The 51,602-nt window shown below is 75.1% G+C and carries 54 protein-coding genes and 1 pseudogene; 29 read left to right on the forward strand and 26 right to left on the reverse strand.

The annotated features are described in order from the left end of the window. Positions 1–427: GAF domain-containing protein (locus tag BM414_RS25620; RefSeq protein WP_139245992.1), on the reverse strand; the 427-nt coding region annotated here is incomplete at its 3' end. 382 nt (positions 428–809) lie between these two features. On the opposite strand from BM414_RS25620, the gene BM414_RS25625 reads away from it, so the two are divergent. The 3 genes from BM414_RS25625 (at position 810) to BM414_RS25635 (ending at position 4,059) form a co-directional block, all read left to right on the forward strand. Next, positions 810–1,319 (forward strand): ATP-binding protein, encoded by a 510-nt coding sequence (locus tag BM414_RS25625; RefSeq protein WP_093584281.1) that lies wholly within the window; start codon positions 810–812, stop codon positions 1,317–1,319. Positions 1,320–2,221: 902 nt separating this feature from the next. Then, complete coding sequence (locus BM414_RS25630) at positions 2,222–3,139, forward strand: NAD-dependent epimerase/dehydratase family protein (protein WP_093584283.1); 918 nt, start codon at positions 2,222–2,224, stop codon at positions 3,137–3,139. After that, complete coding sequence (locus BM414_RS25635) at positions 3,136–4,059, forward strand: RNA polymerase sigma-70 factor (RefSeq protein WP_093584285.1); 924 nt, start codon at positions 3,136–3,138, stop codon at positions 4,057–4,059. The genes BM414_RS25630 and BM414_RS25635 overlap by 4 nt, the downstream gene beginning before the upstream one ends. A 74-nt stretch (positions 4,060–4,133) precedes the next feature. On the opposite strand, the pseudogene BM414_RS31130 reads toward BM414_RS25635, so the two are convergent. Then, positions 4,134–4,621: pseudogene (locus BM414_RS31130) on the reverse strand (DDE-type integrase/transposase/recombinase); the annotation flags it as partial. A gap of 411 nt (positions 4,622–5,032) precedes the next feature. Between BM414_RS31130 and BM414_RS25640 the strand changes: the two are divergent. Beyond that, positions 5,033–5,992 (forward strand): hypothetical protein, encoded by a 960-nt coding sequence (locus tag BM414_RS25640; RefSeq protein WP_093584287.1) that lies wholly within the window; start codon positions 5,033–5,035, stop codon positions 5,990–5,992. A gap of 242 nt (positions 5,993–6,234) precedes the next feature. On the opposite strand, the gene BM414_RS25645 is transcribed toward BM414_RS25640, so the two are convergent. The 4 genes from BM414_RS25645 to BM414_RS25660 form a co-directional block, all read right to left on the reverse strand. Continuing rightward, on the reverse strand, positions 6,235–6,966 hold the full coding sequence (locus tag BM414_RS25645) for an alpha/beta hydrolase family protein (protein ID WP_093584289.1): 732 nt from the start codon (positions 6,964–6,966) through the stop codon (positions 6,235–6,237). A 323-nt stretch (positions 6,967–7,289) separates the two neighbouring features. Continuing rightward, positions 7,290–8,105 (reverse strand): methyltransferase domain-containing protein, encoded by an 816-nt coding sequence (locus BM414_RS25650; protein ID WP_093584291.1) that lies wholly within the window; start codon positions 8,103–8,105, stop codon positions 7,290–7,292. Positions 8,106–8,476: 371 nt separating this feature from the next. Continuing rightward, positions 8,477–8,941 carry a dihydrofolate reductase family protein gene (locus BM414_RS25655; protein WP_217644936.1) on the reverse strand — a complete coding sequence of 155 codons (465 nt, stop codon included), beginning with the start codon at positions 8,939–8,941 and terminating at the stop codon, positions 8,477–8,479. Positions 8,942–9,081: 140 nt separating this feature from the next. Further along, positions 9,082–9,735 carry a class I SAM-dependent DNA methyltransferase gene (locus BM414_RS25660; protein ID WP_217644937.1) on the reverse strand — a complete coding sequence of 218 codons (654 nt, stop codon included), beginning with the start codon at positions 9,733–9,735 and terminating at the stop codon, positions 9,082–9,084. Between the two features lie 144 nt (positions 9,736–9,879). On the opposite strand from BM414_RS25660, the gene BM414_RS25665 reads away from it, so the two are divergent. From BM414_RS25665 to BM414_RS25685, 6 genes are all read left to right on the forward strand, one after another. Further along, a complete protein-coding gene (locus BM414_RS25665; protein WP_093584293.1) occupies positions 9,880–10,656 on the forward strand; it encodes a ZIP family metal transporter in 777 nt (258 codons plus the stop codon). Between the two features lie 65 nt (positions 10,657–10,721). After that, positions 10,722–11,018 (forward strand): hypothetical protein, encoded by a 297-nt coding sequence (locus BM414_RS25670; RefSeq protein WP_093584294.1) that lies wholly within the window; start codon positions 10,722–10,724, stop codon positions 11,016–11,018. A gap of 48 nt (positions 11,019–11,066) precedes the next feature. Beyond that, positions 11,067–11,237, forward strand: a complete 171-nt coding sequence (locus BM414_RS29745; RefSeq protein ID WP_175551812.1) for a hypothetical protein — start codon at positions 11,067–11,069, stop codon at positions 11,235–11,237. Between the two features lie 125 nt (positions 11,238–11,362). Next, the gene (locus tag BM414_RS25675) at positions 11,363–11,683 is read left to right on the forward strand and encodes a GNAT family N-acetyltransferase (protein WP_093584295.1); all 321 of its coding nucleotides are present in this window, start codon (positions 11,363–11,365) and stop codon (positions 11,681–11,683) included. A 90-nt stretch (positions 11,684–11,773) separates the two neighbouring features. Further along, positions 11,774–13,147 (forward strand): cryptochrome/photolyase family protein, encoded by a 1,374-nt coding sequence (locus BM414_RS25680; protein WP_093584296.1) that lies wholly within the window; start codon positions 11,774–11,776, stop codon positions 13,145–13,147. Next, entirely contained in the window at positions 13,140–13,949 is an 810-nt protein-coding gene (locus BM414_RS25685) for an Fpg/Nei family DNA glycosylase (protein WP_093584297.1), read from the forward strand. The genes BM414_RS25680 and BM414_RS25685 overlap by 8 nt, the downstream gene beginning before the upstream one ends. 82 nt (positions 13,950–14,031) lie before the next feature. On the opposite strand, the gene BM414_RS25690 is transcribed toward BM414_RS25685, so the two are convergent. Continuing rightward, positions 14,032–14,340, reverse strand: a complete 309-nt coding sequence (locus BM414_RS25690; RefSeq protein ID WP_093584298.1) for a putative quinol monooxygenase — start codon at positions 14,338–14,340, stop codon at positions 14,032–14,034. 84 nt (positions 14,341–14,424) lie between these two features. Here BM414_RS25690 and BM414_RS25695 point away from each other — a divergent pair, with 84 nt between their 5' ends. Beyond that, the gene (locus BM414_RS25695) at positions 14,425–15,837 is read left to right on the forward strand and encodes an FAD-dependent oxidoreductase (protein ID WP_245784992.1); all 1,413 of its coding nucleotides are present in this window, start codon (positions 14,425–14,427) and stop codon (positions 15,835–15,837) included. 47 nt (positions 15,838–15,884) lie between these two features. Here the strand turns inward: BM414_RS25695 and BM414_RS25700 are convergent, their stop codons facing one another. Then, the gene (locus BM414_RS25700) at positions 15,885–16,949 is read right to left on the reverse strand and encodes an inositol monophosphatase family protein (protein ID WP_245784993.1); all 1,065 of its coding nucleotides are present in this window, start codon (positions 16,947–16,949) and stop codon (positions 15,885–15,887) included. Between the two features lie 67 nt (positions 16,950–17,016). Between BM414_RS25700 and BM414_RS31535 the strand changes: the two genes are divergently transcribed. Continuing rightward, entirely contained in the window at positions 17,017–17,952 is a 936-nt protein-coding gene (locus BM414_RS31535; RefSeq protein ID WP_093584302.1) for a glycosyltransferase, read from the forward strand. Positions 17,953–17,994: 42 nt separating this feature from the next. On the opposite strand, the gene ppc is transcribed toward BM414_RS31535, so the two are convergent. Then, positions 17,995–20,802, reverse strand: coding sequence for a phosphoenolpyruvate carboxylase (gene ppc / locus BM414_RS25710; protein WP_093584303.1), 2,808 nt, complete (start codon positions 20,800–20,802; stop codon positions 17,995–17,997). Positions 20,803–20,859: 57 nt separating this feature from the next. Between ppc and BM414_RS25715 the strand changes: the two genes are divergently transcribed. Then, positions 20,860–21,762, forward strand: coding sequence for an SMP-30/gluconolactonase/LRE family protein (locus BM414_RS25715; protein ID WP_093584305.1), 903 nt, complete (start codon positions 20,860–20,862; stop codon positions 21,760–21,762). Between the two features lie 61 nt (positions 21,763–21,823). Here the strand turns inward: BM414_RS25715 and BM414_RS25720 are convergent, their stop codons facing one another. The 3 genes from BM414_RS25720 to BM414_RS25730 form a co-directional block, all read right to left on the reverse strand. After that, a complete protein-coding gene (locus BM414_RS25720; RefSeq protein WP_093584307.1) occupies positions 21,824–22,684 on the reverse strand; it encodes a tetratricopeptide repeat protein in 861 nt (286 codons plus the stop codon). Positions 22,685–22,785: 101 nt separating this feature from the next. Continuing rightward, the gene (locus BM414_RS25725; RefSeq protein ID WP_093584309.1) at positions 22,786–23,964 is read right to left on the reverse strand and encodes an ABC transporter permease; all 1,179 of its coding nucleotides are present in this window, start codon (positions 23,962–23,964) and stop codon (positions 22,786–22,788) included. Then, positions 23,961–24,890, reverse strand: coding sequence for an ABC transporter ATP-binding protein (locus tag BM414_RS25730; RefSeq protein ID WP_093584311.1), 930 nt, complete (start codon positions 24,888–24,890; stop codon positions 23,961–23,963). Before BM414_RS25730 ends, BM414_RS25725 begins: the two co-directional genes overlap by 4 nt. A gap of 85 nt (positions 24,891–24,975) precedes the next feature. Between BM414_RS25730 and BM414_RS25735 the strand changes: the two genes are divergently transcribed. Next, a complete protein-coding gene (locus BM414_RS25735) occupies positions 24,976–25,653 on the forward strand; it encodes a UdgX family uracil-DNA binding protein (RefSeq protein WP_093584313.1) in 678 nt (225 codons plus the stop codon). Positions 25,654–25,661: 8 nt separating this feature from the next. Next, the gene (locus BM414_RS25740; RefSeq protein WP_245784994.1) at positions 25,662–26,129 is read left to right on the forward strand and encodes an organic hydroperoxide resistance protein; all 468 of its coding nucleotides are present in this window, start codon (positions 25,662–25,664) and stop codon (positions 26,127–26,129) included. Here the strand turns inward: BM414_RS25740 and BM414_RS25745 are convergent. Continuing rightward, the gene (locus BM414_RS25745) at positions 26,126–27,472 is read right to left on the reverse strand and encodes an MFS transporter (protein ID WP_245784995.1); all 1,347 of its coding nucleotides are present in this window, start codon (positions 27,470–27,472) and stop codon (positions 26,126–26,128) included. The two genes, BM414_RS25740 and BM414_RS25745, sit on opposite strands and share 4 nt — an antisense overlap. Beyond that, a complete protein-coding gene (pdxH, locus tag BM414_RS25750) occupies positions 27,469–28,116 on the reverse strand; it encodes a pyridoxamine 5'-phosphate oxidase (protein WP_093584315.1) in 648 nt (215 codons plus the stop codon). Before pdxH ends, BM414_RS25745 begins: the two co-directional genes overlap by 4 nt. 160 nt (positions 28,117–28,276) lie before the next feature. Here pdxH and BM414_RS25755 point away from each other — a divergent pair, with 160 nt between their 5' ends. Then, complete coding sequence (locus BM414_RS25755; protein ID WP_093584316.1) at positions 28,277–29,407, forward strand: citrate synthase 2; 1,131 nt, start codon at positions 28,277–28,279, stop codon at positions 29,405–29,407. A 16-nt stretch (positions 29,408–29,423) separates the two neighbouring features. Next, positions 29,424–30,539 carry a phosphoserine transaminase gene (gene serC, locus BM414_RS25760; RefSeq protein WP_093584317.1) on the forward strand — a complete coding sequence of 372 codons (1,116 nt, stop codon included), beginning with the start codon at positions 29,424–29,426 and terminating at the stop codon, positions 30,537–30,539. A gap of 63 nt (positions 30,540–30,602) precedes the next feature. On the opposite strand, the gene BM414_RS25765 is transcribed toward serC, so the two are convergent. Then, positions 30,603–31,856 carry an osmoprotectant NAGGN system M42 family peptidase gene (locus BM414_RS25765; RefSeq protein ID WP_093584318.1) on the reverse strand — a complete coding sequence of 418 codons (1,254 nt, stop codon included), beginning with the start codon at positions 31,854–31,856 and terminating at the stop codon, positions 30,603–30,605. Positions 31,857–32,027: 171 nt separating this feature from the next. Here BM414_RS25765 and sepH point away from each other — a divergent pair, with 171 nt between their 5' ends. After that, positions 32,028–32,909, forward strand: a complete 882-nt coding sequence (gene sepH, locus BM414_RS25770) for a septation protein SepH (RefSeq protein WP_093584319.1) — start codon at positions 32,028–32,030, stop codon at positions 32,907–32,909. A gap of 81 nt (positions 32,910–32,990) precedes the next feature. Then, on the forward strand, positions 32,991–33,464 hold the full coding sequence (locus BM414_RS25775; RefSeq protein ID WP_093584320.1) for a YflT domain-containing protein: 474 nt from the start codon (positions 32,991–32,993) through the stop codon (positions 33,462–33,464). A 60-nt stretch (positions 33,465–33,524) separates the two neighbouring features. On the opposite strand, the gene BM414_RS25780 is transcribed toward BM414_RS25775, so the two are convergent. Then, positions 33,525–34,325: a TrmH family RNA methyltransferase gene (locus BM414_RS25780; RefSeq protein ID WP_093584322.1), complete on the reverse strand. Its 801-nt coding sequence runs from the start codon at positions 34,323–34,325 to the stop codon at positions 33,525–33,527. A 51-nt stretch (positions 34,326–34,376) separates the two neighbouring features. On the opposite strand from BM414_RS25780, the gene BM414_RS25785 reads away from it, so the two are divergent. The 4 genes from BM414_RS25785 (at position 34,377) to BM414_RS25800 (ending at position 37,626) form a co-directional block, all read left to right on the forward strand. Beyond that, positions 34,377–35,342, forward strand: a complete 966-nt coding sequence (locus tag BM414_RS25785; RefSeq protein ID WP_245784996.1) for an NAD(P)/FAD-dependent oxidoreductase — start codon at positions 34,377–34,379, stop codon at positions 35,340–35,342. Positions 35,343–35,429: 87 nt separating this feature from the next. Further along, the gene (locus BM414_RS25790) at positions 35,430–36,233 is read left to right on the forward strand and encodes an ABC transporter ATP-binding protein (RefSeq protein WP_093584324.1); all 804 of its coding nucleotides are present in this window, start codon (positions 35,430–35,432) and stop codon (positions 36,231–36,233) included. Beyond that, positions 36,230–37,006: an ABC transporter permease gene (locus BM414_RS25795; protein WP_217644938.1), complete on the forward strand. Its 777-nt coding sequence runs from the start codon at positions 36,230–36,232 to the stop codon at positions 37,004–37,006. Before BM414_RS25790 ends, BM414_RS25795 begins: the two co-directional genes overlap by 4 nt. A 59-nt stretch (positions 37,007–37,065) precedes the next feature. Further along, positions 37,066–37,626 carry a TetR/AcrR family transcriptional regulator gene (locus BM414_RS25800; RefSeq protein ID WP_093584325.1) on the forward strand — a complete coding sequence of 187 codons (561 nt, stop codon included), beginning with the start codon at positions 37,066–37,068 and terminating at the stop codon, positions 37,624–37,626. Here the strand turns inward: BM414_RS25800 and BM414_RS25805 are convergent. After that, positions 37,623–38,435 carry a thioesterase family protein gene (locus BM414_RS25805; protein ID WP_093584326.1) on the reverse strand — a complete coding sequence of 271 codons (813 nt, stop codon included), beginning with the start codon at positions 38,433–38,435 and terminating at the stop codon, positions 37,623–37,625. The two genes, BM414_RS25800 and BM414_RS25805, sit on opposite strands and share 4 nt — an antisense overlap. 27 nt (positions 38,436–38,462) lie before the next feature. Here BM414_RS25805 and BM414_RS25810 point away from each other — a divergent pair, with 27 nt between their 5' ends. Further along, positions 38,463–39,431 carry an aldo/keto reductase gene (locus tag BM414_RS25810; protein ID WP_093584327.1) on the forward strand — a complete coding sequence of 323 codons (969 nt, stop codon included), beginning with the start codon at positions 38,463–38,465 and terminating at the stop codon, positions 39,429–39,431. Here BM414_RS25810 and thpR read toward each other — a convergent pair. The 6 genes from thpR to BM414_RS25845 all read right to left on the reverse strand — a co-directional run bounded on the left by thpR (position 39,400) and on the right by BM414_RS25845 (position 45,445). After that, entirely contained in the window at positions 39,400–39,978 is a 579-nt protein-coding gene (gene thpR, locus BM414_RS25815) for an RNA 2',3'-cyclic phosphodiesterase (protein ID WP_093584328.1), read from the reverse strand. The genes BM414_RS25810 and thpR overlap by 32 nt on opposite strands. Next, positions 39,975–40,340 (reverse strand): hypothetical protein, encoded by a 366-nt coding sequence (locus BM414_RS25820; protein ID WP_093584329.1) that lies wholly within the window; start codon positions 40,338–40,340, stop codon positions 39,975–39,977. The genes thpR and BM414_RS25820 overlap by 4 nt, the downstream gene beginning before the upstream one ends. A 68-nt stretch (positions 40,341–40,408) precedes the next feature. Next, on the reverse strand, positions 40,409–41,761 hold the full coding sequence (locus BM414_RS25825; protein ID WP_093584330.1) for an MFS transporter: 1,353 nt from the start codon (positions 41,759–41,761) through the stop codon (positions 40,409–40,411). Continuing rightward, positions 41,758–42,192 (reverse strand): MarR family winged helix-turn-helix transcriptional regulator, encoded by a 435-nt coding sequence (locus BM414_RS25830; protein WP_175551813.1) that lies wholly within the window; start codon positions 42,190–42,192, stop codon positions 41,758–41,760. The genes BM414_RS25825 and BM414_RS25830 overlap by 4 nt, the downstream gene beginning before the upstream one ends. A gap of 30 nt (positions 42,193–42,222) precedes the next feature. Next, positions 42,223–43,776, reverse strand: a complete 1,554-nt coding sequence (locus tag BM414_RS25835) for an NCS2 family permease (protein ID WP_093584331.1) — start codon at positions 43,774–43,776, stop codon at positions 42,223–42,225. 94 nt (positions 43,777–43,870) lie between these two features. Beyond that, positions 43,871–45,445: an ArgE/DapE family deacylase gene (locus BM414_RS25845; RefSeq protein ID WP_425432376.1), complete on the reverse strand. Its 1,575-nt coding sequence runs from the start codon at positions 45,443–45,445 to the stop codon at positions 43,871–43,873. 135 nt (positions 45,446–45,580) lie between these two features. Between BM414_RS25845 and BM414_RS25850 the strand changes: the two genes are divergently transcribed. After that, positions 45,581–46,018: an Lrp/AsnC family transcriptional regulator gene (locus tag BM414_RS25850; RefSeq protein WP_093584332.1), complete on the forward strand. Its 438-nt coding sequence runs from the start codon at positions 45,581–45,583 to the stop codon at positions 46,016–46,018. Between the two features lie 21 nt (positions 46,019–46,039). Here BM414_RS25850 and BM414_RS25855 read toward each other — a convergent pair whose 3' ends face one another. Further along, positions 46,040–46,834 (reverse strand): DUF3027 domain-containing protein, encoded by a 795-nt coding sequence (locus BM414_RS25855; RefSeq protein ID WP_093584358.1) that lies wholly within the window; start codon positions 46,832–46,834, stop codon positions 46,040–46,042. 100 nt (positions 46,835–46,934) lie between these two features. Between BM414_RS25855 and BM414_RS25860 the strand changes: the two genes are divergently transcribed. Both BM414_RS25860 and BM414_RS25865 read left to right on the forward strand, forming a co-directional pair. After that, entirely contained in the window at positions 46,935–48,704 is a 1,770-nt protein-coding gene (locus tag BM414_RS25860; RefSeq protein ID WP_245784998.1) for an MFS transporter, read from the forward strand. Beyond that, positions 48,701–49,204, forward strand: coding sequence for a DUF2771 family protein (locus tag BM414_RS25865; protein ID WP_245784999.1), 504 nt, complete (start codon positions 48,701–48,703; stop codon positions 49,202–49,204). The genes BM414_RS25860 and BM414_RS25865 overlap by 4 nt, the downstream gene beginning before the upstream one ends. 3 nt (positions 49,205–49,207) lie before the next feature. On the opposite strand, the gene BM414_RS31955 is transcribed toward BM414_RS25865, so the two are convergent. Together BM414_RS31955 and BM414_RS25875 are read right to left on the reverse strand one after the other, a co-directional pair. Next, positions 49,208–49,603, reverse strand: coding sequence for a cold-shock protein (locus BM414_RS31955; protein ID WP_093584334.1), 396 nt, complete (start codon positions 49,601–49,603; stop codon positions 49,208–49,210). Between the two features lie 134 nt (positions 49,604–49,737). Next, positions 49,738–50,307: a nucleotidyltransferase family protein gene (locus BM414_RS25875; protein ID WP_093584336.1), complete on the reverse strand. Its 570-nt coding sequence runs from the start codon at positions 50,305–50,307 to the stop codon at positions 49,738–49,740. 71 nt (positions 50,308–50,378) lie between these two features. Here BM414_RS25875 and BM414_RS25880 point away from each other — a divergent pair, with 71 nt between their 5' ends. Further along, positions 50,379–51,146: an endonuclease/exonuclease/phosphatase family protein gene (locus BM414_RS25880; protein WP_093584360.1), complete on the forward strand. Its 768-nt coding sequence runs from the start codon at positions 50,379–50,381 to the stop codon at positions 51,144–51,146. A 41-nt stretch (positions 51,147–51,187) separates the two neighbouring features. Beyond that, positions 51,188–51,511 (forward strand): hypothetical protein, encoded by a 324-nt coding sequence (locus BM414_RS25885; protein WP_093584338.1) that lies wholly within the window; start codon positions 51,188–51,190, stop codon positions 51,509–51,511. The last annotated feature ends 91 nt before the right edge of the window (positions 51,512–51,602 follow it).

Here is a 51,602-nt window from a genome sequence, read left to right on the forward strand (position 1 = left end):
GGGCGTAGATGTTCAGCGCGCCGGAGACCTGCTCGTCGACGTCGATGTCCAGCGGGACCGACAGCGAGCTGAGGGCCCCGCGCTCGGCTGCCCGGGGCGTGTAGTCCGGCCACCGGTCGTCGGTGCGGGCGTCGGCGATCATCGTCAGCTCACCGGTGCGGGCGGCGTGCAAGCAGGGTCCGTGACCGCGCTCGTACTGCCGCTCGTCGAGGTCGACGGCGAGCTGGCCGGTGGAGGCCACGGTGGTGGGGCTGCCCCTGACCAGCAGGGACACCGATGCCTCGAGGTCGCCGGGCAGCACCGTCGTGGCCAGGTCGGCCACGGTCTGCAGCAGGCTCTCCATCGACAGCTCCCGCAGGGACAACCGGCCGAGGCGCTCGAGCACTTCGGCGGCACCGGCGGGTCGCCGGTCCTGGGGGTCGGCCATGACGCGGCCTCCGGTCTGGGATGCACCGGGCGCGGGTGACCTCGGCCGCGGACCCCCGGTCTGGAGGTCCGTGCTGGCTGGGCACGCCGCTGCTGGACGGACGGCCGGCGTCGGGTCGTCCCCGGGCCTGCCAGGAGCCTACGCGGTCCCGCCCCGCGCCCCCGTCGCCGCGACTCATGGTTGTCGGGACGCGTTCACATGGCGCAGTGACGAACGCGCCGGCCGGTGCCGATCAGTGAGCCGGCCGCCACCCGGGTAGGCGTGTAACGTCTGTTATAGGTGTCCCGGCCCGGACCACCGCGGGGCATGGCGAACGCGCCGGATCCCCGACGAGCACGAGGGCCCGTGTCGAACAGCCGGCTCGGACCGTGGAGGTCGGCCGATGGCCGCGTTGCCCTGGGCACATCACACATCCCCGATCAGGGACACGGACTCCTCCACTGTGGGGCGGTGGCGCCCGGCGACGCCGGCGGAGCTCACCGTCTCACGTCGCGAGCTCGACGCCGCCCTGCACGACGGTGCCCGACCGGCTGCCACCGCCGAGGACGCAGTGCAGGGACTGCTGCTGGCGTTCGAGGAGCTGGCGTCGAACGCGCTTCGGCACGGCGGCCCCCCGATCGAGGTGACGGTCACCCGAACCAGCCACTCCTGGCTGCTCGAGGTCAGCGACGCCGCCGCCGACCGTCCACCGATGCCGGCCGCTGGCCGCGACCCCGCGCTCGGCGGCATGGGACTGCCCCTCGTCGCGACGATCTGCGCCGACAACGGCTGGACGGTCGAGGGCGACCGCAAGGTGGTGTGGGCCAGCATGCACTACACCCGCGCTCTATCCGACGCACCACCGGTCCCGCGGCCACGAAGCGCGAGCAGCGGGCACAGCCCGACGTACTGACAGGCTGGTGCCGCGGTGTCGCCAGACGGCGTGGCCACCGCAATCCCGCCCTCGCGCGGGCAATCTCGTCCTCGCCCGCGCACTTCGGCCCGCACGCCGATTGACCCAGCAGCGCGGACGCCTGCGGGCTGAGCACGACGGCCGGCGGCGTGCCGAAGGTCAGCACGGCTACCTCCTCCCCGTCGGCCTGTCGGCCGCCCGCCGACCCGACCGGGTCCGCGACCACGGCGATCCACCATCCGGCCCACTGGAAGTGCGCGGGGTGGGCGATGGGCACCAGATCCGATCCGCGCGCGACCAGCCAGCTCCGCTAGGCGCCCAGTGCCTGCGCGAGGCCGTCGTCGGGCCGCGGTAGGTCAGTCACCGGCAGCTCGGTGACCGACACGAGGCACGCGGCGAACTCCCGGGCGAGCGCAGCCGGGACGGGTCCGGGCGGGAACTGACTTCGACCACGGGTCCTCCAGAAGGTCAGCCGGTGACTGCTGCCTGCGGCATCAGGCTGTCGCACGCACGGATCGGCGGCCCCTGCCGGTTGCGGCCGAGGATTCTCGACCTCGACCAGCATTCCAACGTCCCGACAAAGGCGTTCGAGCGGAACTGGCTGCCGCGGTCGGAGTGCACCACGGTGCCGACCGGATCGCGGCGGGCAATCGCGTGCCGCAGCGCGGCGACCGCCAGTTACGACCTCGTGCATGGTTAGCGGAGCAGCTTGCTCGTGAAGGACGGGGCAGGGTCGTGGTGTGTCCAGGGGCCTGGCTCGTGCCGCCGTTGTCGCCGATCGCCGGGTGACCGGACTGTCCCGGCAGGTTCTCCTAACTGGCTTCCCTCCCCATGTCACAGCCGGCCGGGCTGTCTCGTCTCAGGTTGCAGAGACAGGCTTGGGAATCGGGAAGGTGATGGCAATGCGGGTTTTCGTGGCAGGCGGGGCTGGGGTCATGGGGCGGCGGCTGGTGCCGCAGCTCGTGGCCCGTGGTCACCAGGTGACGGCAACGACGACGGGCCCAGGCAAGCTGCACCTGTTGCAGCAGTTGGGCGCCGAGGCGGTCGTGATGGACGGGCTGGATGCGGCATCGGTGGGCGAGTCGGTCGCCGCCGCCCGGCCGGACGCGATCGTGCACCAGATGACCGCGATCGCCGGAAAGCCCGATATGAAGCACATGGACCGCTGGTTTGCTCAGACCATCCGGCTGCGCACCGAGGGGACGGACCACCTGCTGGCCGCCGCCGAGGCGACCGGCGTATCTCATGTCGTCGCGCAGAGCTACGCCGGCTGGAACGGGATCCGCCGGGGCGGATGGGTGAAGACCGAGGAGGACCCGCTGGACCCGGGGCCGACGAACGCGCGCAAGGGGTGGGAGGCGATCCGCTACGTCGAGGACGCGGTCGTCAAGGCTGACGGCGCGGTCCTGCGTTATGGCTGGCTTTACGGGCCGGGCGCCACCGCCGATCTGATCGAGCCCGTGCGCAAGCGGCAGTTCCCGCTCGTTGGCGGCGGGACCGGCTACACATCGTGGGTGCACCTGGACGACGCAGCGAGCGCAACGGTTCTGGCCCTCGAGCAGCGGGCGAGGGGCGTGTTCAACATCGTCGACGACGAACCCGCCCCGGTCAGCGAGTGGCTGCCCTACCTCGCGGCGCGCGCGGGGGCGAAGCGGCCGATGCGGGTTCCCACGTGGCTGGCCCGGCCGCTGGCGGGGGACGCGGCGGTCACGATGATGACCGAGGGGCGCGGCTTCTCCAACGCCAAGGCGAAGCGGGAGCTCGGCTGGGAGCTGCGCTACCCGTCATGGCGGCTGGGTTTCGAGGAAGAGCTGGCGTGACCCGGGCCGAGGAGTTCGAGGACCTGCGGCCGCTGCTGTTCTCGATCGCCTACCGGATGCTCGGCAGCGTGAGCGAGGCAGAGGACGCGGTCCAGGAGACCTGGTTGCACGACGCGGCCTCCCCGACACAAGCCACGTCGGCCAAGGCCTTCCTCTCGGCCGTGGTGACCCGGATCTCGATCGACGTGCTGCGGTCGGCCCGCGTCCGGCGGGAGGAGTACGTCGGGCAGTGGTTCCCCGAGCCGTTGCTGACCGACCCCTACGAGGATCCGGAGCGCTCGGCGGAGCTGGCCGACTCGGTGTCGATGGCGGCCCTGTTGCTGCTCGAGCGGCTCAGCCCGCTCGAGCGCGCTGTCTTCGTGCTGCGGGACGTGTTCGGGTTCGGCTTCCCCGAGATCGCGTCGGCCGTGGGCCGTTCGGAGGCGGCGTGCCGCCAGCTCGTGGTGCGCGCGCGTCGGCACATGGACGCCGGCCGCCCCCGGTTCGAGGCGGGCCACCGGGAGCGGGACGAGCTGGCCGGGCGGTTCCTGGACGCCTTCAAGGACGGCGACGTCGACGGCGTGCGGGAACTGCTCGCCGCCGACGTCCAGCTGGTCGGGGACAGCGGCGGAAAGGCCCCGCAGTGGGGCACGGGAATCTTCGGCGCCGAGAACGTGGCCCGCGTGCTGGCCGCGCTCGTCACGCCGTTCATCCAGCTGGGCGGCGTGGTGGAGCCGCATGAGGTGAACGGCCAGCCGGGTGCGATCTTCCGCGACCGTGACGGCAAGGTCATCAACACCTGGGCGCTCGACATCCTCGAGGGGCGGATTCAGACCATCCGCGCGGTGCTCAACCCCGACAAGCTCGGGCACGTGGGTCCGGTGGCGGACGCCTGGGCGGTCATCCGCGAAGCGAACCGGGCCCGACGTCCCACGGATTGACCGGTCGCCTGCAGCCTGCGCACGCCCTCGACGCCGGACAGCGCCTGAGGATCCACTTCCGCAACGTCTGCTTAGGCCTTCATCCGCGAGTCGATGTAGTAGCCGACGATCCGCCCCGAGGTAGACGTCCTTGACCGCGCAGAGGTAGAGCTTGCCCTCGCCGGTGGAGTGCTCGGTGATGTCGGCCAGCCACAGCCGGTTGGGCGCCGCGGGGTGAACTGCCGGTGGACCCAGGTCATCTTGCACCGGTGAGCCGGCCTTGCGGTTCAAGGCGGCTTGTTGTCAGCCCGACCAGGTCCGCTCCTGAAATGACAGCAGGGCCACCCGGTTCTCGCCCGAGGCTCGATCCGCGTTCACGCAGCTCGGCGGCGATGAACCGGTACCTGAACGCCGGATCGTCACGGTGGATGTCGTAGGCGGCGTTGTTTGGGCGCGCGTCGTCCCGGTTGCGCTGGCTCACCGGGTGCTTGCACGAGGCGTAGAAGGCCTGCGCGCAGAAGCCCAGCACCCGGCAGGTCACCGCGACGGGAGCCGTTTCGGCGGCGAGTTCACGGACCAGCGGGTCTAGGGAGGACGTCGCGGGGCGAAGTAGGCCCCTCAAGGACAGTGGCTCCGGCGAGCTGTCGGCCCGTACAGGGGCCGCAGGACAACCGGACCAACTGCGCGCCGGACGTCGTCGGTGGTCCCGTCCCGTCCTGGGTCTCGACTCGGCGCGTCCACACTCCGGTCCGCTTCCCGACAACCGGTGCCTCTCCGGCTGTTGCAGGGCGGGGGAAGGGTGGGCCGGAGGCCCACCCCGAAGGGATGCGGAGCGCCCTTCCGGCGCCCAAGGCAGGCGGAAGACTGCCGCCGAGCTCCTCCCGCGCGTCACCGACTGAGGCGTTGGTCCCTTCACCGTGTGACCCTCGCAGGTCACAGTGGCCAGGCGCAGGAGCGGACGACCGTCCCGCCACATCGCCGACCGGAGGCAGCGATGCCCAGGACCACGCGAGGAACGACCAGCCGCTCCCGAGCGGCCGTGCTGCTGACCGGCACGGTCGCCCTGGTGCTCACCGGCATCCCGTCCGCCGCGGCGACGTCGCCGGAGGTCATCGTCCTGCCGGGGGCCAGCTCGGCGGAGGGCATCGCCAGGGGCGAGGGCGACACGTTCTACGCCGGCGACCTGTTCCTCGGCGACGTCTTCCGGGGTGACCTGGAGGAGGGGACCGCGGAGCCCTTCATCGATGCGCCGGACGGCCGGATGGCCCTCGGCATGGTTGCCGACACGCGCCACGGCCTGCTCTACGTGGCGGGCGGCTTCACCGGACAGGCCTACGTGTACGACCTCGAGACGACGGACACCGTCGCCACCTACCAGTTCGCGCCGCCGTCCCCTCCGGACGCCGATCCCCCCACCACGCTGGTCAACGACGTCACCCTCACCCGGTCCGGCGCGTGGTTCACCGACAGCCGCCGAGCCGTCCTCTACTTCGTGCCGATCGACCGCCACGGCCGACCGGGGGAGTTCCGCACGTTCCCCCTGCGAGGACCGGCGGCCGACACGAGCGGCGACTTCAACCTGAACGGCATCGCCGCCGTCCGGCACGGCGGCACGCTCGTCGTCGCGCACTCCGCCAACGGCGAGCTGTACACGGTGGACCCGAAGACAGGTGACAGTGCCGAGGTCGCCGGGGTCGACGTGCCGGACGTCGACGGGATCGTGCTGCACGGCCGGCGGCTCTGGGCGGTGCAGAACAGCAACCGGGTGACCGAGGTGCGGCTGAGCCGTGACCTGACGTCCGGGACCGTGCGGGAGGTCATCACGAGCGACCTCTTCCAGGTCCCGACGACCGCGATCCGGCACGACGGCGAGCTCGCCGTCGTGAACGCGAAGTTCGACACCGGCATCCCTCCGACCGCCGACCAGTACGAGGTCGTCGTCGTCGACGACTGACCCTTCCCCGATCCACCGCAGGAGCCGCACGACCGAGTGGCACACCTCGTGCGCGCGGTCACCCCTGGTCCGCGGGACGAGTCCCGATGGCGTGGCCACGGGCGCAGCGCCGTGGACTGGACCCGGCGAGCTGCGCGTACTGGCGGGCATGCCGGGTGACTGGGGGCTGCGATCCGTGTGGGAAGGCCGGCATCCCGGCCGACCGCTCCCGTCGTCTGCTGCTGGCCTGACGGCCCCCGGCGTCACCTCAGGTGGCGGGCGAAGAACCGGTTCCCCTCGTCCCCCTCGAAGTGCGGGATGCCGGTGTGCCCGCCCGTGTTGGCGTGCATCGTCTTCTCCTCGGAGCCGAAGGCGTCGAAGAGGTCCAGAGCCAGCTGCCGGTCGTTCCCCTCGTCGTCCCACTGCAGCAGGACCTGCAGCGGGATGGTGACCTGCCGGGCCTCCTCGACCAGGGTGCGGGGCACGAAGCTCCCGGCGAACAGGAGGGCGGCCGAGATGCGCGGTTCGACCACCGCCAGCCGGATGCCGATGGCGATCACCCCTCCCGCGTACCCGACCGGGCCGCCGATCTCGGGTAGCCGGAGGAGCGCGTCCAGGGCGGCCCGCCACTCCGGGACCGCCTTCTCGACCAGCGGGAGGACGAGCCGGTCGACGATCCCGTCGTCGACCGGTCCGCCGGCCGCCAGCGCCCGGTGCAGGTCGGCGCGGGCCGCCTCCGCGGCGGCGGAACGGGGTCGTCCACCGCTCCCGGGGAGCTCGATGGTGGCGGCGGCGAAGCCCGCCGCCACGGAGTGCCGGGCCCTGGCCACCAGTCGGGGACGCATCTCGTGCAGTCCGCCGGGGTGGCCGAGCAGGATCAGCGGGGCCGGTGCGGTTCCGGATCCGGGCGTCCACAGGAAGCCGGGGATCTCGCCGAGGGTGAAGCCGCGCTCGAGGACACCGTCGTCGAGGCGCTGTTCAGAGGTGAATCGCACGGTCGTGCCTTTCGGGAGTGCTCGTGAACGGCGCTCCCGGACGACCTATCGCCCGACCATGACCCACGAGGGGAGCACCCCTGTCGACGTGTCCACGGGCACCACCTCCTCGATCTCGCGCACGGCCCCGGGAAGGTAGCAGTGGTCACCGTGGTCCGCCGACGGGTTTCCGCGGAGGCTCCGTGGCCGGCCGCTCGGCCTGCTGAGCGTTCGCGACGATGGCGACCTGCACGCTCCTGGACGGCACCCCGGGAGCTTGCTGGCTGTCGGCAGACTCCTCCGTCCACGTCACCCGTCGGGCGTACAGCGGTCGTCACCGGTCCTCAGCGGACGATCGCCGCCTGCCCCCGGGCGGTGACCACGTAGGCGTCCAGCGGCATGGTCACCCGTCCGTCGTCAGCGCAGAACGGTCGTAGTGCGTCGCGGGCCTCCGCGAGCAGACCCTCATAGCCCTCCTCGTCCAGGAGGGTCTCCAGCGGGGAGCCTCTGACCTCGGTCTCCACGAACACGTCGACGGCCGGGAAGCTGACGGTGCCGGGCCGCAACTCGACCGACACGTCGCCGATGCCGGCGGCGTGGAAGACGCCGACCAGTGCGTCGTGGTCACCGAGGACGAACGGTGCCGTCAGGACGTCCGCGGCTGCTCTTCCACACCGACGCTCCGCGATCCCGGTCAGGACGACGTAGCCCGTCGCCCGCTCGAGAGGGCCCCACACGGCAACCGCGAGCCGGCCATCGGGCTTGAGCACCCGCCGCATCTCCCTGAGCGCAGCGACGCGGTCGGGGAAGAACATCAGGGCGAACTGGCTCATCACCACGTCGAAGGAGTCGTCCGGAAACGGCAGTGCCGCGGCGTCCCCCTGCCGCCAGCCCACCCCCGGCCGGATCCGCCGGGCCACGGCCAGCATGCCCTCGTTGACGTCCAGCCCGGTGACCTGAGCCTCGGCGGCAACGCGGTCGGCCGCCGCTCGGGCCAGGATCCCGGTTCCACAGCCGACATCCAGCACCCGGTCCGCCGAGGAGACCCCGGCGGCATCCACCACTCGCGGCGCCCACTGGCCGAAGATGGCCGGCACGAAGCATCTCTCGTAGACCTCGGCAGCGGCTCCGGAGACCTGCCAGCTCTCCCGTTCCGTCATCGGCGCCCACCGCCCCCTGCACGACCGCGCTGCTCCCCGGTCCTGCGACCCTGCCGGGCGGTACGCGCACCGGCCCCGTCCCCTCACCCGCCCGGGGTCACAGGGCGGCCCGATCGTCCGTCGGCACGCTCGTGGGGCTCAAGGGTCCGGTGACCCAGGGCCAGCAGTGGTCCAGCCAGGCGGCCCACCAGGGCCACAGTGCCGTCAGCGGCCGAGAGTGTCCGGGTTCGAGCCTGCCGAGTGAACCAGCGAACCGCTGGTCAGCGGACTGACGGCCGTCGGACGGCGTAGCGCAGCAGGACGACACCGTTGCCGAACCGCCGGCTCTCCACCAGCTCCAGGTCGATCGGGTCGTCGGCGGTCTCGAACAATCATCGACCGCGGCCGACGACGACCGGGTTGACGTAGAGCCGGTACTCGTCGACCAGGTCCAGTCGGCGGAAGGTCTCGACCAGGTCGACCCCGCCGAGCGTCATGTCCCCGCCGGGCTGCTGCTTCAGCGCGCGGATCTCGTCGGGGTCCACCTGCGCCCGCAGCGAGGCGTTGGGGCCGACCTCCTGCAGCGTGCGGGAGAACACGATCTTCGGCACCGCCCGCCAGATCCCGGCGAACTCGCGCATGACCGGGGGGTATTCCGGGTTCTGGTCGGCGGTCGGCCAGACCGCTTCCATGAGCTCGTAGGTGACCCGGCCCTCCACGAAGGCGCTCATGGTCGCGAGCTGCTCGTTGAAGTGCGCGTGCAGTTCCTCGTCGACGAGGTGCCAGCTCAGGTCGTGGTCCGGCCCCTCGAAGTAGCCGTCCAGCGACAGCATCATGTGCACGACGATCTTCCGCATGCGTCCTCCTGATCCACGGATCGGTCCGGAGCTCGGACCGGCGGACGCGCACGATCTCATCGGTCCCGCCGGTCGTCGCTTGGTCCTCGAGGGCTGCGCAGGAGGTGCCGGTACGCGCTCCCGTGGGTCGGACGCCGCGGTCAGTCCGGTCGTCGAGCGGTGAGCACCACCTGGGGATGCCCGAACACGTCCGCCGGCAGCCTCAGCTCGGACACGGGCTCGAGACCTGCCTCGGTGAGCACCGCGGCGAGCTGCTCGGGGAGCCACAGGTGCGTCGTCCAGGCCACCGGCACGCCGCCGTACGTCTCGGTGCGCACCAGGTCTCCCTCCCCGACGTGTGTGCCGACCAGGACCTGGCCGCCGGGTACCAGAGCGTCGGCGAAGGACTGCAGCACGGCGGGCACCACGGGGCGCGGGAGGTTGAACAGCGACCACCAGCCCAGCACGCCGCCGAGTGACGCGTCCTCCAGAGCCAGCTCGGTGGCCGAGGCGACGTCGAAGCGCAGCTCAGGGTGCAGTCGGCGGGCCTGCGCCACCATCTGCGGCGACAGGTCGACGCCCGCCACGTCGACGCCCAGGTCCGCCAGGTGTGCCGTCACGTACCCGGGGCCACAGCCGACGTCCAGGACCGGGCCCCGGCCCCGCACCGTCTCGGCGAACGCGGCCAGGGCCGCGCGCAGCCACGGGTGGGGATCGAGGCGGCCGGCACCCATCGCCACGTAGCGGTCGGCGACCCGGTCGTAGGAGGCCCGGACGACGTCGAGGTCCGCGGGCGGGGCGATGCTCCGTCGCACACCGGGACAGTAGGCGTGCCCGGGCCGGACGCCTGACCACCTGGTCACGTCCGGGACGCGCGGCTAGCCTGGCGGCCCGCCGTCGTGGCCCGCCCGACGCGGCGGTGAGGCTCCGATCGTGACGGGCTCGGGAGCAGGCGCCGCATGGCCGAGTCCTTGGTCTTCGGTCTGATCGCCTCCAGCGCTCTGGTGCTCGGGGCCCTGGCCGGCGGTCGCCTGGAGATCCCGAAGCGGGTGCTGGCGGCGATGCTCGCCTTCGCCGCCGGAGCGCTGATGACGGCGCTGGCCTTCGAGCTCTTCGAGGACTCCTACGAGCAGGGCGGCATCTGGCGCGCGGCCCTGGGCCTGGCCGCCGGGGCGATCGTGTTCACGCTGCTCAGCCAGCGGCTCGACCGGCTGGCCGAAGGACGGCATCCGGAGGACCACGGCAGCGAGAAGCTCGACGTCGACGCGGCCGCCGAGGACACCGGCCCCTCCTCGGCGTCGGTCAGCGGAGCGGCGGGCCTGGCACTGCTGGCAGCCGTCACGCTCGACGGGGTGCCGGAGAACATCGCCCTCGGGGTCTCCCTCGGAGAGGGGTCCGGTGGCCTCGCCCTGCTGGCGGCCATCTTCGTCTCGAACTTCCCCGAGGCGCTGGTCGGCAGCGCGTCCATGCGCGCCCAGGGCCGGTCCCAGACCTTCATCCTCGGCACGTGGGCGGCCTGCGCGGTCCTGCTGACCCTGGCCGTGGTCGTCGGCGCCGGACCGCTGTCCCGGTCCTCCCCCGAGACGCTGTCCCTGCCCCTGGCGTTCGCCGCCGGCGCCGTGCTGGCCTCCCTGGCCGACACGCTCATGCCCGAGGCCTACGAGCAGGGGGGTCCGACCGTCGCACTGAGCACCACGGCGGGCTTCGTCCTGTCGTTCGTCCTCGCGACCCTCTGACCTCGCCGCCCGGGTCCGGATCCTGCCGGGACACCTCTGCGCGCCGGCGGGGTACGCAGGCCCGCATGGCAATGCGCAACGCGGCGGTCGCCGCCGCCGGACAGTGGACCGACCCCGACGACGGGATCCGCTACCCCAGCGGCGAGGTACACGCCTGGGAGCGCGGGCGCAACGAGACGGTCTGCGGCCTGTCGCTGTCCCGCTCGCGGCTGGGCCGCTTCCCGCACGTGAGCTGGGCCGACGTCCAGCCCGAGTCCGGCCGGCACGCCGAGGAGGTCCGGGACGTCTGCCGCCGCTGCCGCGCCGCCCTCGGCGCCCGCCGCGACGACCGGGGCTGGACCCGCACGAACCCGCGTCCGTGAACCTCGTTTCGTGGCACACCTGTACCACGAAACGGCGGGGAGGTCGGCATGCGGTTCGTCCTGGTGGCGCCGGTCCTGGGCGTGGCGGTGGGCGGGTTCGCCCTCGCGGTCGTGCACCCGTCCGCGCCCGACGAGCCGTGGAGCCGCCGGCTCGTGCGCCTGGTGCCGCTGGCGGTGGTCGCGGGAGGCGTCCTGGCGCTGTGGAGCGGCACCGGGTGAGCGACCCGTTGGGCGGACACTGCTCGCAGAGGGAAACCCGAACGGCTTCGAAGCGTTACCGTTCCAGAAGCACGTCGTACCTCTCGGCAACGGCGCCGGGGGACAGCGGAGGTGGGAACGCAACGATGGAGACCACGGTGGTCGACGTCCCCGAGCGGGGACGCTTCGAGGTGCGGGTCGGCGAACGCGTCGTCGGGTTGGCCAGCTATCACGTCGAGAACGGGACGATGGCACTGCCGCACACCGAGGTGGACCCGAGCATGGGTGGCCGCGGCCTCGGCAAGGTCCTGGTCAGCGGCGTCCTCGACGCCGCCCGCGAGCGCGGGCTGACCGTGCTGCCGTACTGCTCCTTCGTGCGCCACTACATAGAGCAGCACCCCGAGACGCTGGACCTGGTCGCCGACGAGGACAAGCCGCACTTCGGCCTGGCCACCGCCGACCACTGAGCCGCCGGCCACCGAGCCGCCGAGCACCGAGCCGCCGACCACTCAGCCGCTGATCTGCGGCGCCCCGCTCAGTTGCCTAGCCTGGCGGGGGTGCCGACAGCCCTGCTCTGGTTCCGCCGCGACCTCCGACTCAGCGACCACCCGGCGCTGGTCGCCGCGGTCGAGGCGGCCGGCAGGGACGGCACGGTGGTGCCCGTCTTCGTCGTCGACCCGCGGCTGTGGGAGACCTCGGGCCGGCCACGGCGGGAGTTCCTGCGCGGCTGCCTGGCCGACCTGCGCGAGCAGACCGGCGGGGCGCAGGTCATCCGCTCCGGCGACCCGGTGCGCGTCCTCCCCGACCTGGTGCGCGAGACCGGGGCGGAGAGCGTGCACCTGTCCGCCGACGCCGGCGTCTACGGCCGGGCCCGCGACGCGGCGGTCGAGCGGGCGCTGGGCGACGTCCCGTTCGTGCGCACCGGCTCGCCCTACGGCGTCACGCCCGGGCGGCTGACCAAGGACGACGGCACGCCGTACCGGGTCTACTCGCCCTTCGCGCGGGCCTGGCGCGCCCGCGGCCTGCACGGCCCCGCGCCACGCCGCGACGACGTCGCCTGGGCGCCGGACGTGCGCTCCGAGGACCTCCCGCCGGCGCAGGACCTCGACGGCACGGTGCTCCCGCCGGCCGGGGAGCGGGCCGGGCTCGACGCGTGGGCGCTGTTCCGCGACCAGCGGCTGCTCGGCTACGCGACCTCGCGCAACACCCCCGGCACCGACGGCACCAGCCGGCTCTCGGCGCACCTGAAGTACGGCACCGTGCACCCGCGGACGCTGTTCGCCGAGGCGCAGCAGCTCGCCGAGGACCACGCCGAGGCGGTGGACAAGTTCGTCGGCGAGCTCGTCTGGCGCGACTTCTACGCCGACGTCCTCTGGCACCGCCCCGAGACCGCGCGCGAGCCGTTCAACGAGCAGATGAAGGCCATGCAGTACGACACCGGCCCGGCCGCCGACGAGCACTTCGCCGCCTGGGCCGAGGGCCGCACCGGCTACCCGATCGTCGACGCCGGGATGCGCCAGCTGCACGGCGAGGCCTATGTGCACAACCGGGTGCGGATGATCGTGGCGTCGTTCCTGTGCAAGGACCTGCACGTCGACTGGCGGCGCGGCGCCCGCTACTTCTTCGACCACCTCGTCGACGGCGACCTGGCCAGCAACAACCACGGCTGGCAGTGGGTCGCCGGTACCGGCACCGACCCCTCGCCGTACTACCGGGTGTTCAACCCGACCCGGCAGGGCCAGCAGTTCGACCCCGACGGCGCCTACGTGCGGCGCTGGGTGCCGGAGCTGCGCGACGTCCCCGACCGGTACGTGCACGAGCCGTGGACGATGCCCGGCGGACCGCCGGAGGGCTATCCGGCACCGATCGTCGACCACGCCGAGGAGCGCCAGGTGGCGCTGGCCCGCTACCAGGCGGTCCGCGATGCCTGAGGGCCACACCCTGTACCGGCTGGCCAGGGAGCAGTCGGAGCTCTTCGCCGGCCGCCCGGTGCACGTGACCAGCCCGCAGGGCCGCTTCGCCGCAGGCGCCGCGCTGCTCGACGGGCGCGTGCTCGAGGAGGTGACCAGCTACGGCAAGCACCTGTTCGCCGACTTCGGCGGCGACGTGCTGCACGTGCACCTGGGTCTCTACGGCACCTACGCCGCGGGCATCGGCGACCCGCCGACCCCGCGCGGGGCGCTGCGCATGCGCTGGGTGGCCGACGGGCCCGAGGGCGAGGGCGTCTGGACGGACCTGCGCGGGGCGACGGCGTGCGACGTCCTCACCCAGCCGGAGGTCGACACGATCCTCGACCGGCTCGGCCCCGACCCGCTGCGCACCCGCCGGGGCGGGCCGCTCTCGTACGCCAGGGTCGGCCGCAGCCGGACGGCGGTCGGCGCGCTGCTCATGGACCAGTCGGTGCTGGCCGGCGTCGGCAACGTCTACCGCGCCGAGATCCTCTTCCGGCACCGCATCTCGCCGTTCCGCCCCGGCCGCGACGTCGGCCAGCAGGAGTGGCAGGCGCTCTGGGACGACCTGGTGGTGCTCATGCGCGCCGGCGTCCGGATGGGCCGGATCGTGACCACCCAGCCGGCCGACCGCTCCCGCCGCTCGGGCGCCGTCCGCCGCGAGGACGCGCACTACGTCTACCGGCGCACCGGCCTGCCGTGCCGCATCTGCGGCACCGAGGTGCGCACCGAGGAGATGGTCGGCCGCAACCTCCACTGGTGCCCCGTCTGCCAGGCCGTCTGAGGCCGGTGACGACGCCGAGGTGCACGATCCCGTGGCCGTCGGGCGCTGACGACCACGAGGCCGTGCACCTCGGCGCGGCCGGCTAGAGGGCGCCCTTGGCGGGGTCGCCGGCGGGGTGGGCGGTGAGCACCTGGACGGCGGGGCGCTCGGTGAGCTTGCCGTCGAGCCTCGCCGAGAGCGACGTCAGCGCCTCGGCCTTGCCGTGGGTGGCCAGCGCCTCGGGGCTCTCCCACTGCTCGATCATCAGGAGGACGCCGCGGCCCTCGTGCAGGGCGTACCGCTCGCAGCCGGGCTCCTCGTGCACCTTCGGCACCGTCTCGAGCACCGCCTGACGGACCTCGTCCACGTGCTCGGGCTTCGGGGTGATGGTGGCGACGACGACGACGGACACGGGCGGTCCCCTCTGCTGTGGACGGTGGGCTCGCCGGGCGCGTGATCTGGCGCACGAGTGCCCGGCGGGGCCAGGATGCCAGTCGTGTCGGACGACGGTGAGCGCGCCCCGGAGGACGGCAGGCCGCTGCGGGTGGCCGTGGTCGGCGCCGGCCCTGCGGGCATCTACACGGCGGAGACGCTGACCCGCCGTGCACCGGTGCCGGTGACCGTCGACCTGATCGACCGGCTGCCCACCCCGTTCGGCCTGGTCCGGCATGGCATCGCCCCCGACCACCCGAAGATGCGGGCGATCCGCGACACCCTGCACCGCGCCCTCGACGACCCGGGCGTGCGGTTCGTCGGCAACGTCGAGGTGGGCACCGACATCACCCTCGACGAGCTGCGCACGCACGTCGACGCCGTCGTCTACACCTACGGCGCCGCCCTCGACCGGCCGCTGTCGATCGACGGCGAGGACCTCCCCGGCAGCCTCGCCGCCACCGACCTCGTCGCCTGGTACTGCGGGCACCCCGACGCCGACCGAGGGAAGGTCGAGTCGGCGCTGGCCGGCGTCCGTCGCGCGGTCGTCGTCGGCGTCGGCAACGTGGCCCTCGACGTCGCGCGGGTGCTGGCCCGCGCCCCGCAGGAGCTCGAGCCCACCGACATGCCCCAGCACGTGCTCGACGTCCTGGCCGCGACGCCGGTCGAGGAGGTCACCGTGCTCGGCCGGCGCGGCCCGGCGCACGCCAGCTTCACCACCATGGAGCTGCGCGAGCTCGACGGGCTGGACCAGGCCACCGTGCTGGTCGACGCAGGCGACCTCGTGCTGACCCCGGCCGCCGAGGAGCGGGTCGCCGCGGACCGCAACGCCTCCCGCAACCTCGCCGTCCTGCGCGACTGGGCCGGCCACCGGCCCGAGCCCGGCCGGGTCCGGCTCGGCCTGCGCTTCTACCGCCGGCCGGTGCGCCTGCTCGGCGACGACCGGGTCACCGGCGTCGAGGTGGAGCGGACCGCGGTGGACGACGCCGGCCGGGCGAGCGGCACCGGCGAGTACGAGGTGCTGCCCGCCGACCTCGTCGTCCGCTCGGTGGGCTACCGCGGGCAGGGGCTGCCCGGCCTGCCGGTCGACACGGACACCGGGACGGTGCCCAACCAGGAGGGCCGGGTGCTGCGCGGGGGCGCCGTCTCGGCCGGCGAGTACGTGGCCGGCTGGATCAAGCGCGGCCCCAGCGGCGTCGTGGGCACCAACAAGCACGACGCCCGGGAGACCGTCGCCTCGCTGCTGGCCGACGCCGAGGCCGGGGTCATCGGCCCGCACGGCGACCGCGACGACCTGGTGAACACGCTGCGCGCCCGCGGCGCCGAGCCGGTGCTGCTGGAGGACTGGCGGGTGATCGACGCCGCCGAGATGGCCCTGGGCGCCACCCGGGGCCGCGCCCGCACCACGCTGCACGAGCGCGAGTCGCTGCTGGCCGCGGTCCGGGCGGCCGCCGACCGCCAGGCCGCCGGTCGCTGAGTGCCGGACGCCGAGCCGCCGGTCGCCGGTCGCCGAGCCGCCGGCCGCTAGGCCAGCACGGCTGCGGTCAGGTCCCGCGCCCCCTGCTCGGAGGCCGCCGCGACGAACCGGATGAGCTCCTCGGTGTCCGGCCGCAGGTGCAGCAGCGCCCCGTCGTCGGTCAGCGCCACCCCGCCCGCGGCGGCCAGCACGGCCAGCCCGCCGGCGACGTCGTGCACGTGGGTGCCGCTGCGGTCGAGGTCGTGCCAGGCGGAGGCGGACCCGTCGGCGACCAGGCACAGGTCGACGGCGGTGCAGCCGGTCACCCGCACCCGGTGCGCCGTCGCCGGCACCCGGACGGTGCGTCCCGACGGTGCGACGACGGTGCTGCCCTCGCGCACCCGCGCCGGCACGCCGTCGCGCTGCGCGCCGGTGTCCACGGTCCCGGCCCAGCGGCGCCCGGAGGAGAGGTCGACGACGAGCCCGGCCACCGGACGGCCCCGGTGCACCAGCCCGGCCGAGAACGCCCACGGCGGCAGCCCGGCGCGGAAGTTGCCGGTGCCGTCCAGGGGGTCGAGCACGATCCACGGCTCGCCGTCGGGCACGTCGGGGTCGGGCCGCTCCTCCGACAGCACGGGGACGCCGAGCGGTGCCAGCGTCCCGGCGGCGGCGTCGTGCGCGGCCTCGTCGGCGGCCATCGACCAGCTGCCGTCGTCCTTGCGCACGTCCCGGCCGGTGTCGCGGGCCAGCGCGACGGCCACCTCGACCCGGGTGGCGGCCAGCGCGGCGAGGTGCGCGAACCGCTCGGTCAGCGGCGCGTCGGCCGGGGGCGCGACCACCTCGACCACCCGGCCGGTGCCGGCGTCGCGCACCTGCGAGCAGCCCCAGGCCGCGGCGACGGCGAGCAGCCCCGCCCGGCCGGTGACGTGCGTGGAACGGTGGACGACGACGGCCTCGGTCGTGCCCTCGTCGGTCCAGCGCCGGCGCAGGTGCGCGGCCGCGCCGTTCCCGACCAGCAGCCGCGCGCCGGGGTCGAGCAGCTCGGGGGCCAGCGCGGCCGGGCCCACCCCGAGCAGCCGGGCGGCGGCACGCAGGTCCTCCCCCGACGCCGCCACGTGCATCGTCTCCGCCACCGCTCCCCCGCTCTGCCCGCCTCTCCCGCAAGGTAGGCCACCGGCGGCGCCCGGGTAGGGCGCCACGGTGACGGCCACCTCGCGCACCGGCATCGACGACGTCGACGTCGTCCTCCTCGTCCACCGCGAGCCGCCGGAGCTGCTCGCGCGGCACCACGCGGCGCTGTCGGCGGCGACCGGGCCGGGCTGGCGCGGCCGGGCGCTGCTGGTGGAGAACGCCGCCGCGCCGGGGACCTCGGCCGCCGCCCGCGGACACCTCCGCGCCTGCTACCCGGACGCCGACCGGTGGGTCCTGCGCTCGCCGCGCAACCTCGGCTTCGCCCGCGCGATGGACCTCGCCCTCGACGCCTGCCGCGGCCGGTACGTGGCGCTGGTCAACTCCGACGGCGAGCCCGACCCCGCGATGCTGCGCCGGCTGGCGGAGGCCCTCGACGCCGAGCCCCGCGCGGTGTGGGCGGCGCCGGCGGTGCACGGTCCCGGCGAGGACGACGACCCGCCCGGCCCGCCGTTCGAGGCGCAGGAGCTGAGCGGCACCGCGCTGCTGGTGCGCCGGGCGGAGTTCCTCGCCGCCGGCGGCTTCGACCCGCTCTACTTCTTCTACAACGAGGACCGCGACGCCTCCCGCCGGCTGCGCGCGACCGGGCGCCTGCTGCTGCGCGTCCCCGGGACCCGCTTCCGGCACGCCAAGGACGGCCGCAGCGCCCGCGCGGTGTTCCTGCGCGAGTGGCACTACGGCCGCACGATCCAGGTGCTCCTCCCCCAGCACGCGACCCGGCCGGTGCGGGAGGCCGCGGCCTTCCTCGCCCGGCGGCCGCGCGCGCTCGCGCGGCACCTCCGCGACGGCGACCTGCCCGGCGCCGCCGCCATCGCGCTGGCCACCCTGGAGCTGCCGCGCGGGCTGCTGGTGGCCGCCGCCCGGCGCCGCCGCCCCTGGGACGGCGCCCGGCTGGACGCCTGGCTGCAGCGGCACCGCGGCGACGTCGAGCTCGGCCCGGTTCCCTGAGCCGGTCCCGGCTCAGCCCGAGTCGCTGAGCCGGCCCCGACCTCAGCCGCTGTTGCGGAGCGCTGTCGCGATCCCGTTGATCGTCAGCTGGATGTTGCGCCGGACCAGCTCGTCGTCGTCGCCGGTGCGGCGGCGCCGCAGCATCTCCACCTGCAGGTGGTGCAGCGGCTCCAGGTAGGGGAAGCGGTTGCGGATCGAGCGCACCAGCGACGGGTTGTCGGCCAGCAGGGAGTCGTCGCCGGTGACCGCGAGCAGCATCCGGCAGCTGCGCTCGTGCTCGGCGGTGATCTGGTCGAACACCCGGGCGCGCAGCTCCTCGTCGGGCACCAGCCCGGCGTAGCGCGCGGCGAGGTCGAGGTCGGTCTTGGCCAGCACCATCCCCATGTTCGACAGCACCGTGCGCAGGAACGGCCAGCGCCGGTGCAGCTCCCGCAGCCGGTCCAGGCGCGCCGGGTCGTCGCCGATCCAGGACTCCAACGCCGACCCGGTGCCGTACCAGCCGGGCAGCATGATCCGCGCCTGCGACCAGCTGAACACCCACGGGATGGCCCGCAGGTCGGAGATGCGGTCGCCGGCCTTGCGCGAGGGCGGCCGGCTGCCGATGTTGAGCTCGGCCAGCTCGCGGATCGGCGTCGCGGCCCGGAACCACTCGACGAAGCCCGGGGTGTCGTGCACCAGCGCCCGGTAGGCGTCCTGCGCGCGGGCCGCGAGGTCGTCGAGCAGCGCGTAGGCCTCCTCGGCGTCGTCACCGAGGCCCTCGACGTCGAGCAGCGTGGCCTCCAGCGTGGCCGCCACCAGCGCCTCGAGGTTGCGGCGGGCGAGGTCGGGCTCGCCGTACTTGGCCGCGATGACCTCGCCCTGCTCGGTGAGCCGCAGCGCCCCGGCCACCGCGCCGGGCGGCTGGGCGCGGATCGCCTCGTAGCTGGGCCCGCCGCCGCGGCCCACCGTGCCGCCGCGGCCGTGGAACAGCCGCAGCCGGATGCCCTCGTCGCGGGCCACCTCGACCAGCGCCAGCTCGGCCCGGTACAGCGCCCAGTTGGCGGCCAGGTAGCCGCCGTCCTTGTTGCTGTCGGAGTAGCCGAGCATGACCTCCTGCGCGTCGCCGCGGTTGCGCACCAACTCCCGGTAGACCGGCTGGGCCAGGACGGCGGTCATGGTCCCGCCGGCGCCCTGCAGGTCGCCGATCGTCTCGAACAGCGGCGAGATCCCGACCGGGCAGGTGGGGCCGTCCTCGCCGTCGGGGTCGAGCAGGCCGACCTCCTTGAGCAGGACGGCGACCTCGAGCACGTCGCTGACCGACTCGCACATGCTGATCACGTAGTTGGGGACGGCCCGCGGCCCCAGGAGCGCCACCTGCTCGGCGGCGGCCACCAGCAGGTCCAGCTCGCCGCGGGCCAGCTCGGAGAGCTCCGCGCCCGCGCGCACCAGCGGCCGGCGCATCCGCAGCTCCCCGGCCAGCAGCTCCACCCGGGCGGCCTCGTCGAGGGAGGCGTAGTCGGCGCAGACCCCGGCCCAGGCCAGCAGCTCGCCGAGGACCTCCTCGTGGACGGCGGAGTTCTGCCGCATGTCCAGCCCGGCGAGGTGGAAGCCGAAGACCTCGACGGCGTCGCGCAGCCGGGCCAGCCGGTCGTCGGCGAGCGCGCCGGCGCCGTGGCTGCGCAGCGAGGCGTCGACGACGGCGAGGTCGGCGATCAGCTCGTCGGGGCTGTCGTAGGGCTCGAGCTCGGCGTGCGGCGCGGCGCCGGGCACCCGCCCGAGGACCCGCCGCGCGGTCGCGGCCAGGCGCGCGTGCACGCCGGTGAGCGCCCGGCGGTAGGGCTCGTCGGCGCGGAACGGCGAGTCGTCGCGGGAGGCCTCGGCCAGGTGCGACAGCCCCGGCGTCGGGGTGACCAGCCGGTCGGACATCGACAGCTCGCTGCGCAGCTCCAGCAGCTCGGCCAGGTGGTGGGCCAGCGCGGTCTCCGCCTGGCGGGTGGAGGCGCGGCGGACGGCGTCGGCGGTGACGAACGGGTTGCCGTCGCGGTCGCCGCCGATCCACGAGCCCGGCTGCAGCACCGGCTGGGTGGGCAGGCCGCTGGTGGGCCAGCGCTCCCCCAGCGCGCGGCGCAGGTCGGCGTTGATCTCGGGGACGACCCGGAACAGCGACAGGTCGTAGTAGCGCAGCGCCTCGTCGATCTCGTCGGCCAGCCGCAGCCGCGACAGCCGCAGCAGCGCCGTCTGCCAGAGGGTGAGCACCGAGCGGTGCAGCTCCGTCGACCACCGCTGCTCGTCGACCTCGCCCGGCGCCATCCGGTCGCGCTCGCGGATCAGCTCCGTGACCTCCTGCTGGACCTGCGAGATCGTCCGGCGGCGCACCTCGGTGGGGTGCGCGGTGACCACCGGCACGACCAGCGCGCCGGCCAGCTCCCGTGCGACGACGTCGGGGTCGAGGCCGGCCCGGTCCAGCAGCGCGAAGGTGGCCGCGAGGCTGCCCGGCTGCGGCGGCGACCCGGCCCGGCGGTGGTGCCGGCGGCGGCGCTCGTGGTGCAGGTCCTCGGCGAGGTTGGCCAGCAGCGAGAAGTGGCTGAACGCGCGGATGACGTGGTTGGCCGCGCGGACGTCGAGGTCGCCCAGGCGGGCGGCCAGCCCGGCGCGGTCGGTCTCGGAGCGGCGGACGGCGAACGCCTGCACACGGGTCGACTCGACCAGGTCCAGGACGTCGTCACCGGTCTGCTCGCGGATGACCTCGCCGAGCACCCGGCCGAGGAGCCGGATGTCGTCCCGCAGCGGGGCGTCGTCGGCACGGCCGTCCCCCTCCGGGTCGCGGCCGGGCAGGCGCAGGTCGGCGACGTCGACGGTGGCTTCGGACATGGGGCGCAGTATCCGTCCCCCGTGTGACGGGCAGGTGTCGCGGGCACCTGCCCGCCCGTGCTGACGCTGCGCGCCACCCCCGCCGACCCCGCGCCCGCCGACCACGGCGAGGGCCCCACCTGGGACGACGCCCGCTCCGAGCTGCTGTGGGTCGACATCTCCGCCGGCGTCTTCCGCCGGGCGACCCTCGACGGCGACACGCTCACCGACGCCGGCTCGCTGCGCGCCGGGGACACCGTGGGCGCCGTCGTCCCCGCGGCCGCCGGTGGCTGGCTGACCGCCGCCGGCGGCGGGTTCACGCACGTGGCGGTCGACGGCACCGCCCGCGTGCTGCTGGTGCTGGCCGGCGAGGGCGGCGGCGAGGCCGACGGCGGCACCCGCATGAACGACGCGAAGTGCGACCGCGCCGGCCGGTTCTACGCCGGGACCATGGCCTTCGACGAGCGCCCCGGCGCCGGCACCCTGTACCGGCTCGACACCGACGGCACCGTGACCACCGTCCGCGAGGACCTCACCGTGTCCAACGGCCTGGGCTGGTCCCCCGACGACCGGACCGTCTACCTCGCCGACTCCGGCCCCGGGCTGGTGCACGCCTTCGACCACGACCCGGCCAGCGGCGCGTGGAGCAACGGCCGCGTGCTGCTGGAGACCGGCGGCGCCGACGGCGTGGCCGACGGGCTCACCGTGGACGACGAGGGCTGCCTCTGGACGGCGATGTGGGGCGGCGGCCACGTGCGCCGCTGGTCCCCCGCGGGCGAGCTGCTCGCCGTCGTCGAGGTGCCGGTGGCCAACACCTCCAGCTGCGCCTTCGCCGGCCCCGACCGGGGCCTGCTGGTCGTCAGCACGGCGCACGGCGAGGCCGGCGAGGACGAGGCGGGACGGCTGTTCACCGTCCGGCCCGGCGTGACCGGCCCGCCGGCGAGCCCCTACCGCGGCCCGCTGGCCGCCCTGCGACAGTAGAAGGACCCCACCGCCCCCCGCCACTCGCAGGCTCGCGGCGGGCCCCTGCGGTGGGGCCGACTCAGCTCTCCTGCAGCAGAGCCAGCGCCGCGGCGGCGAGCTGGTCGCCGGCGGCGGCGCCGCGCTCGAACTCCTCGGCGGCCCCGGCGATGTCGCCGCGGTCGGCCAGGAGCACGCCGAGGTTGTGGTGGCAGTACGCGTCACCGGCCTGGATGCCGGCGCGGTAGGCCTCCTCGGCCGCCTCGTCGTCGCCCAGCTGCTCGCGGTAGAGGTTGCCCAGCGGCAGCCAGGCCACCTGCTCGCCGAGCTTGGCGCCGCGCTCGAGCACCGAGCGGGCCTCCCCGGCGCGGCCGGTCTGCAGCAGCAGCGCCGCGAGGTCGGCGCGGGCGGCGGCGAAGTGGGCGGCGCCGACGCGCAGCCGTCCCTCGAGCCCGGGGTCGAGGGTGGCGCACCACTGCCAGCACGCGGCGACGGCGTCGGCCTCCTCGTCGCCGGTCGCGGCGAGCTCCTCGGCGACGGCCAGCGCCTGCTCGCGCTCCCCCTGCTCCCGCAGGAGGAAGGCCAGCTGCAGCCCACCCTCGGTGTCCCCGGCCTCGGCGGCCCCCCGGTAGGCGGCCATGGCCCCCGCGAGGTCGCCGAGCTGCTCGAGCACCAGCCCGAGGTTGCGCCAGGCGTCGAACTCGCCACCGGCCAGCGCGACCTCGTAGGCCTCGACGGCCTCGGCCCAGCGCTCCTGCGCGGCCAGGCTGTTGCCCAGGTCGTAGTAGCCGGTGACGTCGCCGAGGGCCGCCGCGCGGCGGAAGCACCACTCGGCGTCAGGATGCCGGCCGGCGTCGGCGAGGTCGCAGCCCAGGTCGATCAGCTCGTCGGGGTCCTCGGAGGCCTGCAGCCGCCAGAGGCGCGCGTCCAGGTCCTCGGTCATGGCGACGATGATGGCCGCGCTGACCTGGGCACACGCCCTCCGTCGGGGTGAGGTCACCCCAACGTGTCCGGTGCTCGTCCGGGCGGGTGTCCCCCGCCGGATCAGACCTCCCCGGCCCGCAGCGCCTCCCGCAGCTTGGTCTTCCCGCTGGTCCGCAGCAGGGCCCCGGAGTACACCCGCCCGCCCAGCCGGATGACCAGCGCGATGGCCACGAGCATGAGGACGACGGCGACGCCGACCTCCCACAGCGCCACGTCGCCGGCCGCCTGCCGCACCGGCATGACCATCGGCGACAGGCCCGGCACGTAGGAGGTCACCACCGCCAGCGTCCCGGTCGGGTCGCTCGCGGCCTGGATGGCCACGATGAAGCCGGCCACCAGGACCAGCGACGCCGGCGTGAGCACGCTGCCGAGGTCCTCCTGCCGGCTCACCAGCGAGGCGGCGACGGCGAACAGCGACGCGAACAGGGCGTAGCCCAGCACGAACCAGAACAGCAGCCACAGCACCGTGCCGACCAGCTCGCCGGGCAGGTCCACGACGTCGAAGGCGAGCGCGCCACCGATGCCGATCGCGGCGATGACGGCGATCTGCCCGAGGCCCAGGACGCCGAGGCCGAGGATCTTCCCGGCCAGCAGCTGCCACGGCCGCATCGTGGCCAGCAGCAGCTCGACCACCCGGCTGGACTTCTCCTCGACGACGCCCTGGGCGACGAACTGGGCGAAGAGGATGAGCAGGCTGTAGAGCACCACGATGCCGACGACGGCGACCACGGTGCGCTGGGTGTCGGCCTCGGAGTCGCCGTCGAGCGCGGTCACCGTGACCTGCGGCAGGTCGGAGGGGTCGATGCCGGCCTGCGCCAGCGCGTCGCCGAGCGCCACCGCCCCGACCGCGCCGGAGACGACCGCCTCGAGCGTGGTGTCGGGGTCACGCACCACGAGCTCGGGGTCGGCCGCGCCGCCGACCAGGGCGCCGTCGACGTCCTCGGTCTCGACGGCGGCCCGTGCCTCGTCGTCGGTGTCGAAGCGGACCACCACGACGTCGAGGTCGAGCGCCTCGCCCTGCGCCTCCAGGGCGGCGCCCACCTGCCCGGGGTCGCCGACGACTCCGACCCGGCTGGTGTCCTCGCCGGAGTTGACGACGACCTGGAAGACCAGCACGCCGAGGATCAGCACGATCATCAGCACCGAGCTGGCGATGAACGTCCTGTCGCGGATGCGCGTGGAGATCTCCCGCGCGGCGACCAGACGGACCAGCTGCCCGCTCGACAGCGGTGCGCTCACGCCGCCACCTCCTCGCGGGCGGCGACCTGCCGCGCAGGGTCGGCGACGGCCTCGCGGAACAGCTCGACCAGCGTGGCCTCGCGCCAGCCGAAGTGGGTGACCCGGCCGGTGCGCAGCGCGGCAGCCAGGACCTGCTGGTCGTCGGTGCCCCCCGCGAGCTCCAGCAGCGTGTCACCGGCCTGCTCGGAGACGACCCGGACGCCCGGGAGGGCAGCCGCCCAGCCGGGCCCGGCGTCGGGCACCACGACCCGCAGCACCCGGCCGGACTCGCGGCGCCGCAGCTCCTCGACGGTGCCGGTGGCGACCATCCGGCCGCGGGCGAGGATGCCGACCGAGTCGCACAGCCGCTCGACCAGGTCGAGCTGGTGACTGGAGAACACGACGGGCACGCCCGCGCGGCACTGCTCGAGCAGCGCCTCGGCCAGGGCGTCGACGCCGACGGGGTCCAGACCGCTGAACGGCTCGTCGAGGATGAGCACCTCGGGCCGGCTGACCAGTGCCGCGGCCAGCTGCACCCGCTGCTGGTTGCCCAGCGACAGCTTCTCGACCGGGTCGCCGCGCCGCTCGGCCAGGCCCAGGCGGCCCGACCACTCCTCGGCGGCGCGGGCGGCGGCGGCGGCGTCCATGCCGTGCAGCCGCGCGAAGTAGGCCAACTGCTCGCCCACCCGCATCTTCGGGTAGAGCCCGCGTTCCTCCGGCATGTAGCCGATGCGCCGCCGGGCCTCCTCGTCCAGGGGGCGTCCGCGCCAGCGCACCTCCCCGGCGTCGGCACGGGCCAGGCCCATGGCGATGCGCATCGTCGTCGTCTTCCCGGCCCCGTTGGACCCGCAGAAACCGAACATCGAGCCGGGGGCGACGGTGAAACCGACACCCTCCAGCACGTGGTTGTCGCCGTAGCTCTTGTGGAGCCCGTCGAACTCGAGCACTGCTCCTCCGTCCTGAGGTCCCCGTGCGCGCCGACGCTATCGGTCCCGCCTCGCGCCCGGCCCCGACCTGCGGTGTCATCGGGGCATGAGCCAGGAGAACGTCCCCGCCAGCCCACCGTCGGGTGTCGGGCTGGACGGCCTGCGGCAGGCAGCGGCCGGGTGCCGGGCCTGCGAGCTGTGGGAACCGGCGACCCAGACCGTGTTCGGGGAGGGCCCGGAGACCGCGCGGATCGTGTTCGTCGGCGAGCAGCCCGGCGACCAGGAGGACCGCAGGGGCGAGCCGTTCGTCGGCCCGGCCGGCCGGCTGCTGGACCGGGCGCTCGCCGACGCCGGGATCGAGCGGGGCGACGCCTACGTCACCAACGCCGTCAAGCACTTCCGGTTCACGCCCACGCCCAAGCGGCGGATCCACCAGTCGCCGGGGGCGGAGCACATCCGGGCCTGCCGGCCGTGGCTGGAGGCGGAGTTCGAGGTCCTCAAGCCCGAGGTCGTCGTCTGCCTGGGCGCGACCGCCGCCAAGGCGCTGATCTCGCCGTCGTTCCGGATCACCAAGGAGCGCGGCGTGCTCATGCCCTGGACGCCGCCGGGCGTCGCCCGGGCCGAGCTCGGCGACGACGAGCCCGACGAGGACGCCCCGGCACAGACCTGGATGCTGGCCACCGCGCACCCCTCGGCGGTGCTGCGCGTGCCCGACGAGGACCGCCCCAAGGCCTACGACGCGCTGGTCGCCGACCTGCGCGTGGTGGCCGGGGCCCTGGCGTAGGAGGACCCGTGGGAGACGGCATGCACCCGATCTACACGGCGCAGGCCACCGCGACCGGCGCACGCACCGGGGAGGTCGCCAGCTCCGACGGGCGGCTGCAGGTGCAGCTGTCCCGCCCCGCCGAGATGGGCGGCGACGGCGGCCCGGGCACCAATCCCGAGCAGCTGTTCGCCGCGGGCTTCGCCGCCTGCTTCCACAGCGCGATGCGCTTCGCGCTCGAGCCGCTCGGGCTGACACCGCGGGCGCTGCAGGGCTCGTCGGTCACCGCGCGGGTGCACTTCCTGCGCGGCGAGGCCGGCGACTTCGGCCTCGGCGTCGAGCTCACCGGCTCCCTGCCCGCCCTGGACGCGGAGCAGGCGCGGGCGCTGATGGAGCGCACCCACACCGTCTGCCCGTACTCGCGCGCCACCGTCGGCAACATCGAGGTGGACCTGCACGTGGCGGAGGACTCCCCGGCGGCCCGGCAGTCCCCCTAGCCGGCCGTGCGCGAGGCGCGGAAGTGCAGGAACGAGGGCACCACCAGCGCGACGACGACCATCGCGACCACGACGACGATCCCGCCGGAGACCATCGCCACGCTCACGCCCGCCGCGCTGGCGATCGCCCCGGCGCGCAGGTCGCCCAGCCGCGGGCCGCCGGCGACGACGACGAGGAAGACGCCCTGCATCCGCCCGCGCATGTCGTCGGGTGCGGCGGTCTGCAGCATCGACGAGCGCAGCACGGCGCTGACCATGTCGCCCGCGCCGGCGACGGCCAGGCAGAGGACGGCCAGCCACAGGGTGGACGCCAGGCCGAAGCCGATGATCGCGATCCCCCACACCACGATGGCGGCGAGCACGACGGCGCCCTGCCGGTCGACCCGCGAGACCCAGCCCGAGGTCAGCCCCATGAGCAGGGCACCGACGGAGACGCCGGCGAACAGCCACCCGAGACCGTTCGGCGACCCCTCGAAGCGCGTCTCCGACAGCTCGGGGAACACCGCCTGCGGCCAGGCGAAGAGCATCGCGATCACGTCGACGACGAAGGTCATGAGGAGCACCGGCTGGGTGCGGAGGAACGTGAAACCCTCCCCCACCCCGCGGACGGCGGCACCCAGGCGCAGCGGGCCGGTCCGCCCGGCCGGCGGCAGCGGCGGCAGGCCGCGCAACAGCAGGACGGCGACCAGGAACCCGAGCGCGTCGACGGCGTAGGCCAGGAAGAGGTCGCCGAGGCTGATGAGCACCCCGGCCAGCAGCGGCCCGGCGATGACGCCGACCTGGCGCACGGTCATCGCCAGCGCGTTCGCCGCGGGGACGCCCGCAGTGCCGACGAGCGCGGGGATGACCGCGCTGCGGGTGGGCTGGTTGACGGCCGTGAACCCCGAGACCGCGGCGACGAGCACCCAGAGCAGCCAGATGTTCCCGCCGCCGGGCAGCAGCGCCTGCACCGCCAGCAGCGCGCTGGTCACCGCCGACCCCGCCCCGGTGACCAGCATGAGCCTGCGGCGGTCCATGGCGTCGGCGATCGCGCCGCCCAGCAGCCCGAAGACGACGAGCGGCACGAGCGCGACGATCGACGTCACCCCCACCAGCAGCGAGGACCCGGTGAGGTCGTAGACCTGGAACGGGACGGCGACCAGCGTCATCTGCTGGCCGAGCATCGTGGCCGCCACACCCCAGAACAGCCGCCGGTAGCCGGGGTTGTGCAGCGGGCTGGTGTCGATCGCCCAGCCCCTCGACGACGTGGGGCGGCGGCGCACCGGCACGGGCTCGGCGACCTTCCCGGCCCCCTCGACGGGATCGACGGGCAGCTGCTCCCCGGGCGTCCCGTGCGCCGTCACGGGGCCAGGCGTTGGAGGACCCAGCCGCCGCCCTCCTCGTCGTCGCGGACGAAGCGCAGCCGGTCGTGCAGCCGCCCCGGCCCGCCCTGCCAGAACTCGATGCTGTGCGGCACCACCCGGTAGCCGCCCCAGACCGGCGGCCGCGGCACCTTCTCCGTCGTCGTCTCCTCGTCGAGCAGCCGCACCCGCGCCTCGAGCTCCTCGCGGGAGTCGACGACGGTGGACTGCACCGAGGCGACGGCGGCCAGCTGCGCCTCCCGCGGGCGGGGGTCCCACAGGCCGTCGGAGGCGCCGTCGCCGATGCGCTCGACGGTGCCGGTCACCCGCACCTGGCGCTGCAGCGCGTGCCAGGGGAAGACCAGCGCCGCGCGCGGGTTGGCGGCCAGCTGCGCACCCTTGGCCGAGGCGTAGCTGGTGCCGAAGACGAAGCCGGCCTCGTCGTAGCCCTTGAGCAGGACGATCCGCGCGTCCGGGGCGCCGTCGGCGTCGGCCGTGGCCACGACCACCGCGTTCGGGTCGGGGACGTCGGCGGCGACGACGTCCCGGAACCAGCGGTCGAACTGCTCGACCCAGGTGGGCGCGAGGTCCTCCTCGCGCAGCCCCGGGCGGTCGTAGTCCCTGCGCATGCGGGAGAGGTCGGCCACCCCGCCATGCTGACACCGCCGCCGCGAGGGGGCGCCGGGCGGCTCCCGCTGGACGGCAGCCCCCCGTGTGACGGGTGCGACCGCTGGGCCTAGGGTCGCGGTGCAGTCGTGCCCCGCGGAACGTGCGGGCACGAGGTCCGCGCGCAGAGGAGCATGCGAGATGGCCGACGACTTCGTACCCGGCCTCGAGGGCGTCATCGCCTTCGAGACCACGATCGCCGAGCCCGACAAGGACGGCGGGTCCCTGCGTTACCGCGGGGTCGACATCGAGGACCTGGTCGGCAAGATCACCTTCGGCAACGTCTGGGCGCTACTGGTCGACGGCAAGTTCGGCCCCGGCCTCCCCCCGGCCGAGCCGTTCCCGATCCCGGTGCACAGCGGCGACGTGCGCGTCGACGTGCAGGCCGCGCTGGCGATGCTGGCCCCGTTCTGGGGCTACCGCCCGCTGCTGGACATCAGCGACGAGGAGGCCCGCGACCAGCTGGCCCGCGCCGCGGTGATGGCGCTGTCCTACGTCGCGCAGTCCGCCCGCGGCATCGGCACGCCGGCCGTGCCGCAGAGCCGCATCGACGAGGCCGCCACCATCGTCGAGCGCTTCATGGTCCGCTGGCGCGGCGAGCCCGACCCCCGCCACGTCGCCGCCGTCGACGCCTACTGGACGTCGGCCGCCGAGCACGGCATGAACGCCTCCACCTTCACCGCCCGCGTCATCGCCTCCACCGGTGCCGACGTCGCCGCCGCGATGTCCGGCGCCATCGGCGCGATGTCCGGCCCGCTGCACGGCGGCGCCCCCTCCCGCGTGCTGCACATGCTCGACGGCGTCGAGCAGGAGGGCGACGCGGAGAAGTACGTGAAGGGCCTGCTCGACCGCAAGGAGCGGCTCATGGGCTTCGGGCACCGCGTGTACCGCGCCGAGGACCCCCGCGCCCGCACCCTGCGCAAGGCCGCCAAGGAGCTGGGTGCCCCCCGCTTCGACGCTGCGCTGGCCCTGGAGCAGGCGGCGCTCAAGGAGCTGCGCGAGCGGCGCCCCGACCGGCCGATCGAGACCAACGTGGAGTTCTGGGCGGCCATCGTCCTGGACTTCGCCGAGGTCCCGAGCCACATGTTCACCTCGATGTTCACCTGTGCCCGCACCGCCGGCTGGTGCGCGCACATCCTCGAGCAGAAGCAGACCGGCCGCCTCGTGCGCCCGTCGGCCCGCTACGTGGGTCCGGCGGCACGCAAGCCCGAGGAGGTCGAGGGCTTCGACACCATCACGGTCAAGGCCGTCGACCAGGCCACGCCCGCCTGAACGGAGCGCCCCGCGCATGAGCATCGAGATCCCCGCCGGCCTGCTGCCCGCCGACGGCCGCTTCGGGTGCGGTCCCTCCAAGGTCCGCCCCGAGGCGCTGCAGGCACTGGCCACCGACGGGGCCGGGCTCATGGGCACCTCCCACCGCCAGGCCCCGGTCAAGGGGCTGGTCCGCCAGGTGCGCGAGGGGCTGGCCGAGCTGTTCGGCCTGCCCGAGGGCTACGAGGTCGTGCTGGGCAACGGGGGGAGCACGGCGTTCTGGGACGTCGCGGCGTTCGGGCTGATCCGGCGGCGCAGCGCGCACGGCACCTACGGCGAGTTCTCGGCGAAGTTCGCCTCCGGGGTCGCCGGGGCGCCGTTCCTCGAGGAGCCGGTCGTCGTCACCGGCCGGCCGGGGACGCTGGCCCTGCCGGAGGGGCAGCCGGGCGTCGACACGTACGCGTGGGCGCACAACGAGACCTCGACCGGGGTCATGGCCCCGGTGGTGCGCCCCTCCGGCGCCGACGACGACGCGCTGGTGCTCGTCGACGCCACCAGCGGCGCCGGCGGCCTGCCGGTCGACGTCACGCAGGCCGACGCGTACTACTTCGCCCCGCAGAAGTCCTTCGCCTCCGACGGCGGCCTGTGGATCGCGCTGATGAGCCCGGCTGCGCTCGAGCGAGTGGCCGAGATCAAGGCGTCGGGGCGGTGGATCCCCGGGTTCCTCGACCTGTCGACCGCCGTCGACAACTCGGCGAAGGACCAGACGTACAACACCCCGGCGGTGGCGACGCTGTTCCTGCTCGCCGACCAGGTGCGCTGGATGCTCGGCCTCGGCGGCCTCTCCGGCGCCGTGGCGCGGACCCAGGACTCCTCCGGGCGGCTCTACGGGTGGGCGGAGAAGTCGCCGTACGCGACGCCGTTCGTCGCCGACCCGTCGCAGCGCAGCCTCGTCGTCGGGACGGTCGACTTCGACGAGGCCGTCGACGCGGCGCAGGTGGCGAAGGTGCTGCGGGCCAACGGCGTGGTCGACGTCGAGCCCTACCGCAAGCTCGGCCGCAACCAGCTGCGCGTGGGCATGTTCCCCGCCGTCGACCCCGACGACGTCAGCGCGCTGACCGCCTGCATCGACCACGTCGTCGAGCGGCTGTAGCCGCGGTGGCCCCCTTGCAGGGGACCGCCGCGAGCGTGCGAGCGGTGGGGGGCAAGGGGGTCCTCACCGGGCGATCTCGCCGTCGGCCGGCTGGACGGCGGTGCTCGGGAAGTCCCGCAGGTCGCCGGTGGGTGTGCGGTCCCAGCTGCGGAAGGTCAGGTCGGTCTGCAGGTAGAGCGCGATGAGCTCAGCGGTGCTGCGGATGCCGTCGAGGTGGGTGCGCTCGTTGCCGTGGCTGCCGTCGATGCCGAAGCCGACCAGCGCCGCGCGGGTGTTGGCGCCGGCCTCCAGGGCCGAGGCGGCGTCGGACCGGTAGTACTTGTAGACGTCGCGGCGGTGCGGCACCTCGTGCACCCGACACAGGTCGATCAGGTGCCGGGTCAGGTGGTAGTCGAAGGGCCCGGTCGAGTCCTGCATCGCGATGTTCACGCAGTGTTCGGAGGACGCCTGCCCCGGCGCGACCACCGAGGTGTCGATGGAGACGAGCTCGGCGACGTCGGCGTCGAGGCCGTGGCTGGCGCCCAGGCCGACCTCCTCGGCGATGGTGACCAGCAGGTGTGCCGTCACCGGCACCTGGACGCCGTGGTCGACGATGGCCTTGAACGCGCCGAGCGCCGCGGCGATGCCGGCCTTGTCGTCGAGGTGCCGGGAGTTGACGAACCCGCTGGCGGTGACCACCGGCTGCGCGTCGATCGCCACGAAGTCGCCCACCTGGATGCCGCGGCGCTCGAGGTCGGCGCGGCTGTGCACGACCTCGTCCACGCGCACCTCGACGTGGTCCCAGCCCACGCCCTGCTCGTCGACCTCGTCGCCGAAGCGGTGCCCGCTGGCCTTGTTGGGCAGGATCGTGCCGGTGTGCCAGTAGTCGCCGGAGACGTCGTCGCTGAAGATCGTGACCCGGGCGCCCTCGGCGAAGCGGGCGCTGTGCGTCCCCACCGGCACGAGCGCCAGCCGCCCGTTGTCCTTGAGCTGGCTGACCATGCAGCCGATCGTGTCGGCGTGCACGACCACCGTCCGGTCGGCGCCGGGCGAGCGGCTGGGCAGCTCGGCGATGAGCGCCCCGCGGCGGGTGACCTCGAAGTGCAGGCCCAAGTCGCGCAGCTCGCAGCCGATGACCTGCATGACGTGGTCGGTGCGTCCCGACGGGCTCGGGATCTGCAGCAGCTCGAGCATCACCCGCTGCACGTAGTCCATGTCGATCGGCAGCCGCTTCTGGCCGGCGTCGACCGGGGAGGGCAGGAAGCGGGGGTTGGGCTCGGCATCGTCGCGGGTGTCGTCGCGGACGAGGCCGGTGTCGTCCCGGGGACCGGTCAGCATGGAGGCGGAGTCTAGGTGCGCCCGGCGCGCCGGACGGGGACCGGGGAGCGCCGTCCGGGTGCCGCCACGCCGGGCCACCTGCGGCGCGCACCCCCCTCGCGCCGATAGCCTCGCGCGTGGCCCCCTGTAGCCGGGAGCCGTCCGCCCGTCCCGTCGTCCGAGGAGGTCTACGTGCGCACGCTGCGTCTCGTGGGCCTGTCCGAGGACGGCAAGAGCCTGGTCCTCACCGTCGACGGCGGGGACGGCACCGACGACGGCGAGCGCTTCGAGCTGCCCGTCGACGACCGGCTGCGCGCCGCCGCCCGCGGGGACACCCGCCGGCTCGGCCAGATGGACGTCGACAGCGGGCTCTCCCCGCGGGTCATCCAGCAGCGCATCCGCTCCGGTGAGACGCCCGAGCAGGTCGCGCAGAGCTCCGGGACCCGCGTCGAGCGGATCATGCGCTTCGCCCACCCGGTGCTGCAGGAGCGCGAGCGGATCGCCGACCAGGCGCGCGAGGCGCGGGTGCGGCTGTCCGAGGGCACGCCGAGCGTCCCGCTGCAGCAGTTCATGGCCGAGCGGCTGCGACTGCTCGGCGCCGACCTCGACGCCGTCCGCTGGGACGCCTCCCGCTCCGACGACGGCACCTGGGTGGTCACCGCCGCCTGGCGGGCCGGCGCCAAGGAGGGCACCACGGCCTGGGCCTACGACCTCGCCGGCCGCGCGGTCAGCCCGTTCGACGCCGCCACCCGCGACTTCGCCGAGGGCACCCGGCTGGTCCGCGTCGTCCCCGGCGTCCCCGCCGAGCGACCGGTGCTGCCCGTGCACCGCAGCGCCGCCGTGCCGGAGCGCCCCTCCACGGAGCGGCCCGCGGCCGCCGCCGCTCCCCCGGCCGCCGAGTCGTCACGCCCGGCGTCCGCCGACCGGCACACCGACGTCCCCGACGACGAGGACGTCTCCGAGCACGACACCGTCGTCCTGCGGACCGGCGAGACCGACGGCGAGGACGAGGACCCGCGCGCCCGCGTCCCGGCGTGGGAGGACATCGTGTTCGGGGTCCGCCGCAACCACTAGCCCACTGTGACCGGTCGGACGTGTCCGGCCGGTCGGCCCGGGTACCTCTTGCGCAACGGGAACGCGGAGGTGGAGCGAGTCATGTCGATGTCGGTGTCCATGCCCCTCGGGGGCGTCCAGGTCGGGTCCTACGACAGCTATCCGCAGGCGCAGGCGGCGGTGGACCACCTCTCCGACGAGAAGTTCGCCGTCGAGAACGTGACGATCATCGGGTCGGACCTGCGGATGGTCGAGCGGGTGACCGGCCGGCTCACCTGGGGCCGTGCGATCGCCGCCGGCGCCGCGGGCGGCATCTGGTGGGGTCTGTTCGTCGGTCTGCTGCTGGGGATCTTCGCCCCGAGCGGCACCAGCTGGGTCAGCTCGGTGCTGACCGGCCTGCTCTTCGGCCTGGTCTTCGGCGCGCTGTTCGGCGCGATGGGCTACGCGGCCACCCGGGGCAAGCGCGACTTCACCAGCACCTCGCAGATCACCGCGAGCCGCTATGACGTCATGTGCGACCCCTCGCGCGCCGAGGAGGCCCGCGCCATCCTCGCCCGCTGGTCCCTGCGCAACTAGGAGGACCCCCTCGGCTCGCAGCCTCGCCGCGGGCCCCTGCGGGGCGGCCGTTCCGGCACGTCACCGGAGGGTGGCGAACGCCACGGCCGCGGCGGCGGCCACCCCGAGCGAGTCCACGCCGGCGCGCATGGGGATCCGGGCGCGCACCCGGGCCGCCGCCTGCGCCTCCGGGGTGAGCCCCGGCCCCTCGGCGCCGAGCAGCACCGCGGTGCGCGGGTGGGCCCGTGGGTCCACCCCGGTGAGGTCGACGGCGTCCGGGGCCGGGGTGAGCGCCACGGTGAGGTAGCCGGCGTCGTGCAGCCGGGACAGCCCATCCGGCCAGTCCGGCAGGACGGCGAACGGCAGCGCGAGGACGTGGCCCATCGAGACCCGCACCGCGCGCCGGTAGAGCGGGTCGGCGCAGCGCGGGTCCAGCAGCAGCCCGTCGACGCCGAGGGCCACGGCCGAGCGGGCGATCGAGCCGAGGTTCTCGGCGTCGTTGAGCGCCTCGAGCACGGCCAGCCGCCGCGGCGCCGCCGGGTCGGGCCCGGCCAGCAGCGCGCCGAGGTCGGCCGGCGGCCGTCGGTCGGCGGAGGCCAGCACGCCGCGGGTGAGCCGGAAGCCGATCAGCTCCGACAGCGCCCACTTGTCCATCTCGTAGGCCGGCACGTCGCCGGGCAGGTCCAGGCCGGCCAACCGCCCGGGCACGCCCAGGACCGCGCGCACCCGGTAGGGCGAGGCCAGCAGCCGCTGCACCGCCGGGACGCCCTCGACGATCACCGGGCCGGTCCCCCGCTCCCGTCCCGCCGGGCGGTCGCCGGCGTGCAGGTCGCGGAAGTCCGACACCCGGGGGTCGGCGACGTCGAGGATCGGCTCGGGCACGCCTGCGATCCTCCCCGAGCGCCACGGCCGCCCAGCCCGCAGGATCCAGTGGTGCCCAACTCAACTGTCGTCGTCGGAGCCGGCATCGCCGGGATGGCCTGCGCCCGGGCGCTCGCGGAGGCGGGTGTGCCGGTGCGTGTCCTCGACCGCGGCCGCCGTCCCGGGGGCCGCATGGCCTCCCGGACGCTGGCCGGCCGGGTCACCGACCTCGGCGCCTCCTACTTCACCGCGCGGGACGGCTCGCCGTTCGCCGCCGTCGTCGACGACTGGGTGGCGCGCGGGCTGGCCCGGCCGTGGACCGACACCTTCGCCGTCGCCGGGCCGGGGGGGCTCCGGGACACCACCAGCGGCCCGGTCCGCTACGCCGCGCCGGGCGGGCTGCGCTCGCTGGTCGCCGACCTGGGCACCGGCCTCGACGTCGTCCAGGAGTCCGGGGTCGAGCGCGTGGAGCCCGGCCCCCGGGTCGACGGCGCGGCTGTGACCGCCGCCGTCCTGGCGCTGCCCGACCCGCAGGCCCGCCGCCTGCTGCCCGCCGACCTCGCCGCCCGGCTGCTCGGCGAGGAGGCGGAGCACCCCTGGCAGCCCACCCTCGCGGTCGCGCTGGGCTGGGACGAGCGCCGGTGGCCGGCCGACCTGCACGGCGTCTTCGTCCACGACGACGTGGTGGTCGAGTGGATCGCCGACGACGGCGACCGGCGCGGCGACGGCGCCCCGGTGCTGGTCGCGCACACCACGCCGGGCACCGCCGCCGCCCACCTGGACGACCCCGACCGCGCCGCGCCGGAGGTCACCACCGCCGTCCGCCGGGCGCTGGGCATCGACACCCCGCCGGCGTGGATGCACGTGCACCGCTGGACCTTCGCCAAGCCCTCCGCCCCGCGCGAGGCGCCCTTCGGCCTGGCCGACGGCATCGGCGTGTGCGGCGACGGGTGGCGGGCGCCGTCGAAGGTGGAGAGCGCCTGGACCAGCGGGCACCTGCTCGGCACCGAGCTGGGCACCGGGCTCGGACGGGCCTGAGGGCGGCAGCGGGCGTTGACGCCGCCCGCAGAACTCATCTAGCGTTGAGTTCATCAGGCGTTGAGTTCTCGCCACCGGGAGGCCTCCATGACCGACGCCGTCACCGTCACCGACCTCGTCGTCGAGCGCGGGCACCGCCGGGTCCTGCACGAGCTGTCGTGCACCGTGCCGGCCGGGCGGGTCACCGGCCTGCTCGGCCCGAGCGGCAGCGGCAAGACCACGCTGATGCGGGCGCTGGTCGGCGTGCAGCGGGTCCGTTCCGGCGAGGTCACCGTCCTCGGCGAGCCGGCCGGCTCCCCCGGCCTGCGCTCCCGGGTCGGCTACGTCACGCAGGCGCCGAGCGTCTACCCCGACCTCACCGTCCGGGAGAATGCCCGCCACTTCGCCGCCCTCTACGGCCGCGGCGCCGGGGCGGCCGACGACGCGCTCACCGCCGTCGGGATGACCGACGCGGCCGGGCAGCTGGTCGCCGACCTCTCCGGCGGGCAGCGCGGCCGGGCCTCACTGGCCTGCGCACTGGTGGGCGACCCCGAGCTGCTGGTCCTCGACGAGCCCACCGTCGGCCTGGACCCCGTGCTGCGGGTGGACCTGTGGGACCGGTTCCACGCCCTGGCCGCCGCCGGGACGACCCTGGTGGTCTCCAGCCACGTCATGGACGAGGCCGGCCGGTGCGACCGGCTGCTGCTCCTACGGGAGGGCCGGCTGTTGTCGGACTCGACGCCGGCGCAGCTGCGCACCGACTCGGGCACCGACGACCTCGAGGAGGCCTTCCTCCGCCTGGTCCGCACGCAGCAGGAGGTGGGCGCGAGCGGACGGGGACGCGAGCATCGCAGCGAGGGACGAGCGAGGAGCGGAGCGTCCCGCGGGAGCGAGCAGGTGAGCCGGGCATGAGCGCCGCGACCGCCGTCCTGAGCCCCCGGCTGACCGCCGCTACGACCGGGCGGGTCCTGCGGCAGCTGCGGCACGACCACCGCACCATCGCGATGATGGTGCTGCTGCCCAGCCTGCTGCTGGGCCTGCTCTACCTGCTCTGGCGCGACGTGCCGGCCCTGCCCGGGCAGCCGTCGGTCTTCGACCGGGTCGGGCTGACGATGCTCGGCGTCTTCCCGTTCGTGGTGATGTTCCTGGTGACCAGCATCGCGATGCTGCGCGAGCGCACCTCCGGCACGCTGGAGCGGCTGCTCACCACCCCGCTGTCCCGGCTGGACCTGCTGCTGGGATACGGCACCGCGTTCGGGATGGCCGCCGCGGTGCAGGCCCTGGTCACGGTGACCGTGGCGACGACGCTCTACGACCTCGAGGTCGCCGGCTCGCTGTGGCTGGTCGTGCTCATCGCCGTCGTCGACGCCGTCCTCGGGGTGGCGCTCGGGCTGCTGGCCAGCGCGTTCGCCCGCAGCGAGTTCCAGGCGGTGCAGTTCATGCCGGTGATCGTGCTGCCCCAGTTCTTCCTCTGCGGGCTGCTGGTACCCCGCGAGCAGATGGCCGGCTGGCTGCAGGCGATCAGCGACGTGCTGCCGCTGACCTACGCCGTGGAGGCCCTGCAGGAGGTCGGGCGATCGGCCGCGGGGACGGGCACGATGTGGCGGGACGTCGGCGTGGTGGCCGGCGCGGCAGCGCTCGCCCTCGCCCTGGCGGCGGCGACCCTGCGGAGGAGGAGCAGCTGAGCGAAGGACGCCGACGGCCCTCCGGCCGTCGCCCCGGCAACCCGGACACCCGGGAGGCGGTGCTGGCCGCGGCCCGCACTGCCTTCGCCGAGCGCGGCTACGACGGCGCCTCGATCCGCTCCATCGCGACCGCCGCGGGCGTGGACCCCGCGCTGGTGCACCACTACTTCGGGACCAAGGACGCCCTGTTCCTGGCCGCGGTGCAGGTGCCGGCCGATCCCGACGACTTCCTGCCCGAGGTGCTCGCCGCGCCGCCGGACGAGCTCGGTGCCGCCGTGGTCCGCACGGTCCTGCGGGTCTGGGACGGGCCCGCCCGGCCGGGGATCCTGGCCCTGGTCCGCTCGGCGGTGAACCACGAGTGGTCGGCCCGGCTGCTCCGCGAGTTCGTCCTGGCCCGCATCATCCGGCGGGTGATCGGCACCCTGGACATGCCGGTGGCCGAGCGGGAGGCGCGGGGCGCGCTGGTCGCCTCCCAGGTCGTGGGGCTGGTCATGACCCGCTACGTGCTGCGCCTGGAGCCGCTGGCCTCGGCGCCCCCGGACGACGTCGTCGCCGCGGTCGCGCCGACGCTGCAGCGCTACCTCACCGGCGAGGTCGACCTCCCCGGCCGGCGGGACTAGCGGGCGACGCGGGCCAGCTGCCGGGCCTGCGCGACCAGCCGGCCGGTGGAGTCCCAGATGCGGCACTCCTCGTCCGACCAGCCCCCGGCCACCTCCGTCGAGCGGGACTCGACGACGCTCCAGCCCGGCGCCGGCAGCCCGCGGACGAGCACCTGCAACTGCACCGTGGGCGCCCAGCCGGGCCTGCCGACCGCGAACGCGGTGGGCGGCAGGGCGTCGGCGAACAGCAGCAGCGCCAGCGGGTCGGGGTCGCGGCCGTCGGCCAGCCGGATCCAGGCGCGCAGCAGCCGCACGTCCGACGGCCGGCCGGCCGTCCAGCCCGCCGTCGCGGGGTCCAGCCGGGTGTCGAGCTGCCGCGCCAGGCCGACGGCCGGGCCGCCCTCGCTGGTCCGGGTGGGGACGCACTCGTCGGGGCCGGGCAGCCGCGGCGCCGGGTTGACCGTGTAGTCGGCCCGGTCGGTGCCGAGGGTGGCCGTCGTCACCTGGACGGCGAGCGAGGGACCGGCCGCGCTGCTGAGCACGACCGTGGAGTGGGCCAGGGTGCGCCCGGCCGGGCCGGCGGTGACCGTGAGGTCGGCCGGCCCGCCCGGGGTGGCGCGCAGGTAGCTGGCCGACAGCGCCACCGGGTGCGGGTGCGGGCTGTCCAGCAGCGCCGCCCGCGCGACGACGCCGAGCAGGTAGCCGCCGTTGAGGACGCCGTTGCCGACGTCCCAACCGGGGTCGAGGTCGGCCCGGACGCCGCCGCCCTCGGTGCGGGTGACGGCGGTGGCCCGGTCGAAGGCGGAGATCTCGGCGTCGGTCTGCGGCACGCCCGACAGGGTGCCAGTGTTCGGGACGTGGACTACACGCACCTCGGACGCAGCGGCCTGTCGGTCTCCCGGCTGTGCCTCGGCACCATGAACTTCGGCTGGAAGACCGAGGAGGCCGACTCCCACGAGATCATGGACCGGGCCCACGAGGAGGGCGTCAACTTCTTCGACACGGCCAACGTCTACGGCTTCGAGGCCGGCAAGGGCCGCACCGAGGAGGTGCTGGGCTCCTGGTTCGCGCAGGGCAGCGGCCGCCGCGAGCGCACGGTGCTGGCCACCAAGGTCTACGGCGGCATGTCCGACTGGCCCAACGACACCTTCCTGTCCGCCCGCAACCTCGTGCGCGCGTGCGACGCCTCGCTGCGGCGCCTGCAGACCGACTGGATCGACCTCTACCAGTTCCACCACGTCGACCTCGCGACGCCGTGGGAGGAGATCTGGCAGGCCTGCGAGACGCTGGTCGCCCAGGGCAAGGTGCTCTACGTCGGGTCGTCGAACCACGCCGCCTGGCAGCTGGCCGCGGCCAACGAGGCCGCCGCGCGCCGGCACTTCCTCGGCCTGGTGAGCGAGCAGTCGCACTACAACCTGCTCACCCGGCACGTCGAGCTCGAGGTGTTGCCCGCCGCCCGCCACTACGGCATCGGGGTGATCCCGTGGAGCCCGCTGGCGCAGGGCCTGCTGGCCGGCGTCCTCGGCGACCAGGAGGGCGACCGCCGGCACGCCGACCGCAACCGCGAGCGCATCGAGCAGCACCGCCCGGCGCTGCAGGCCTTCGAGGACGCCTGCCGGGACTGGGGCCTGGCCCCGGCCGACGTCGCGCTGGCCTGGGTGCTGCACCAGGACGGCGTCACCGCCCCGATCGTCGGCCCGCGGACGATGGAGCAGTTCGAGGGCTCGCTGTCCGCGCTCGGCGTGCGGCTGGAGCAGGCCCAGCTCGACCGCCTCGACGAGGTCTTCCCCGGCTTCAGGGCCGCGCCGATGGAGTACGCCTGGTGACCCAGGCGTCCAGCGGCTCGTGCCGCCCGGCGGCGCTGCGGACCAGGGTCACCTCGGTCAGCGGCCAGTCCGGCCCGCGGTAGCCGGCCAGCCGGCCGGGCAGGTCGCCGTCGGCGGGCCGGCGCGGGTGCCAGCGGCCGAGCGTGAGGTGCGGGCGGAACGGCCGGTCCTCCACCGGCAGCCCCAGCGCGCGGGCGGCTGCGGCCAGCCGGCCGGCCAGCCCGGCCAGAACGGCGACGTCGCCGTCGACCCCGGCCCAGCACACCTGCGGACGGCGCCGCGAGCCGAACCGCCCCGCCCCGGCCAGCCGCAGCGTGGCCGGCGGCGTGGGCGCGACGGCGTCCCCGACGGCGCCGGTGAGGCCGGGCAGCAGCGCGGGGGGCACCGCACCGAGGAACAGCAGGGTGAGGTGCCAGCGTGCCGGGTCGCCCCAGCGCGGCGCACCGGGGACCTCGCGCAGCGGCTCGACGGCGGCGGCCAGGTCGGCGCGCGCCTCCGCGGGCGGGGCCACCGCGACGAACAGCCGCAGCGGCGCCGGCTCGCTCAGCGCACCACCAGGCCGGCGTCGGACAGCGCCGTCTGCAGCCGGAGCCGCTCGACGTCGCGGGCGAAGCCGGGCCGCACGGTGCCCAGGGCGTGCGGCACGGCCAGCAGGGCCGCGGCCTCGGCGAGGACGTCGTCGTAGGCGGCCTGCAGCCCGAGCCGGCGCACCTGGGGCGCGCCGGCGGGGACGGCCTCCACCGGCCGGGGCGCGGCGGGCGGGGGGACGTCCCCCTCGCGGGCCCTGCGGCGGGCGCGGATGTCGAGCATGAGCTGCCCGGAGAAGACGCGGAACAGCAGGCCGAGCGCGGCGAAGGCGCCGACGAGCATCGCGGTGATGCCGGCGAGCTGGAGCAGGGCGGAGGTCATCGGCACTCCGTGGGAGCAGGGTGGCCGCGACGGTACGTGGCGGCGCGGGCCGCCGCCAGGTGCGCCGGTCAGCGGCCCGCGACCTGCTCCCCGCCGACCTGCTCCCCCCGGACCCGGCCGACGTGCAGCAGCAGCCGGGGCGGGACGACGTGGGCCTCCAGCCGCACCCGCCGTCCGCGGGACAGCCACAGTCCGGCGAGGGCAGCGGCCACGACGACGACCGCGCCGCCGAGGATGAGCCCCCACGGCGCCCCGAGGTGCTCGGAGACCCAGCCGATGACCGGCGCGCCCAGCGGCGTGCCGCCCATGAAGCACATGAAGTACAGCGCCATCACCCGCCCGCGCATCTGCGGGTCGGCGCCGAGCTGCACGAAGCTGTTGTTGGCCACGCTGAACACCAGCGCCGCCGCGCCGGTGGGCACGAGCAGGACGGCGAAGGGCACGAAGCCGGTCGTCAGCCCGCAGGCGACGGTGAGCAGCCCGAAGACGACGGCCGAGGTGACGAGGAAGCGCTGCCGCGGGCGGGCGTTGCGCCGGGTGGACAGGAACGCCCCGGTGAGCGAACCGACCGCGAACGTCGTCGAGAGCAGCCCGAACGCCTCGGCGCCGAGGTCGAAGACCTCGCGGGCCATGAGCGCGATCGTGACCTGGAAGTTGAACCCGAACGTGCCGATGACGAAGGCGAGCACCATCGCCAGCCGCAGGTCGGGGCGCGACCAGGTGTAGGCGAGGCCCGCGCGGAGCTGGCCGCGGGCGCGCGCCACCGGCTCGCTGCGCCGCAGCTCCGAGGACCGCATGAGCGCCAGCGCGCCGATCGTGAACGCGAAGCTCGCGGCGTTGACCAGGAACGCCGGCGCGGTGTCCCCGCCGGAGGCGCCGATGAGCAGGCCGGCCAGCGCCGGGCCGATCAGCCGGGCGCCGTTGAAGATCGTCGAGTTGAGCCCGACGGCGTTGGCCAGCAGGTCGCCGCCGACCATCTCCGAGACGAACGCCTGGCGCACCGGGGCGTCGATCGCCGTCACCGACCCCAGGGCCCCGGCCAGCACGAACACGTGCCACAGCGCGACCGCGCCGGTGACCACCAGCACGCCGAGGCCGGCGGCGAGCAGTCCCATCAGCGCCTGGGTGACGGCGAGGACGCGGCGCTTGTCGTAGCGGTCGGCCAGGACGCCGCCGTACATGCTGAGCAGCAGCGTCGGGCCGAACTGCAGGGCGGTGATGAGGCCCAGCGCCACCCCGCTGTCGCCGGAGAGCTGCAGCACCAGCCAGTCCTGGCCGATGCGCTGCATCCACGTCCCGGTCAGGCTGACCAGGTTCGCCGACGCGTAGAGCCGGAAGTTGTGCACGTGCAGCGAGCGGAACGGGCTGCGCCCCTGAGCACCTGGTCCCCCCGCGTTCGGGTCAGCGGCCGTCGACGTCACCCACCGGCGAGCTCCTCCATGATCACGGCGGCCTCGCGCAGGGTCGCCCGCTGCTCCGGGGTGAGCCGGTGCAGCTGGTTGGACAGCCAGGCCTCGCGGGCCCGGGCCTCCTCGGTGAGCAGCGTCTCGGCGGCCGGGGTCAGCTCGAGGACCACCTGCCGGCCGTCGGTCGGGTGCGGCGTGCGGGTGACCAGGCCCATGCCGTCGAGCGCGACGACGACGCGGGTCATCGACGGCGGCTGGACCCGCTCGTGCGCGGCCAGCTCGCCCGGGCTCATCGGGCCGTGCCGCTGCAGCGTGGACAGCGCCGCGAGGTGGGTCAGGGTGACCGAGGTGTCGACCCGCTGGTTGCGCAGCCGGCGGGAGAAGCGCATGACCGCCAGCCGGAGGTCGTGGGCGAGCGCTGCGGTGTCCAGCGTCGACCGTGTCACGGCCGGGACCCTACCGTCGCTTAGCCGGGCTCAGAACAGTTGCTGTAGTGGCTCCAGTGCGAAGTACACCACGAACGCCGCCGCGATCACCCACATCAGCGGGTGCACCTCGCGCCGCCGCCCGACCGCCGACCGGAGCAGCACGTAGCTGACCACCCCGGCACCGATGCCGTTGGTGATCGAGTAGGTGAACGGCATGAGCGCGATGGTGAGGAAGGCCGGGATGACCAGGGACATGTCGTCCCAGGTCAGCGTCCGGATCTGGCTGATCATCAGCGCGCCGACGATCACCAGGGCGGGTGCGGCGGCCTCCGAGGGCACGACCTGCACCAGCGGCGTGAAGAACATGGCCAGCAGGAAGAGCACGCCGGTGACGACGCTGGCCAGGCCCGTGCGGGCGCCGTCGGCCACGCCGGAGGCACTCTCGATGTAGGTCGTGTTCGACGAGACGCTGGCCGCGCCGCCGGCCGCGGCGGCCAGGGAGTCGACCAGCAGCACCGGCTGGGCGCCGGGCAGGTTGCGGTCCTCGTCGAGCAGGTCGCCCTCGGCGCCGACGGCGGTGATCGTGCCGACGGTGTCGAAGAAGTCGGCGATCATGATCGAGAACACGATGAGCAGCGCGGCGACGACGCCGATGCGCTCGAACCCGCCGAAGAGCGAGAACTGCCCCACGATCGACAGGTCGGGGGCGGCGACGACCTCGCTGGGGAGGGTGGGCACCTGCAGCGCCCAGCCGCGCGGGTTGGTCCCGTCGGGCGTGCGGGCACCGACCCCGGCCACCGCCTCCACGACGATCGCCAGCACGGTCGAGACGACGATGCCGATGAGCAGCGCGCCGCGGACCCGCCGGACCACGAGGACGGCGGTCAGCAGCAGCCCGACGACGAAGACCAGCAGCGGCCACCCGGCCAGCTGGCCGTTGACGCCGAAGCTGATCAGCGGGGTGCCCGGGCGGATGACCCCGGCGTCGGCCAGGCCGATGATCGTGAGGAAGAAGCCGATGCCGACGGCGATCGCCGTCTTCAGCTGCGGCGGGATGGCCTCGAAGACCGCCTTCCGGAAGCCGGTGAGCACCAGGACGGTGATCAGCAGGCCCTCGAGGACGACCAGGCCCATGATCTCCGGCCAGGCCAGTTGGGTGGCGGCGAAGACGGCGACGATCGCGTTGATCCCGAGGCCGGTGGCCAGCGCGAACGGATAGCGGCCGACGACGCCCATGAGCAGGGTCAGTGCGCCGGCGACCAGCGCGGTCACCGCCGCGACGGCGGGGAAGGGCAGCGAGGCGCCGGTGATGTCGGTGCCCGACAGGATGATCGGGTTGAGCACCACGATGTAGGCCATCGTGAAGAAGGTGGTCAGCCCGCCCCGCACCTCGCGGCCCACGGTGCTGCGCCGGGCGCTGATGCTGAAGTACCGGTCCAGCCCGTTGCGCGGCCGCACCTGGGGGCCGGGGCTGCGCCGCGGCCGGGGTGCACCCGCCGCCACGTCGGCCGGCGTGTCCCCGGTGGGGACGGCCCCGGTGGGGACGGCCCCGGTGCGGCCGACCGCGCTCGCGCCGCGGGGGGGACGGGACTTCTCGGGCATGCGGGCTCCTGCGGACTGCTGATGCCGGGTGACGAGCGGCGACAGAGTGCCACACGCCGCGCGTGCCCCGGCACAGGTGCGCGCCGGGGGTGACCTAGGGTCGTCCCGTGCCGGATCCCCGCGAGCACGGACCGCTCAGGCAGGCCCCTCCCCCGCTGCAGGTCGACACCGCCCGCGTGGTCCTGGGCGGGGCGGCGCTGTGGGCCCTCGCGCTGGTCGTCCTGCTCTTCCTCGGCGACCGGGTGGACCGGGCCTGGACCTGGACCTGCGTGGTCGGCATCCTGCTCGCCCTGGTCGGCCTGGTGGTCATGCGCCTGCAGGGCCAGCTCGGCCCGCGCCGGGACCCGCGCGGGGAGTAGCCGGCCTGCAGCAGGCGCACGGTCGCCACGGCGAGGACCCGCGTGACCGCCGTCAGCTCGGTGAGGTCGACGTGCTCGTCGTAGGAGTGGGCGTGGACGACGTCCCCCGGGCCGTAGTGCACCGTGGGGATCGCCTCGGCGGCGTACAGCCGCAGGTCGCTGCCGTAGGGCACGCCCCGCTCGCGCGGCACGGTGCCGGTCAGCGCCTCCTGCGCCGAGGCGAGGACGTCCCGCAGGGGCGCGTCGGCGGGGGTCCGCCCGGGCGCGAACTGCCCGCCCGGCCAGGTCACCTCCGCCGGGTGCGCGCGCAGGAAGGGGTGCGCCGCGCAGGCGGCGGCCACCCGCTCCTCCAGGGCCGCGCGCGCGTGCGCGGGGTCCTCGTCGAGGCGGACGCCCATGCGCCCGGTCGCGGTCAGCCGGTCGGGCACGGTGCTCGCCCAGTCCCCGGCGACCACGGTGCCCACCGAGATGGTGTGCGCGACCGGGTACTCGGCCATCAGCGGGTCGACCGCGGCGTTGCGCTCGGCCTCCAGTTCCCGCAGCGCGGCGTCGAGGTGGACGAAGTGGTCGACGGCGCTGCGCCCGGCCCACCGGGCACTGCCGTGCGCGGGCTGCCCGGGGACGACCAGCCGGAAGGTGAGCGCACCGCCGGCCGCGGTGGTGAGCGTGCCGCTGGTGGGCTCGGTGATGACGCAGGCGTCGGCCCGGTGCCCGCGGGCCAGCGTCGCGAAGGCGCCCAGTCCCCCGTCCTCCTCGCCGCCGACCAGGTGCAGGGCCAGCCGTCCGGGCAGCCGCACGCCGCTGGCGAGCACCGCCTCGGCGATGGCGAGGTCGGCGGCCACCCCGGCCTTCATGTCGCAGGCACCCCGCGCGTACAGCCGGGACCCGGCCGGCCGCGGCGTCCAGGGGTCGCCGGTCCAGCGCCGCCGGTCACCCGGCGGGACGACGTCGACGTGGCCCTGCAGCGCGACGGTGGGGCCGGAGTCGTCGCCGGTGGCCGCGACCAGCCCCCAGGACTCGCGGCGGGGCACCTCCGTGCCGGGGAAACCGGGCCGGCCGGCCAGGTCCGCGACGTCGATCCGCCAGTGGTCGACGTCCATGCCCAGGCGCGCGGCGCGGTCGGCGAGCACGGCGAGGAGCTCGGACTCGGCGTCGCTGCCCGTGACGCTGGGCACCCGCAGCAGGTCCGCGAGGGTGCGGTGCAGGCCCGGGACGTCGAGGGCGTCGAGGACCGCCAGCTCGGCGCGCCCCAGCCGGCCGTCCTCCAGCGGCATCCCGGCGACCGGGGTCCCGGATCGCGACAGCGTCACGGCTCCTCCTCCCGGGCGCCCGGCGGCGCACGGGTCGACGCTAGGGAGCGTCCGGCCCCCGGGCCAAGGCCGAACGACTGCGTCCTGCCTACGATCCGTTGCGTCACGGGCGGTTGTCGCGCAACGGAGGACCACGTGGACGAGCTGGACCGGGCCATCGTGCAACGGCTGCTCCAGGACGCCCGCAGCACCTACGGCCGCATCGGGGCCGAGGTCGCGCTGAGCGCGCCCGCCGTGAAGCGCCGGGTCGACCGGCTGGTGCGCAGCGGGGCGATCCGGGGGTTCACGGCCGTGCTCGACCCCGCCGTCCTCGACTGGGACGTCGAGGCCTACGTCTGGGTCTACTGCGACGGCGCGCCGGACCCCGAGGACGTCCGCGCCCAGCTCGCCGCCGTCCCCGAGGTGGTCCAGGCGACGACGATCTCCGGCACGGCCGACGTCGTGCTGCGCCTGCAGGCGCGCGACACCGCCGAGCTGGAGCGGGCGGTGCGCCGGCTGCGGGCGATGCCCACGGTCTCGCGGACGGAGAGCGCGGTGGTCCTCTCCCGGCTCATCGACCGGCCGCGGGTGTGACCGGTCCGCGCGCGGGGTGCGCTAGTCGGTGAGGACGTCGAAGTCCGCGGTGTCGTAACGGGCCGACGTCACGACCTCGGCCGGCTCCCCCACGGCCAGGGTGGCCTGGCTGTGCGCACCGCACCCGTAGTCGACCGCGACCACCCGGCCGTCGGCCGGTGAGTACTCGTTGCCGCAGGCGCCGAGCAGCCCGCGCAGCGAGCCGGCCAGCGGGAGGAAGAAGCCGCACGTCCCGCACGGGCCGGGGGCCGAGCGGGCCATCGGCGTCCGCGGGCCGAAGTCGCCGGCCAGCCAGCGCGCGGCCGCGGCGCCCCGCCCCTCGCGGGACATGACCCGCTCGCGGCCCAGGCCGATGTCGCTCGCCAGCGCCTGCGCCTCGGGGTCGGCCGCGGAGTCGTCCTCGGCGGTGTAGGAGGGCACCAGCCGCGGGTCGTCCTCGGTGGCCGGGAGGACGTCGCCGACCGACAGGTCGCCCGGGCGCAGCCGCTCGTGCCACGGCACCCAGGCCGGCGCGAGCAGCGCGGCGTCGCCGGGCAGGAGCACGACCTCGTCGACGGTGACCCCGTCCGCACCGGGGACGTGCGCGAGGGTGACCGCCCAGTGCCAGCCCACGTAGCCCGGCAGCCGGCTGGCGAAGGAGTGGGTGACCACCTCGCCGAGGACGGCGGGTCCGCCGCCGGCGCCCCCGACCGGCTCGGGCCCGGCGCCGAGGTGCTCGCCGACGACCGCGGGGTCGCCGGCGGTCTCCTCGGCCGCCGCGCGGGCGAGGTCGACCGCGCCGGTCAGCACGTCGCTCGGGACGGAGTCGGGAGTCACGGCCTCATCGTCCCAGACGCGGGTGGCCGGCACGCGCAGCCGGGCGACCGGCGTGATCACCACCCACCGGACTGCCAGACGGGTGCGGCACCATGGGGCCGTGCCGTCGTCGCGTCCACCCGGGTCCCGCCGGGGCCTGCTGCGCCGGTCGCGGCAGGAGCCGGACCCCGCCGACCGGATGGACACCGCGCCGCTCGACCTCCCCCAGCCGGGCACCCGACCGCAGGCCGCCGCCCCGCCGCCGGACCCCGCGCCCGCCGCGTACGGCCCGCCGTACGTCCCGGCCCCCGGGTACGGCCCGCCCGCGTACGTCCCGGCACCCGGGTACGGCCCCCCACCCGGGTACGGACCCGCCACCGTCCCGGGACCGCCCGTGTACGGCCCGCCGCCGCAGGCGCTCCCGCCCGGCTACGCGCCGCCGCCCGTCCCCCCACCGGCCGCGCCCGCTCCACCCGACGCGGCTGCGCAGGCGGCGCCCGGGGCCGGGCAGCCGCGGGTGACCGTCACCCGGGTCGCCGTCGCCCGGACCCGTGAGCTGACCGGCGCGACCGTCGCCCGCGTGCGGGCCGCCAGCCGCGCCGACGGCGCCGCCGAGAGCGGCCTCACCCACCTGCTGTGGGTCAACGCGGTGCACATGGCCGGCGACGCGATGATCGCCGTCTCGCTGGCCGGCACGCTGTTCTTCGCCGCCGCCTCCGACGCCCAGCGCGGCAACGTGGCGCTGTACCTGCTCGTCACGATGGCGCCGTTCGCGCTGGTGGCGCCGGTCATCGGCCCGCTGCTCGACCGGCTGCAGCGCGGCCGCCGCTGGGCCATCGGCGCCGCCGCGCTGGGCCGCGCGGTGCTGGCGCTGGTCATGGCCGCGCACTACGACGACCTCGTCCTCTACCCCGCGGCGCTCGGCGTCCTGGTGCTGTCGAAGGCGCACAACGTGCTGCGCGCCGCGGTGGTCCCCCGCGTGCTGCCCTCGGCGATGTCGCTGACGTCGGCGAACGCGCGGCTGTCGGTGTTCGGCCTGGTGACCGCCGGCGTCTTCGGCGGCATCGGTGCCGGCATCGCCGGGCTGTTCGACTTCCCGCCGCTGCTGTGGGCCACCTCGGCGGTCTTCCTCGTCGCCGCGGTGCTCGCCGTCCGGCTGCCCCGCCACGTCGACGTGCCCACCGGCGAGCAGCCCGCCGACGTGCTGAGCACCGGCCCGGTGCCCGTCACCGGCCGGCGCCGGCGGCCGGTCAACCCGCACGTGGTGCTCGCGCTGCGCGCCAACGCGGCGCTGCGCGGGCTCGGCGGCTTCCTGACGATCTTCTCGGCGTTCCTCGTCCAGGCCACCGTCGAGGGCGGCTGGGAGGCCACGCTCGCGCTGGGCGCGATCGCCGGCGCGGCCGGGGCCGGCAGCGTGCTGGGCACCGGCATCGGCTCCCGCCTGCACGCCGCCGACCCCGACCGGGTGGTCGTCTGGGCGGCCGGGGCCGCCGCCGTGGTCACCGTGCTCGCCGCCGTCTTCTTCGGCCTGGCCACCGCGGCCGTCGTCGCCGGGGTGTCCGCCGTGGCCAACGCGCTGGGCAAGGTGGCCCTCGACGCGATCATCCAGCGCGAGGTGCCCGAGACCCTGCGCGCCTCGGCCTTCGCCCGCTCCGAGACCGTGCTGCAGCTGGCGTGGGTCTTCGGCGGCGCCGTCGGCATCGCGCTGCCGCCGATCGGCTGGATCGGCTTCACCGTCGCCGCCGCGCTGCTCGTGCTCGCCGTCGGGCTGCTCCTCTGGACGCCGCGCCGCCGCCGGTGGGCGCCGGTCGACGCGACCGCACCCACCGTCCCCGGCTCCCCCGCCGTCTCCCCCAACGCCCCGACCGTGCCGGAGGCACCCCGCCCGTGACGAACCCTCCCCGCGCCGCCGGTGCCCTGCTGGCCGGCGCGCTCACCGCCGTGCTGGCCGGGTGCGGCGGCGGCTCGTCGTCGGCCGCCGACGCGCCCCCGGACGTGACGGTGACCGCCGGACCGCAGGAGGTCGCCGTGTCGCCGACCCAGTACTGCGGGTCCGGCGAGGGCCGGCGCTACGACGTGAGGCCGCCGCTGGTCGAGGTCTCCCCCGACACCGCGATCGCGCTGACCGTGCCCGACGACGTCGCGGCCAACGGCTGGAGCGTGCAGGTCTTCGACGGGAGCCTCGAGGAGAAGCTCGGCGAGGTCGACGTCGACGCGGGGACGACGACGTTCGACGGCATCAACAGCTCCGACGTGGTGCCGCCGGCGTACTACCTCGTCGTCGTCGAGGACGCCCACGACGACTGCCTGCTCACCGGCTCGTGGCCGATCGGCTTCCTGCGGGCCGGCGGCGAGATCGGCACCGACCCCACCGCGACGCCGGGCGGCTGAGCCTCAGGCCTCGAGGTCGCCGGCGACCGCGCGCAGGACCGCCGCGACCTTGCGCGACTCGGCCCGGTCGGGGTGCCGGCCGCGACGCAGGCTGTTCGAGACGTCGTCGAGCAGCTTGATGAGGTCCTCGATGATGGGGACCAGCTCGTCGGGCTTCTTGCGGTTGGCCGCGGCCACCTTCGCCGCCACCGACGGCAGCGGGTCGAGGACGCGCACCTGCAGCGCCTGGTCGCCCCGGCGGCCGGCGACGATGCCGAACTCCACCCGCTGGCCGGGCTTGAGCTCAGCGGTGCCGGAGGGCAGGGCGTCCTTGTGCACGAAGACGTCGGGCCCGTCCTCGCGAGAGAGGAAGCCGAACCCCTTCTCGGGGTTGAACCACTTGACTCTGCCGGTGGGCACGGTGAGATCCCTCGGTCGCTGTTGGGTGTCCCGGCTCGGAGCCGGCGGACGGCGGCACGGTCGCACCGCTCGCGCCAGGTTAGCCGTCCGGCGCACCCGGGTTGATCGCCGTCGCCCGCGTCCGGGCCGGCTCCTCAGCCGCTGACGACCTCCGGCTCGACCACGCCGAGCCTGCCCAGCAGGTCGAGGAAGACGACGGCGAAGTCGTTGTCCTGGATCTCGCGCTTCACCGTGGTCCAGTCGACCTGCTCCCGCAGCGCCCGCGCCACCGGCATTAGGCGGGAGAAGTCGCAGTAGTGCTCGTCGAGCGCCATCAGCTTGGTGACCAGGATGTCGGTGGCCGCCAGCACCGGCATGTGCACCGAGAGCACGGGCAGCTGCTCGGCCCGCTCGATGAGGTCGGTCTCCACCGGGTGGCCGCAGGTGCGCCAGAGGACGTCGACGAACGAGTTGCCCTGCACGACCTTGGTCAGCCAGTCCTCGGCCGGGTCCTCGACCTGCAGGCCCGCGTCGGTGAGCACCTTGACCACCCGCTCGGCCTCCCCGTCGGGCACGAGGAAGTCCGCGTCGTGGTCGGGCTCCGGCGCACCACGCACCCAGGCCGCGTAGCCGCCGCACAGGGCGAAGGGCACCCCGCCCTCCTTGAGGGCCACGGCGGTGCGCTTGAGGAGGTCACGGATCTCGTCGCGGTCGGAGGGCTGCACGGGGTGCGTCTACCCGGCGCCCGGCCGGTCACGCACGGGTGAACCGGCCACCGCCGGGGCACGGGCACTCCGTGCGCATCGCCACCTTCAACATCCTGCACGGGCGCTCACCGGAGGACGACCGGGTCGACGTCGACCGGCTGGCCGCCGCGGTGAAGACGCTGGACGCCGACGTCCTGGGCCTGCAGGAGGTCGACCGGGACCAGCCCCGCTCGATGAACGCCGACCTCACCGCGGTGGCCGCCGAGGCCATGGGCGCCGTCGACTCGCAGTTCGTCGCCGCGCTGGCCGGCACTCCTGGCGGCACGTGGATGTCGGCCACCGGCGAGGAGCAGCCGGGCTCGGCCAGCTACGGGATCGCGCTGCTCTCGCGCTACCCGGTGGTGTCCTGGCGGGTGGTCCGGCTGCCGGCGCTGCGCGGCCGGGTGCCGGTGTGGTTCCGCGGCGCGCGGGCGCCGACGCTGGTGGGCGACGAGCCTCGGGTCGCCGTCGCCGCGGTCCTCGACGGGCCGTCGGGGCAGTTCACCGTGGCCTGCACGCACCTGTCGTTCGTGCCGGGCTGGAACTCCGTGCAGCTGCGCCGGCTGGTGCGCTCGCTGACCGGGACGCGCGAGCCGCTCGTCGTCCTCGGCGACCTCAACATGGAACCGCGCCAGGCCACCCGGGTCAGCGGGCTGCGCCCCCTGGCCGCCGGGCTCACCTTCACGGCACAGGAGCCGACGCGGCAGCTGGACCACGTCCTGGGGCGGGGGCCGGTGGCCGCCACGGGCCCGGGCGAGGTGGTGCGGCTCCCCCTGTCGGACCACCGGGCGCTGGCGGTGCCGTGCCAGGTCGGGTGACGTGGTCGGCGTCGTGACAGTGCCGGGTGTCACGGTCCCCCGTGGCCACCGACGTCGGGACCCGCGCGTCCACCCTGGTCGCCTCGGCGGTCCGCCTGATCGCCTCGCTCGTGGCGGTGGTGATCGTGCTGCACGCGGTGTCCACCTCCTTCGAGGCGAACCCGGCCGATCCCCTGGTGTCGGCGGCCGCGACCGTGCGGCAGGACCCGGGCTGGTTCACCGTCGACCTGTTCCAGTTCACCGTCGACCTGTTCCGGCCGTCCGAGCCGCGCGTCGCCGAGACGATCGACACCACGATCGCCGCCCTCGTCCGGGTCGTCGTCGGCAACCCGGTCTCGGAGCTGATCGGGAGGCCGGCGCCCTGACAGTGAGGATGTCCCCGGCGCCATCGGGCGCGGTCTGACCCTGAGTGCTGACCGACGCCTGGCTGTCTTGGCTGAGATCTGTCGGCCGTGC

The organism is Geodermatophilus amargosae (assembly GCF_900116515.1).
In the GTDB taxonomy this organism is placed as follows: Bacteria; Actinomycetota; Actinomycetes; order Mycobacteriales; family Geodermatophilaceae; genus Geodermatophilus; species Geodermatophilus amargosae.

Bases quoted from the DNA above. Each gene is read 5' to 3' on its own strand.
- BM414_RS25625 (WP_093584281.1), top strand. From the start codon at position 810: ATGGCCGCGTTGCCCTGGGCACATCACACATCCCCGATCAGGGACACG.
- BM414_RS25630 (WP_093584283.1), top strand. From the start codon at position 2,222: ATGCGGGTTTTCGTGGCAGGCGGGGCTGGGGTCATGGGGCGGCGGCTG.
- BM414_RS25640 (WP_093584287.1), top strand. From the start codon at position 5,033: ATGCCCAGGACCACGCGAGGAACGACCAGCCGCTCCCGAGCGGCCGTG.
- BM414_RS25650 (WP_093584291.1), bottom strand. From the start codon at position 8,105: ATGACGGAACGGGAGAGCTGGCAGGTCTCCGGAGCCGCTGCCGAGGTC.
- BM414_RS25655 (WP_217644936.1), bottom strand. From the start codon at position 8,941: ATGCGGAAGATCGTCGTGCACATGATGCTGTCGCTGGACGGCTACTTC.
- BM414_RS25665 (WP_093584293.1), top strand. From the start codon at position 9,880: ATGGCCGAGTCCTTGGTCTTCGGTCTGATCGCCTCCAGCGCTCTGGTG.
- BM414_RS25670 (WP_093584294.1), top strand. From the start codon at position 10,722: ATGGCAATGCGCAACGCGGCGGTCGCCGCCGCCGGACAGTGGACCGAC.
- BM414_RS29745 (WP_175551812.1), top strand. From the start codon at position 11,067: ATGCGGTTCGTCCTGGTGGCGCCGGTCCTGGGCGTGGCGGTGGGCGGG.
- BM414_RS25675 (WP_093584295.1), top strand. From the start codon at position 11,363: ATGGAGACCACGGTGGTCGACGTCCCCGAGCGGGGACGCTTCGAGGTG.
- BM414_RS25685 (WP_093584297.1), top strand. From the start codon at position 13,140: ATGCCTGAGGGCCACACCCTGTACCGGCTGGCCAGGGAGCAGTCGGAG.
- ppc (WP_093584303.1), bottom strand. From the start codon at position 20,802: ATGTCCGAAGCCACCGTCGACGTCGCCGACCTGCGCCTGCCCGGCCGC.
- BM414_RS25720 (WP_093584307.1), bottom strand. From the start codon at position 22,684: ATGACCGAGGACCTGGACGCGCGCCTCTGGCGGCTGCAGGCCTCCGAG.
- BM414_RS25735 (WP_093584313.1), top strand. From the start codon at position 24,976: ATGAGCCAGGAGAACGTCCCCGCCAGCCCACCGTCGGGTGTCGGGCTG.
- BM414_RS25755 (WP_093584316.1), top strand. From the start codon at position 28,277: ATGGCCGACGACTTCGTACCCGGCCTCGAGGGCGTCATCGCCTTCGAG.
- serC (WP_093584317.1), top strand. From the start codon at position 29,424: ATGAGCATCGAGATCCCCGCCGGCCTGCTGCCCGCCGACGGCCGCTTC.
- BM414_RS25765 (WP_093584318.1), bottom strand. From the start codon at position 31,856: ATGCTGACCGGTCCCCGGGACGACACCGGCCTCGTCCGCGACGACACC.
- BM414_RS25775 (WP_093584320.1), top strand. From the start codon at position 32,991: ATGTCGATGTCGGTGTCCATGCCCCTCGGGGGCGTCCAGGTCGGGTCC.
- BM414_RS25790 (WP_093584324.1), top strand. From the start codon at position 35,430: ATGACCGACGCCGTCACCGTCACCGACCTCGTCGTCGAGCGCGGGCAC.
- BM414_RS25795 (WP_217644938.1), top strand. From the start codon at position 36,230: ATGAGCGCCGCGACCGCCGTCCTGAGCCCCCGGCTGACCGCCGCTACG.
- BM414_RS25820 (WP_093584329.1), bottom strand. From the start codon at position 40,340: ATGACCTCCGCCCTGCTCCAGCTCGCCGGCATCACCGCGATGCTCGTC.
- BM414_RS25835 (WP_093584331.1), bottom strand. From the start codon at position 43,776: ATGCCCGAGAAGTCCCGTCCCCCCCGCGGCGCGAGCGCGGTCGGCCGC.